Source organism: Ochrobactrum teleogrylli (assembly GCF_037482325.1).
GTDB lineage: Bacteria > Pseudomonadota > Alphaproteobacteria > Rhizobiales > Rhizobiaceae > Brucella > Brucella teleogrylli.
In genome coordinates this window covers 1-57671 of sequence record NZ_JBBHKQ010000002.1, presented here as the reverse complement: position 1 = coordinate 57671, position 57671 = coordinate 1, and the positions used below count along the sequence as shown (strand labels likewise).

The window sequence follows — 57671 nt, the reverse complement described above, 5'->3', positions numbered from 1 at the left end:
TTTGCCGGTGCAGGCGGCAGAAACCGACACGCTTACCATCGCTTTCAACGTCAATCTTCCGTCCTTCGATCCGACCGTCGGTCCGTCGGCGGTCAATCCGACGATTCAGGCAATCTACCGCTCGATTTTCGACCAGTATATCGGCCAGGACCCCGACCTCAAATTCGTTCCGGGCCTGCTGACAGGCTGGGGCTGGAACGACGACAAGACCAAGGTCTGGATGGATGTTCGCGAGGGTGTGACCTGGCATGACGGCTCGCCGTTCACCCCGGAAGATGTGGTCTGGGCGCTGGAGCGCGCCGCCGACGAAAAGACCGGCAACCCGATCCAGTTCGTCTGGTCCACTGTCGGCAACTACAAGATCGAAGGCAACAAGATCACTGGCGATGTGCTGCGCTTCGAACCCACCTATTTCATGTGGATGGCCTTCCTCACAGGCTACATCCTGCCCAAAGCCTATTATGAGAAAGTGGGCGCGGAGGGCTTCGAGAAGAAGCCTGTCGGCACAGGCCCCTATATGGTTGACGCCTATGAAGGCAACGCCTTCCTGCGCCTTAAGGCCAACCCAAATTATTGGGGCGGCAAGCCAGCTTTCGAAACTGTGATCTTCAAGTTCGTGCCGGATGGCACCAGCCGGGTTGCCGAGATCGAATCCGGCTCGTCCGACGTCACGCTTGAAATCCCGTATGAAGAATTCGACCGCCTGAAGGAAAAGAACGGTCTGGCAGGCGTCGCGACTCCGATCTCGGATATCGGCATGATCTTCCTTAACAATATCGAAGTCATGAACGACAAGAATGTGCGCTTGGCCGCCTGTCACGCCGTTGACAAGCAAGCTATCGTCAAGCGCCTGCTGCGTGGCTACGGCGTACCAATCGACACGCTCGAAGCGCCGGAATATTCGGCCTATGATCCATCAATCAAGGTTCCTTACGATCCCGAACTCTCCAAAAAACTGCTGGCCGACTCCGGCTATTCGACCGACAAACCGGTGAAGTTCAAGATTCAGACCACCCGTGGCCTGAAGCCGAAGGACTACGAAATGGTTCAGGCCATTGTGGGCATGTGGCGCAAGGTCGGCATCGAAGCTGAGATAGAGGTCTATGAGATAGCCAAGCACTATGAGTTGCGCGCCGCCGACCAGCTTGCACCAGCTGCCTTCTACAACTGGGGCAATGCGATCGGCGACCCGACCACCTCAACAGGCTTCGCCATGTTCGGCCCTTCGCCCCACTCGGTATGGAACACCGACGATCTGGATGGCATGATCGTTCCGCTTTGGGGTGAGAAAGACGAGGCCAAGCGCATCGCTGGCTGGAAAGCCGTCTGCAAGTATATTGCGGAGCAAGGTTACGTGCTGCCGTTGCTGCAATACGCACAGCCTATTGTCTATAAATCAACGCTGAAGGTCACCCCGAATGTTTCGGGCGCGCTGCAACCAACCTTGGTATCAAAGGCTTGATAGCATGTTGGCCGGGCACGCGCTGTGCCAGCCTTCCATTGCTTGATTGATGTCCGGCCTGCTTGGCCGGACACACCAGTATAGTGTCTACGTCTGCCTGCGCGAGACTCCATAACCATGCATTTGCTTGCTCTTTCTATCCTGAACCGTCTGGTTCTCGCGACGGTGACCCTGTTTGGGGTTGCAGTTGTGGTTTTTGTCCTGTTGCGCGTCGTTCCCGGCGACCCTATCGCCATGATGATCTCGCCGGGCGCTACACCGGAACAGATCGCGCAGCTTCGCGCGAACTATGGACTCGATGGCAGTATCTTCAGCCAGTTCAGTATCTGGCTGACGTCACTGCTTTCAGGAGATTTCGGCACCTCCATCTCGCTGCGCCGCAATGTTCTGGAACTGTTGTCCGAACGCCTGCCAGCAACCCTTGAGCTCGCCTTCATCGCACTGATCTTCGCTATTCTGCTCGGCGCTGCCGTGGCGATTGCTGGCACGCTCGTGCGCCGCACCCCTGCCGAACCCGTCATCGATACCGTCAACGGCGTGGTGCTGGCTGTGCCCGACTTCGTCTGGGCACTGGCACTTGTGTTGGTGTTGGGTGTGTTCTTCCCCATATTACCTCTGTCCGGGCGGATCGATCCGAGCGTGCAGAGCAATTTTGCAACCCCCTTCTATCTGTTCGAAAGCCTGCTACGCCTGCGCTTCGCGCAGTTCGCCGACATCGCCGCCCATATGACCATGCCAGTACTGGCGCTCGGTTTGCCGCTCGCGGCGATTATCGCCCGCGTGCTGAAGGAGGCGCTGCTCGAAGCCATGGTGCAGGACTATGTGCTGCTCGCCAAGCTCAAGGGCATGTCCTCGTTACGGCTGGTGTTGCAAGAGGCACTGCGCAATGCCGTTGGCCCCACCATCGCGCTGACCGGAGTGCAGTTCACCTTCCTGATCGGCGGCACAGTCATCGTTGAGCGTATCTTCGCCTATCCCGGCATCGGCAATATGGCAATCGACGCTGTCATCAACCGCGACCTGCCACTCATTCAGGGCCTTGTCCTCGTCTTCGGCGCCCTGTTCATCGTTATCAATATTATGGTTGACGTCCTCGTCGCCGCATTCAATCCGAGGCTGCGCCATGGTTAAGTCACTGCGCGCGGCGCTTTCTGAACCCAAGGTAATTCTCGGCGGCGGCTTTATTCTCTGCCTGATACTGGTTGCCATCTTTGCGCCGTGGCTTGCACCCAAGGATCCGCTCGAACAGGATCTGATGCTCGCCACGCTGCCACCAGCAGGCTATGCTGGCACCGAGCCCGGTTACTGGTTTGGCACCGACGATCTTGGTCGCGACGTGCTTTCGCGCCTGATCCACGGCACACGCGTCGCCTTGCTGGTCGCCTTCATCGCCGCAGGTCTTGCAGCACTGGTTGGCACCGCACTCGGACTGCTCGCAGGCTGGTATCGCGGCTGGGTGGACGCCGTCATCTCACGTCTCGTCGACATCTGGATGGCGTTCCCGCCGGTACTGCTATCGATCCTGCTGGTGGCAGTCTTCGGCGCGGGCGTGCATTCGGTCATCGCAGCCATCGTCATCATCGACTGGACGCGTTTCTGTCGTGTCGTCCGTTCGGAAACGATGGCGCAGGCGCGGATGGACTATGTAACGGCAGCGCAAGTTCTCGGCTTCTCGCGCTTCAAGATCCTGATCGGCCAGATCCTGCCGAATGTCGCCCCGGTCCTGATCGCGCTCATCAGCCTGGAAATGGGTATCGCCGTCATCGTCGAGGCTATTCTCTCATTCGTCGGTCTTTCCGTCTCGTCCGACACGCCAACCTGGGGCGGCATGATCGCGCAGGGCCGACAGATCATCTATCAGGGATGGTGGGTATTGGTGGCGCCTCTCGTGATGCTTTTCCTGACCGTTCTTGCCTTCAACCAGCTCGGCGACGGCCTGCGCCGCGCCCTTGACCCGATGATGCGCCGATGACCGAACCCCTTCTCTCCATCAACAGCCTGTCGGCGGTCTCGGATCGGGATGGCGGCTCGCCCGTTCTTCGTGATGTCGCATTGACACTCGGGCGCGGCGAGGTCCGCGGCCTCGTCGGTGAGAGCGGCGCCGGCAAATCGACCATCGCCAAGGCGCTGCTTGGTATCCTGCCGCGCACGGTCCGCATTACCCGCGGCACCATCAATTTCGAGGGTCGCGACCTCCTGACCATACCGGCTCCGCAATTACGCCAGATCATGGGCAGTGAAATCTCGCTCATCCCGCAGGACCCGCAGACGGCGCTTAATCCAGGCCGTCGTATCGAGGCCCAACTGACCGACGGCTTGCGCCTCAAGCGCGGCCTGTCAAGCAAGGCGGCCCGTGAACGCGCGCTGACCCTGCTGGAGGAAGTGCATATCCGCGATCCGGAGCGGGTTCTGCGCGCTTATCCGCATGAGCTATCGGGCGGCATGCGCCAGCGCGTGCTGATTGCCTCGGCATTTGCGCTCGAACCCAAGCTCGTGATTGCCGACGAACCGACAACCGCGCTCGACGTGACCGTGCAAAAGCAGATCCTTCGCCTCATTCGCGGCATGCAGCGCACTCATGGCACGGGCGTCATATTTGTGACGCATGATCTGGGCGTCGTTGCCCAAATCTGTGACAGCGTAACGCTGCTCTACTCCGGTAAGGTGATCGAGCAGGGCAGCACCGCCGATGTCCTGCAGCGACCCAAGCACATCTACACCAAGGCGCTGATGGCGGCTGGCCCGCGCTACGACCGCCCCAATAGTGGCTTGGAGCCGGTGCCACAGTCGGTATTCGAGCAACTGCGCGCCGAGATCGGAAAAAGCTGATGACCAACATGCTTCTCACAGCTCGCGGCATAGAAGTCGCTTACGGTGCGGGTGGCCTTTTCAGCAAGTCTGCTGGCCACAAGGTACTGCATGGCATCGACATCGACATCGCGCGCGGCGAAACGATCGGCATCGTCGGCGAGTCCGGCTCGGGTAAGACAACGCTTGGTCGGGCGCTGCTGCGCCTCGTCGACATCTCCGCCGGCGAAATCCGGTTCGACGGTCAGGATATCACCAGTCTGCCCGATAACAGGATGCGACCGCTGCGCCGACGTATGCAGATGATCTTCCAGGACCCGATGGCATCGCTCAATCCGCGCCATTCCATTCGCCGCATTCTGGTGGAGCCAATGCTGTTGCACGGATTGGCGGCCAACGCCGCTGAGGCCGAGGCGAAGGTTCTCAAAATTCTCGACCGCTTCACCCTGCCCGAGGTCGTGCTTGACCGCAATGCCCACGAACTCTCGGGCGGTCAGCGCCAGCGAGTTGGCATCGCCCGCGCCGCCCTTCTCGAACCGGATTTCGTTCTGGCTGACGAAATCGTCTCCGGCCTTGACGTTTCGACGCAGGCGCAGGTACTCAACCTGATGAAAGACCTGTCGCGTGATATGGGCCTTTCCATGGCCTTCATCAGTCACGATCTTAGCGTCATTCGGGCCATCTGCGACCGCGTCTATGTGCTTCGTTTCGGCAAGGTCGTCGAGGCGGGAGCGTGCGAACAAGTCTTCGCTGATCCGAAGTCAGCCTATACCCGCGCGCTGCTCGACGCGATCCCACTACCGGAAATCGACCCGGAGTGGCTCGAGCGCGAAGCACTGCCCGAACCCCACTGACGATCAGCGCCCGAGCAGCGTTTCGAGATTAATCGACTCGGCCATTGTCAGATTGCCCTTATCACCGGGGTGAAGATGATCGCCGGAATCGAATGCTGGCGTGATGCGGGCGTTATTGTCTGGATCGCGAAGAAGCGCATCAAAATCGACCACCGCGTCGAACGCACCGCTCTTGCGAATCCACTGATTGATCTCGTTGCGAAGCGCGTCCTTGTCGGCGTTGTAGTAGCCCTCGAGCGGGGTCCCAGAAAGCGCCCCCTCGAATGGTGTCAGTGTCGCGCCAATGACACGGATGTTGCGCGCGTGTGCCAACGCGATGAGCTGCCCGTAGCTCTCGATCATAGCCTCAACGCTCGGTCGCTTGGAGTTCGGAGCAAAGGCAGTGCCTGGCCACGAAATATCGTTGATGCCGATGAATACGATGAGCGCCTTCACGTTGGGCTTGGACAGTACATCGCTCTCCAAACGGGCAACTGCGTTAACACCCATTTTGTCCTCGAGCAGGCGGGCGCCGGAAATACCCGCGTTAAGGACGGCGATGCGTCGGGGCGCAAGCCGCTTTGCAAGAAAATCGGGCCAGCGCGAGTCTGCATCCACTGTCGCTCCGTTACCATCGGTAATGGAATCGCCGATGATGACGACTGCACCTTCGTTAAGGGTATCGACCAGAACATCTGTTAAAAGAATGCGTGCATCGGTCGTGTCAATTGCCGGGAAGTCGCCCGCCGCAGTAAGGTTACCGTTGCCGAACCATGCTGTCTGACGGCCATCCCAATGGAAGGTGTCCAGGGCCGTTTCATCCGGCAGAAAAGTCGAAACCGCGAGCCGCGATTGTGCATCGGTTTGCAAATCCACCGGATCACTAACCGCCGGTGCGCCGGGCAGTATGACGACGCTCGATTTACCGCCAAAAGTGAGCTTTCGGATGGTCGACGTGGTTACTGCCGCCTGCTGACCAGCCGGAGCAACGCTGGCTCCGCCAATTTTCAAAGGCTGTTTTCCATAGGTGTTTGAGAAAACAAACCTCAGTCTCTTGCCTCCAAGACTAATTCGAACAATCTGTCGGAAAGTACGATCTTTCACCCTTGCAGGGATTTTTGTCGGGAAGGCGAAATCCCCTCCCCAGACCGGTTGTGGACTGGCCGACCACGTGCCGACCCACTGCCCACCATCGGCAATCGCGGGCGCTGGGCCAAGAAGGACGGCCCCCATCGCAAGGGCGCTTGCAATCCAGCCAGCAAATAGGAATTTCCGACCAGATCGACGGCAAGTGCTCGCGCTGTTTAGTCGAAGCGACATTATCTTCTTATCCTCTCGTTACGAGCGCATCGCTTGGGCGATGCATTTTGCTCGCGATGTTTCGTTCGCGAGAGAATAGATCGTGTTACGATAGTGATATAGATTGCTCATTGTAATATCATTTGTGAATTCAACGACCAATTCAAGCACCACCGTCGTCGCGCTTCCCTCATCAGCGAGTCGACGTATCTAAGGAAAGAAAATGGCGCGCGCTGAAATCAATCGCTCGGGTGAAATGGAAGTGTTTGTCTGCGTGGTCGAGCGGGGCGGATTTTCGGCGGCGGCACGCGCCTGTCGCATGACACCGTCCGCAGTCAGCAAGTTGATAACACGGTTAGAGACCCGCCTTGGCGCACGATTGGTGAACCGCTCCACACGAGCGTTCCAACTCACCCCGGAGGGATGCGTGTTCTACGAACGCGCCATGCGAATTCTCGCAGATATCGCAGATGCCGAGAGGGGCGCAGGCACAGGCGAAGAGCCCGTCGGTCGCATCCGCCTCAACACCAGCGCATCCTATGCCACCCATATCCTCGCTCCTATTCTTCCGGAGTTTCTGGCGCAATTTCCCGGTGTCTCGCTTGATCTCATACAAACTGACACCGTCGTGGATTTGCTTGCCGAAAGAACCGATGTAGCGGTGCGTGCGGGACCGCTGAAGAGTTCGAGCCTTGTTGCGCGAAAACTGGGCGACTCCGCCATGCTGATTGTTGCCGCCCCAGCCTATCTCGACCAATTGGGCGAACCGAAAACAATCGAAGACCTTGAAGGCCACAACAGGCTCGGCTTTGGCTATGTCCGCTCTGGGGATGGCTGGCCTCTCATGCGGAATGGGGAGACCGTCGTCGTACCTACCGTTGGACGTATTCAAGCCAGCGACGGCGAAGCTCTGCGGCGACTGGCGCTGAGCGGCGTGGGCCTTGTCCGCGCGCCGAACTTCACCGTACGGGAGGACATTGCAAGTGGACGTCTCGTACCGGTTTTGGAGGAATTTAATCCCGGGGATCGGGAATCCTTCCACGCCATACATATCGGTCAGGGCGGCCCACTGCCCTCCCGCGTGAGGGCACTTCTCGACTTTCTGGCCCTCCGAGGAAGAGTTTCGTAGCATCAACGCGCCTGAACACCTTATTTAGTGATGCTGGACCAATATGTCTTGTTACAGCTTCTCAGCAGTCATCATTCGAGCGAGAAAACCGCGGATGATCGGCAGCGCTTCGTCAAAATAGGTTTCCAACAACCAGTGGCCTGCTTGTTCCAGAAAATTAACCTCAGTGTCCGGCAGATCGCTTCGATAGGCGCACGCAGAGTCTGCAGGCATATAGCCATCCTGCCGCCCCCACAAGATCAGGGTCGACGGCTGATCTGCACCAAACACCGCCCCCTCACATGCAGCAACAGAGAACTTTCCTCGATTCACGCTTCACGTTGATGCATTTCATCTTCCATACTAGTCTACCATCTGCTAGTTAAAGGATAATCTATGGAGGCAAAACGTGCGACAGACTTGGAGATGGTTCGGTCCAAAGGATCTGACGTCAATTGACGATATGCGGCAGGCCGGCGTGGAAGGTGTCGTTTCGGCCCTGCACCACATGCCGACCGGCGAGGTATGGACTGCGGATGAAATTGCGCTGCGGCAGGCTCAGATCGGGCGCATGAATGACGGCGCACCCTCCCGCCTCGCTTGGGAAGTGGTGGAAAGCCTGCCCGTATCTGAAGATATCAAACGGCAGACTGGTGACTGGAAGACCCATATCGCCAACTGGAAAACCAGCATGACCAATCTCAGCCGCGCTGGCATAGAGGTCATCTGCTATAATTTCATGCCAGTGCTGGACTGGACGCGCACGGATCTCGCCTTCCGTCTGGACAGCGGCGCGACATGCATGCGCTTCGATCTCATCGATTTTGCCGCTTTCGACATTTACATATTGCAACGCAAAGGCGCAGCGGAAAGCTTCCCTGCCGATGTGGCGCTTGCCGCAAAAGAGCGCTTTATAACGATGAGCGATGCGCGGCGCGAGGAACTCGCCGCCAATACCGTTTACGGTCTGCCGGGTGCAGCCGAAAACTTTACCCTTGCCGATGTGCGCGACCAACTGGCAAAATATGACAATATCAGCGCGGACAGGCTGCGTCGTCATCTTATTGATTTTCTATCGGAAGTGTCTCCGCTTGCCGAGGAACTCGGTATGCGTCTGTGCTGCCACCCGGATGACCCCCCTTTCCCACTGTTGGGCCTGCCCCGCATCATGTCCACCGAGGACGACTACCGTCAGATCATCGAGGCAGTCGATGTTCCAGCCAACGGCATCACGCTTTGCACCGGCTCGCTTGGCACACGGCGCGATAACGACCTGCCCGGAATGATGCAGCGTCTGGGCGACCGCGTCCATTTCCTGCATCTGCGCAATGTCACGATTGAAGATGCGGGCCAGTATGGCTCTTTCCACGAGGCAGGCCATCTTGAAGGCGGCACGGATATGGTCGCGATGGTCGCTGCCATTCTGGCCGAAGAACGCCGCCGCAAGGCAACAGGTCGTAAAGACTGGCAAATTCCGTTCCGCCCCGACCATGGGCAGGATATTCTGGATGATCTTGGACGACGCGGACAACCGGGTTATCCGTCCATCGGTCGCCTGAAAGGTCTGGCGGAACTGCGGGGAATCATGACCGCGCTGGAGCATCCGTTGACGACAGGAAACGCGTGATGAGACTGTCGGCCAAAAGCAGCCCAACGGATGGAGCCACATGGCCCGCTTATGATCCACAGGCTCTCGATGCAGGTATCCTGCATCTGGGTCTGGGCGCTTTTGCCCGTGCGCATCTGGCCGCCTATACCGACGCAGCCCTGACGCAAACACCGTCTGATTGGCGGATCGTCGGCGTCTCGCTGCGTGGAACCGACGTGGCCGAAGCGCTTAATCCGCAGGACGGCTATTACACACTGATCGTGCGTGGTGAAGAAAGCCGCGCCCACGTCATCGGCTCAGTAAGACAGGTGCTTGCCGGACCGACGGCTGGCGCTGAAGCGCTGTCTTTTATGACAGAGCCCAACTGCCGGATTGTCAGCATCACCGTGACGGAAAAAGGCTATGGCCTTTTGCGCAGCGGTGGTTGCGATCCCGCACATCCCGCGGTCATGGCCGATTTGCAAACGCCGGACCAGCCACGAGGCGTACTCGGCCTCATCGCATTGGGTCTCAAACGACGCTTCGAATTGGGCTTGCCTGCATTTACCGTCTTAAGCTGCGATAACCTGCCGGACAATGGCGCTTTGTTACGCGCTGCGGTCATCGATTTTGCGGCGCGCGCGCATGGCCCTGAACTGGCGAAACGCATCGCGCAAGAGGTCGCGTTTCCGGCAACCATGGTGGACCGGATCACACCGCAACCAACCGACCAGACCCGCGCCGACGCCGCGCGCGCTATCGGCTGCGAAGACGAAGCTGCAATCGAGACAGAACCGTTTTCGCAATGGGTGATCGAGGATCACTTTCCTGCCGGGCGTCCGGCATGGGAGGCGGTGGGTGCCACCTTTACGCAAGACGTCCGCCCCTTTGAAAAAATGAAACTGCGCATGCTCAATGGAAGTCATTCAATGCTGGCCTATGCCGGGTTTCTCTCGAGCAAGACCTATGTACGCGATGTAATGGCGGACGCGGCGCTCAACAGGCTGGTGCGGCGCCATTTGCATGCGGCAGCACAGACCTTGACCGCGATGGATACCGATCTGGACGCTTATGCGCAGGCTCTGGCTAACCGGTTTGCCAATCCGGCCATCGCGCACGAAACACGCCAGATTGCCATGGACGGCACCGAAAAAATGCCGCAGCGCATCTTTGCGCCAGCCGTCGAATTGCTGGAACAAGGCGGTGACACTACAGCCTTCGCGTTCGCCACATCGGCGTGGATGCGTTACGGTCTGGGCCTGCATGAGAATGGCCAGCCATATCCGCTGAATGATCCTCGTGGTGACGAAATCACCGCAGCACTGGCCAATACAAAGTCCGCATCGGATATATTTGCCGCTTTTGCCGCGTTGCCGGGTCTTATGCCGCCCAAGCTGAAAGAAGGGCCATTTGCCGAACAGGTGGTTTCACGTCTCAATCGAATGCTTGCCGATAGCATAGTCGCAGCCATACATCATGAAGCGGAGAGCTGTTGATCGAGCCGTTCAAAGATCGTTGACGATGAGATCGGAATAACGCTGGGCCAGATGTTCGGTGACTTTCAAAACTTCCGAAAGGTGAACATGCACGGCGGCTTCCGCCGCAATCGGATCGCGACGCTTAACCGCTGATAGCATGGCCTTGTGCTGCTCGATGAGCAATTCGACGGGGGTAACATTGGGCAGGCTCAGAAAGCGCAACCGATCAAACTGGGCTTTTTCCCGTTCCAACAGGCTCCATATGTCGCCCATCCGGATTCCATTGGCGACAGTGCGATGAAAGGCATCGTCGGCGATGGTGAAATTCTCAGGAGAGTCCTTTGAGCCTTCCTGCATCGCGATAATGGCGTCGAGTTCATCCGTTATAGACGCAGCAAGCCCTTCTTCGGCGGCACGTTTGAAAACCGCAACTTCCACCGCATTGCGCACGAAACGCGCGCGCTGCACTGCGGCCAGTGAAATCGGCATGATGAAGGTGCCGCGCTGCGGCCAGACCTCGACAAGCCCCTGATCGACCAGCAGCAACAGGGCCTCACGCACCGGCGTGCGGCTCGTCCCGAAATGTCGGGCGAGTTCGTTTTCCGAAACCCGTTTGCCCGGCATGAGACGCAGGGTGATGATATCGTTACGAATGGCGTCGAGAATGCTCCCTACTGTAGGGGGAGCGCCCGCGCCCGGCACCGGCTTTTCGGGATTATGAGTCGATCCGGGAAGCACTGCCATGCGTCAGCCGTCCCAGCCGAGATGGCTCAGGAAATCCTTCGTGCGCGCAGTTTTCGGATTTTCGAAAATCTGCTCTGGCGGCCCCTGTTCGATGATCTGCCCATCGGCAAAGACCACGACCTGATCGGCAACGCGCCGGGCGAAGGTCATTTCATGGGTCACGACAATCATGGTCATTCCGTCATCCGCCAGCCGTTTCATGACATTGAGCACCTCGCCGATGGTTTCGGGATCGAGCGCCGATGTCGGTTCGTCAAAGAGCATGACTTCCGGTTCCATTGCAAGGGCTCTGGCGATGGCGACCCGCTGCTGCTGCCCACCGGACAGGTTGGACGGGAAATTTTCCGCCTTGTCCGAAAGCCCCACCTTGGCAAGCAAAGCCAGAGCGCGTTCCTTTGCCTGACGTTCCGAGAGGCCCAAAACGGTGGTCGGCCCCATCATGATGTTGCCGAGCGCATTCTTATGCGGAAACAGCTCGAAATTCTGAAACACCATGCCCATGCGCTGGCGCATGGCACGAACCTGTTTGGGGTCCTGCGTTAGCACGGTGCCATCGATCCTGATCTCGCCGCTATTGATGGCTTCCAGACCATTGGTGCAGCGAAGCAGTGTGGATTTACCGGAGCCGGACGGGCCGATGAGACACACGACCTGTCCGCGATGCACTTTCAGGCTGACATTCTTGAGAGCTTCAAATGTGCCATAGGATTTGCAGACATTGCGATATTCAATGACGACATCGCCGGTCTTTACGGGTGCTGTGTTGGAAGATGTCATTCGGTAACCCCGTATTTGCGGTGAATCCAGTCAACAATTTTGGCCTGCGGATAGCCCAGCAGCCAATAGATCGCGGCCATTGCGGTCAGAAGTTCGATTACGCGGAAGGTCTGTGAGCGGATTTGCAGCGCCGTATGCGCCAGATCACCAACCGCAATCACCGACACCAGCGAGGTGTCCTTGAACAGCGTGACCCATGTGGTTGCCAGCACCGGTAAAACACGGCGCGAAGCCTGCGGCAGCACGATCTTGCGGAAAGCCGTCCACTCGCTCATTCCGAGCGCCAGCCCTGCCTCGGTCTGCCCCTTGCGGATTGAACGGATACCAGAGCGGAACGTTTCCGAATTATAGGCGGCATTGTTGGCCACCAGCGCGAGAAGCCCAGTCAGAAATGGCGAAAGTGCAAGACCGCTCATTATGGGCAGCACATAGAACGCCCAATAGACGACCAGTATGATCGGCAGATTGCGCAGCAGTTCCACATAACAGGTCGCAATCAGCGCGACGATTTTGAAGCGCGATTCCCGCATGACCGCGATCAGGATACCCAGCGGCGTGGCAAACAGCATTGTCAGCACGGTCAGCGCGATGGTGATCAAGGCGCCATGCCCCAATGCGGGCAAGCTTTTCCAGATGATAGACCAGTCGAAACTCATGAGCGCCCCAGGAAGGAAATGCGGCGATAGAGCATGTCGACGCCTCGGGTGAGCGGGAAGATGATGATGAAGTAGAGGATCATGACGGTGGTGTAGGCCTCGACAGGCGCATATTTCTGCCCGGCGATAGCTTCGGCGCGGCGCATGAGTTCTGGTACGGCGATCACGGTGGCAATAGCCGTGTCCTTGACCGCGAGCGACAGCAGCGAGCCGAAGGATGGCAGCATGCGCACGAAAGCCTGCGGCAGCACGATCTTGCGCAGGACCTGTGCCTGCGACATGCCGAGCGCCAGACCGGCGCGAACCTGACCGGGGCGCACGGACTGAATGCCAGCGCGCATCACTTCGGCAACATAGGCGGCGAGATGCAGCGACAGCGAGAACAGCGCCGACCAGAATGGCGGCAGATTGATCCCCGTTGCGATTGGCAGCGCAAAATAAACCCAGACAAGAACCACCAGAACCGGAATGGCGCGCATGGTATCGATATAGAAGATCGTGATGCGGCTCAGCCAGTTGGGACCATAAAGGCGGGCGACGGTGAGCAGCAGCCCCAGGAAGAAGCTTAACACGCTCACACTGGCAGCCAGCAAAAGCGTCACCACCAAGCCGCTGAGCAGGAACTGCCAGCTATCAAAAATAGCGCTGAAATTGAATTCCATGTGTCAATATCCAGAGATCCGGGACCCTGAAAGTTCTGCCTGAACAGAACATGATCTGCGCGCGCCGGATTCAGCGCGCGCAAAGTCCATATGGCTTACATTTTGGAGACTTCGGCTTCTTCTTCCTTGAGAAGTTCTGGAAGCATTGGCTCAGCCACGGCTTTCAGCCATGCGAGATATTCAGGCTGGTTCTTATCGATAGCCAGACCAATCTCGTTGACGGCCTCAGTGCTGTCCTGACAGTTATTTTCACGCGGCAACGCTTCTAGGCCCTTGACATTGCGGCTGAGTGCCACGAAGGGAATGCGATTGATCGGTGCCACGTCCGCGCGACCCGCCATGATTTCTTCCATCGGCGCCGCTGTTCCAGCGCTCGTCACACCGCGAAGCGTGGCCTTGGGGAAACGTTCCTTGACCCAATTTTCCTCGCCGCCACCCGTGAAATAGGCAATGGTCACTTCCGGTTTGTCGAAATCGTCAACCGACTTGGCACCCGAAACCTTTGGGTTGTTAGCCTTGCCGAACACGCACAAAGCCGTGCGCGAATAGGTGACAAAATCAACAACTTCCTGCCGCTGCTTGGTCATGGAGAGTGGCGAAATCGTCATGTCCACCTGATTGGCGGCCAGAACAGGCACTTTGGTTTCGTGGGAAACGAGAACCGGAACCAGTTTGACGCCAAGCTTCTCGGCATAGGTCTGCGCAAGCGTCCAGGCCGGTCCGCGCCATGGCTGGCCAGAACCGGTGGTATCTTCCACAAGCCATGGCGGATTGGCCAGAACACCGGCACGCAATTCACCCGACTTCTTGATGGCGTCGATACGCGCACTCTTACCGGGTGCTGGAACTTCCTGCGCCTGCGCCATGCCAGGCAGAGACACCATATTCATAGCTGTGGCGGCCACAACTGCCCATAGCAACTTTTTCATTGAAATCACTCCTCCCATACAACGGCCAGCACTCCCTCCGACCTGATATATTCTAGTATACAAGTTGCGATACACTTGCAAGGACTACGTGAAAATATGTCTGAGCCCCGTTGAGGGTTCGCCGCAATTCTTTGATTAGATGCCGGGAAGTCCGGTTATTGGCAGTCCGGCAGTAAGTTCCGCAGAATTCAATTGACAATGACCACGATAAGAAACGGAGCAGGCGTTTGTGGCGTGTTTTAGCCGTCGCATTTCGACACCAAACGCATGGAGCGCCTCTAACCGCGTTCCATGCGTCGGGGTGAGTTATCAACTCCAGGCGTGAAGCGGCGGCTTTTCGTCGTTCAGGAAATAATTGCCGAGTATCGCATATTTCCATCGCACCGGATCATGCAGCGTATGCGTCCGGGCATTGCGCCAATGGCGGTCGAGCTGATGTTCGGCGAGCGTCGAGCGCGTACCCGCAAGTTCGAACAGTTTGTTGGTCGCAGCGATCGCGATTTCCGTCGACAATATTTTCGCCTCAGCCGTCACAATCTGCGCTTCTGCGACGGTCTCTGCGTTGGGGTTCTCAATGGCGCGATCGATGGCATAACCCGCCTTTTCGAGCAGCGCCTGAGCCGCATGAAGGCGAAGCGTGAGATCGCCGATAGCGTGGATCGTATAAGGATCGTCCGAAGCGCGTTCGCGACCGCTATCCACCCATGCACGGCTTTTGGTTCGCACGAAAGAGATCGTTTCGGCGATAGCCGCACTGGCGATACCCGTATCCACGGCGACCTGAATGATCTGGAAAATGGCCCCATCGGCAGTCGGCACTTCATAACCCTTATAACCCGGCACCAGATGGGTTTTCGGGACCTTCACATCATTGAGGATGACGGTTCCCGACAGGGTTGTGCGCTGGCCGAAGGATGACCAATCGTCGATGACTGTGAGACCTGGAGCGTCCCGCTCGGCAATTGCATACCAGGCTCGCCCCTGTTCATCGAGCGCGACGATCGGCACCAGATGCGCCAGCAAAGCACCAGACGAATAGAACTTCTGGCCGTTGACCACAACATGATCCCCGGCATCGACGAATTTCGTTTCAAAATCGGCGGCACGCTTGGACCCGAACTCGGAAAACGCGTTGCCGAAGCGGGTGCCGCGCAGTGCTTCGCCGAAGAGCAATTTCTGCTGCGCCTCGTCAGAAACCGTACGCACTGCTGCGAGAACACCAAGATGGTTTTGCGCAATCTGCCCGATGGAGGAATCGGCAACGGAGACGATTTCGATCACCTTGGCGAGCGTCGCGTAAGAGACTTCCGGACCGCCAAATTTCTTCGGCACGTTAATCGACCACAGACCGCTTTGCGAAAAGGAATCCAGTTCCTTGACCGGCCATATGCGGTCGCGGTCGCGGATGGCTGCACCCGGAGCGATTTCTGCCGCCAGCTTCTTCGCAATCTCGATGGCCTCCGCATCGCTTTTAATGACATAGGCGGGTTTGCCCGGTCGTGGCACAGCGGGCACGCCCTGGCTCACGTCCTTCGTATTCACATTGGAAATGGTCATCGCATGTCTCCTCGTTTTCGTTGAATTTCAATGGGCGAGCGCCACAGAACCCGAGACCGGTTTCTGTCCGAGGTAAAAAGCCTTCACGTCGTCACGCGCTTTGAGATCGGCGGCACTGCCGGAAAGTACGCTGACACCGTTTTCAAGAATGACGGCCTTGTCGGCGTAGGTAAGCGCCACTGCCGAATTCTGTTCCGCGACAAGAATGGAAAGCCCGTCTTCGCGATTAAGCTTGCGCAATGTGCGGAAAATATCCTGTACGACAAGCGGCGCCAGCCCCATCGACGGCTCGTCGAGCACCAGCAATCGGGGGCGTGACATCAAGGCGCGTCCGATGGCGGTCATCTGCTGTTCCCCGCCGGAAGTGAGACCGGAAAGCGCCCGGCGCTTATCACGCAGCCGTGGAAAATAGGTATAGACTCTCTCAAGGTCCGTCGCGATTTCAGACCGCGAACCGCTGCGCCCGAGCCCGCCCGTGACGAGGTTGTCCTCGACGCTCAAGCTTTTGAAGCAATGGCGGCCTTCGAGCACCTGCACCAGACCGAGCCGCACGAGATCTGCCGGCGTTTCACGGGTGACATCCCGCCCCTCGAAGAAAATGCGCCCCGCATTGATCTGCCCACGTTCTGCGGGTAGCAGGTTAGAGATGGCTTTCAATGTGGTCGTCTTGCCTGCGCCGTTGGCGCCGAGAATGGCGAGGATTTCCCCCCGACCTATCGCAAGATCGACCCCATGCAGCGCCGTGATGGAATGATTATAGGTCGCGTGGAGGCCCTCAACGGACAGAAGCCCGTTTTCTCCCGAGTTTGCTTTGAGTCTGTGGGTTTCCAATGTCATGCCAAACTCCTCTGGCGGGCCAACCCCGCATAGCCGTAACTGGGCGGGCGACATCGTTGCCGCCCGCTCCACCCATGGCCTCAGTTGGTCGCAACATCCGCATCGGCAGCAGTGCGAAGCTTGATACCTTTTTCTTTCGCATAGGCTTCCGAAGACTTCTCGATGATCGGGCGTAGCAAGGCCCAGTCAGGCGCGATCCAATCAGAAACGACTTTCCACTTCTTGCCGTCCCACTGTTGGAAGGTCACGTAGCCGTTGCCCTCGTGGTTATCCCAAGTGACATTGATGGAGTGGAACAGGCCTTTAGCACCCAAAGCTTCGACGCGCGCTGGATCGAGTTGCAGATGTTCAAAACCCCAGCGCACTTCATCGCCGGTCAACGTTCTTTTTCCGAATTTCTCCTGCGCAATGCGTATAGCTTCGACGTTCAGGATGCCATTGACAATGCCAAGATTGTGGTAGACGGAACCGATACGGTTCTTGTCTTCCAGATTACCCTTACCCGCATCATAGACGGTCTTGACGATTTCCTTGACCACTGGGTAGTCGGCGCCCGATGCCTGTGTGGTGATGGCGGTATAACCCTTGGCCGCATCGCCTGCAGGAATGACGTCTTCTTCCGAGTTGGACCACACATTGCCGATGATGCGATCGACCGGAAAACCTGTTTTCGCTGCTGTTTTCAGAGCCACGGGATTCATCACACCCCAGCCGCGCAGCACGACATAATCCGGCTTGGCGCGGCGGATCGTAAGCCATTGTGATTGCTGCTCGTTACCCGGATGAGGAACCTCGATCTGCTGCAACTCGAAACCATATTTCTCCGCAAGCAGTTCATAAATCGGGATGGTTTCCTTGCCATAAGGCGAGCCGTGGTAGAGTACCACAATCTTTTTACCTTTGAGACTATCAAGACCACCTTCCTTGGAGGCGATGTAGTTCACGATACCGGACGTTTCAGAATAGGGATTGAGCAATAGTGGAAAGACATAAGGGAACACACGTCCATCGGTGGAATCCGTGCGCCCGTGATTAATGGTGATCAACGGTACCTTGTCCTGCGTGATACGGTCGATCATCGCATAGGCGATACCCACGGAAAGCGGGTTCCACGCGGCAATGCCGGGATTGCTTTTCAGACGCTCATAGGCTTCCACACCACGTTCAACCTCATATTGCGTTTCGGCTTCCGACCACGTCAGCTTGACCCCATTGACTCCACCATCGCGGGTGTTGATCAGATTGAGGTAATCGATGAACCCACCAAAGAAGCCAGTACCACCGGCAGCGTAAGGGCCGACGCGATAGCTTTGAAGCGGGAAATACTGCTCGTCTGCCTGCACCGGAAGCGCAAAAGAGGCAAGGCCGATACCAGCGGCGAGAGCCGCGATTTTGATTTTCGTGTATAGGGTCATTTCTGGACGCACTCCATCTATCGGGTGAGATAATCACCACCCGGTTTCGTTCAGGATTTATGGACTTTGTTGGAAGCTTTGTGAGGCGCTTCCGGATATCACGACCGTCGGACAACTGCCGTAAAGTTCGCTTTCAGTCGGTCCCAGAGCGACACAAGCCCGTCGGGCTCAAGGACCAGAAACAGGATGATGAAGACGCCGACGACAATGCGCTGCGTCATATCCAGCACGCCGGAATCGAACACGTCGCCGAGCAACAGTCCCCCAACCCTCGACAAGATCAGCGGGAAAACGACGATCAGTGCTGCGCCAAAAAAGGCGCCACGTATCGATGCGAGGCCACCAATGATGATGATGAACAATATCTGGAACGAGCGGTCGAGATTGAAACCCGCCGGTTCCACCGTGCGCAGATAGGCAAAGGCCCATAGCACACCCGCCACCCCGATGATGAAAGAGGAAGCCGCAAAGGCAAGCAGCTTGGTCCGCAACACCGGCACACCGATGATCCGCGCTGCCGTTTCATTGTCGCGCACGGCAATGAAATTCCGTCCGGTCTGCGACGACACCAGGCGATAGGCGAGGAACGTGACCGCCACCACAATTGTCAGTGCGAATAGATAGCGTCCGACTGCTCCCTCAAAGACAATACCGCCAATGGACAACGCCGGAGCATCAATGACGCCGGAGGCGGAATTGTTGGAAAACCATCCGAACTTGGTCAGCGCCCATTGTACGAAGAACTGGGCTGCGAGTGTAGAAACGGCAAGGTAGAAACCGCGCAAGCGCAGGCTCGGCAAACCGAAGACAACCCCAACTGCCGCCGCCGCCAGCCCGGCAAAAACGATAGAGACCAGCAGCGGCAATCCATCCATGCGCAGATTGAAATTATAGGCCGCGAAAGCGCCCACTGCCATGAATGCTGCCGAGCCAAGTGAAACTTGGCCCGCATAGCCGGTCAGAAGGTTGAGCCCAACACCGGCGAGGCTCAAGGCCAGAAACGGCAGGAGAATGGCCTCAAAAAGATAGCTCGTGCCGATAAACGGTATGATGAGATAGGCAACCACTAGCACCGCAAGCGAAGCGGCGTAACGCGGCGATGCAACAGGACTGGAGGAACTGGCTGCTATGACGGACATGGTCAGACCCTTTCCACAAGCTTCTGGCCGAACATGCCTGACGGGCGAATGAGCAGGAAAGCGAGTGCCACCACATAGGCAAACCAGCTCTCAATGCCTCCACCGAGATATTCTCCGATATAAACCTCCGCTAACTTCTCCGATGCGCCCACCAGTAATCCGCCGACAATCGCACCAAGAATGGAATCGAAGCCACCGAGTACCAGAACCGGTAAAGCCTTCAGGACGACCAGCGACAGCGAGAATTGCACGCCAAGGCGCGCACCCCATAGCAGGCCTGCGACCAGCGCGACCAGACCGGCAGCGGCCCATACGCTGGCCCATATCCATGGCAGTTTGAGCCCAATGGCCAAGGCTGCGAACTGGTCGTCAGCAACAGCACGGAAGCCGAGGCCGATCCGCGTATAGCGGAAGAATGCTGACAATAGCGCCACCATGCCGGCCGCAACAACGGCGGCAAAAATATCGAACTGGCTGATGAAAATGCCTCCAACATCGAAGGGCACATCTTCGATCCCGAGGTCAAGAGCGTGAACCTGCGTGCCCCATAGGAGCTGAGCTGCGCCCTCAATGATGTAGGACAGGCCGAGTGTCGCCATAAAGAGCGTGATCGGCGGCTTATTGGTAAGAGGCCGCAGTACGCTGCGTTCAATGGCGATCCCTATGATCACCATGGCGGCAAACGTAACGACAAAGGCTGCCCAGAACGGCACGCCCCGCTCCGTGAGGCTGACGAAAGTCAGCGCCGCGAAAAGCAGCAGCGCCCCTTGCGAGAAATTCAGCACACCGGACGTTTTATAAATCAGCACAAACCCGATGGCGACAAGGGAATACATGACTCCGGACAACAGCCCGCCAATCAGGACTTCCGTGAAGAACATCCAATCAAAATCAGCCATCAGATGCCCTCCCCATCTTCATTTTCCGGCGCCACACCAAGATATGCATCAATGACATGCTGATCGGATGCGATCTCATGCGGCGTTCCATCGGCAATCTTGCGCCCGTAATCGAGTACTGCAATGCGGTCTGAGAGGCCCATCACAACGCCGATGTCATGCTCGATCAGCACGACGGTAATGTCATATTCGTCCCTCGCCAGGCGGATATAATCGGCAAGCTCATTCTTTTCGGTGGCGGTCATACCGGCCATCGGCTCATCAAGAAGCAGGATACGCGGCGCGGCGGTCAAAGCACGGGCAAGTTCAACCCGCTTTTGCAGACCATAGGGCAGAGTGCCTGCCAGCCGGTCGGCATAGGACGACAGATGCAGAAAATCGATGACGCGACTTGCCCGTTCGCGGGCATCCGCCTGCGCACGGCGAGCCCGCGGCAACCCCACGATCTGGCTCAAAAAATTCGAGCGATTGGCAAAAGCGCGTCCCGACGCGACATTGTCGAGAACACTCAGCCCCTTGAACAAAGCGAGGTTTTGAAAGGTACGCGCAACGCCAAGATGCGCCAGCTTCTGGATCGGCACCGGATCATAGCTCTTACCACCAATGGCGATCTGCCCACGACTGGGCCGGTAAACGCCCGAAATGACATTGATGAGTGAACTTTTTCCAGCACCGTTCGGTCCGATGATCGCACGAATTTCTCCCTGTCGGACCTTGAGGTCAACATCCTGCAAGGCAACAACGCCCCCGAACGACAGGCCGATGCCGCGCAGCTCCAGTGCAAGATCGCGTCGCAGCGATGTGGGGGCAGCTTCAGCCGCCGCCCGCGTTTCAGCGCTCGCTTCCGCATCAGTATCTGCAATCTGGAAATGCAATGCCGACATTGTTCGTTCCGTGTTTTACTCGAATTCAATCAGGGCATTCCGGCGTGCAAACGGATGTAACCGTCCGTTCGCGAACACGATTGCGTCCGCGTTAAGCTGGAGCGACGGCGATAACCGTCGCTTCCATCATTCGGTTTGGTCTATTCGGCGGCGAGGGCCGCGTTGTCTTCCGCTTCTTCCAGCGCGCGCACCAGCGGAGTGACATGCTTGCCGAAATATTCTACTTCTTCTTGAAAATGCAGGAAACCGAGCAGGATAAGATCGGCACCGGCGCGTTTCAACTTGACCACACGTTCAGCCACCTGCTGCGGCGTGCCGATCAGGTTGGAGCGGAAACCATCATTATACTGGACAAGATCATCAAAGCTGGACTTTGCCCAATTGCCTTCGCCTTCGGGCGAGGACTTGCCAGCATTCTTGACCTCGTGACCGAAAGCATTGACCGCTTCGGGATTGGCCTTTTCAATGATCTCGGCGAGAACGGCCTTTGCCTCTTCTTCCGTGTCACGAACGATGGCAAAGGCATTGACGCCGACGCGAACCGAATGGTTGTTTTCCGCCGCCTTGGTTTGAATGTCATCGACCTGCTTGGCGATTTCCTCCGGCGTATTGCCATTGGTAAAATACCAGTCGGAAACCCGTGATGCCATATCGCGCGCAGCACGCGACGAGCCGCCCTGAAAGATCTCAGGTTGTGGATCAATGGGCTTTGGCTTCAGCGAATAGTTGTTGAAGCGATAGAAATCACCATGGAATGAATAGCTGTCTTCGGTCCAGATGCCGCGCAGCGCTCGAATGAATTCCTCCGAGCGGCGGTAACGCTCATCGTGGTCATACCATGGCTCGCCAATGGCGTGGAACTCGCCACGGAACCAACCGCTGACGACATTCACCGCAACGCGACCATTGGTGAGGTGGTTGATCGTCGCGATCTGCTTGGCAGCAAGCGCCGGATTCCATGGTCCGGGCAGAATGGCTGCAATCACCTTCAGCGTTTTGGTGGATTCAAGAAGTGCGTGGCTGAATGATACGGATTCATGCTGGAATTCCGCACCATAGCCCGCCGTGAAGCGAATCTGGCTCAACGCATATTCGAAGCCATTTGCTTCGGCGATCTGCGCCAGCTTGCGGTTATAATCAATCGTCCAGCTGGTGCGCTGTTCAATATTCGAAATGACAAGGCCGCCAGAGACATTCGGCACCCAATAGGCAAATTTCACGGGATTTCTGCTGCGTTCTGTCATGGTTTAACTCCTTAGGTGATCATCAATTCGCAATGGCTTCGCCCGGCACGACGCGAAGCGTCCGTTCGCCCGTTTCCGACGACGCAACGGTGCGGGGTATGGCAGGTGAAAGATCGAATAGTTCCGAAACAGCCCGCTCAATGCGCGCCTCAACGGCTGGATTGGAAAGAATATATTCAGTGAAATCCGCTTCGACGGCATAGACCGTTGTTGGAATGGTGACGGCACCGAAAAACCCAAACAACGGGCGAAACTGATGTTCCAACATCAGCCCGTGCAGCGGTGAGCCGCCCGTCGCGGCAAGAACAACGCGCCGTCCCTGCAAGGCACGAAAATCAACAAGATCAAAGAGATGCTTCAGCGCACCGGTATAGGATGCGCGATAGACGGGCGAGCCGACCACAAGCACATCCGCAGCCTCGACAGCGTCGATGATAGCACGGCCAGCAGCATCCAGCTGATCGGCGCGCAATGCACGGAACAGAACCGGCGCGGCGTCGACCAGATCAATTCTGTCTATCTCGACACTCGCGCCGCGGGCGATGCCCGCGAGAATATCGTCAACCAGTCGTGCCGTCCGCGACGGTCGCTTGACGCTGCCATAGATGCCTAAAACCTTCATACAATCACTCCTTGGAGAGCCTATTGTCTATGGATTTAGTAAAGTATCAAAGGCAGCTATTCCAAAGTCACGGGCGTCCGTGGAATGGAATCCCTCTATATGTGAGAAGATGAACAACGGAAATGGCCCGCGGCCAACCTCATCTATACTGATGCGTTCATGATGTTTCGGGCTCTGCGGCTCTGAATGCCACCGCAAATACGCGGTGGCGCACGAACGTCTTCCGCAACAGACCTCGCAATTGGATTAGCTTTCACACGCGTTTTATAACGGCTGAGACCAGAGCAAGTAAAAAAATCAACGCCAGCATATGATAGGTGACCACGGAGCCGCCTAGGCTCCGGCGGTCTATCGTGGCGAGCCAATCGCCTTTATTAGATCAGCATTGAAGCGTTCTGGATCCTGCATCTGTGGGGTATGCCCATAATCAGGATAGGTGATCAGTTGCGAATTGGGTATGCGCGCCTGAGCCTCCTCTGCCAATACCGGATAATTGCCAAGCGTCGCTGCAAGCTTCGCATCCGCGCGGTTCTTGCCCATGGCCGTATTATCCTTCAGGCCAATCATCAGAACGGTCGGCACACGCAGCTTGTCGAATTCATGGACAACAGGCTGGTTGAACACCATGTCAGCAGTTAAAGCCTGATGCCAGGCTACGATATTTCCGCCCGGCCCTTCATACATGGACGCCAGCATATCGACCGGACTGTCGAACTCCGGCTTCCACGTGCCAGCATAATAAGTCGATTGCTGATAGGCCTTGATGCTTGCCCGCGTCACCTTCAGTTCAGTGGCGTATAGTTGATCGATGGTCGCATTCGGAACGCCCTTGGCACACCAATCTTCCATCCCCAACGGATTAACCACCACCAGCTTCTGGAGTTCATCCGGATATTGCAGCGCGTAGCGTATGGCCAGCATACCGCCCATCGAATGCCCGACCAGAACTGGCTTTTCGATGTTAAGTGCAGTCAGAAGCTGGTGCGTGTTGTCAGCAAGCGCATGCAGACCATATTGATAACGCGCTGGCTTCGTTGATTTACAGAACCCGATCTGGTCGGGAGCAATCACTCTGTACCCCTCACCGGTCAGGGCTTTGATGGTTGTTTCCCATGTGCCGCCGCAGAAGTTCTTGCCATGCAGAAGAACGGCCGTCTGGCCGTTGGCATTTTCCGGGCGGGCGTCGATATAGGCCATCGTCATGGCCTCGTTCTGACTGAGAATGGTTTGGTGCTGGACCGGCCAACCATAATCGAAATCACCAAGCAAAGGGTCCGCCATGGCAGGTGTTGCAATTCCCAATGCGATTGCCATCATCATCGGGATTGTGGGTGATACAGTCATTTGGGTCTCCAATTGCTCGTTTCAACAGCCAAAGTCACGATATTCGCCATTTGCAATACCAACATGGTTTCGTGACCGCTGCATGGGCTGCCGCAATCACGAAACCGTTGGTGAGGATTACCTTGGCTTACTGGTCGATAAAGTCGGCAAGCAGCGCGTTGACTTCAGTTGCCGATTCTTCAAGCAGCCAATGGCCGGTGTCTGGGAGAATGGTCGAACCAAGCTTGCTGGGGTCCTTTACGAAGCGGGCTGCCAGTTGCTTCGGCAGAACGTCGTTTACGCCCTTGGCACCGCTGATCGAATAGACCGGGATGGTCAGTTGTTTGACGGCGGCAAGCAGCGCTTCGTTCTGGCGGGCGCTGTCCGAATGTGACTGATAATAGCCAAAGGCGGCGCGCAGATTGGCGCGGGTCGAATAGGGTTCGATCAGCTCATCCAGTAGTTCCGGTGTGAAGACGTCCCTCTTGCCCGCATATTCCTTGATGAAGTAGCTCATGAACAGCACCGGATCTGTGGAGACCATTTTCTCGGCAATGTCTCCGAACGAGAAATAGCCGAAATGCCAGCCGAGGCCCGGACCATTTGGCGTCAAACCTGGATAGGTCCACATCGCCTTGTCGGGGATCGGCGAATCCATGAACACGACCTTCTTGATGATATCCTGATTGTTAGCGACCATTGGATAGGATGCCGAGTTGCACAGGTCGTGGCAGACATAGGTGAAAGGTTGATTGTCGGTTAGGCTTTTGATCGCGCCCAGAAGATAGGCGCTCATCTGCTCTGCGTCATATCGCTTGGCCGATGGCTCCGACTGTCCTAAACCCGGCAGGTCGATTGCGATGACCTGATGGTTGGCAGAGAATTTCTCCAGAGCCGGTTGCCACATTTTCCAGGTAGAGCCGAAGCCGTGCACGAAGATGATTGGATCGCCCTTGCCTTCGCCGCCGCGCACATAGTGGAGGCGGATACCGTCGGTTTCCACCATGCCGCTTTCGAACCCCTCAGGAACGGCATATTGACCGCGCTTTTCTGCTTTGACTTTGGCCAGGTTCGCCTTGGAAACTTCCGGCGGCGTATTGATGGAAGGCAATACGTTTTCTTGCGCCAGAACTGGCGATGAAAATAGCATCGTGGCGCTCAGCAAAGCACCAGCAGACAGGATTTTGGAAAACACGGTTTCGTCCTTTCTTGAAAAAGCCCGACACGAATGATCTCGGGCAGAATGACCCGGTGCGCCTACAGTTGCTTCATGAGTGCGACGCCGAAGCCAAAGGGAGGGAACCTGGCGATCAGGCGACCAGCGAACGTCCAGCATAGGGCGGATAATCGACATAGCCCGCGCGTCCGCCACCGTAATATGTTGCGCGATCAGGCTCTGCCAGTGGCCAGTTGTTGCGCAGCCGCTCGACCAGATCAGGATTGGCGATGAATGGCTGGCCGAACGCCGCAAGGTCAATCAATCCGGCATCAAGCAGACGCTGAGCACGCGCCTGATCCAGACCGCCAGCCAGGATGAGTGCCGTATTCGGCAACAACGGACGCCATTGTTCCATCAAGCCGTGAATGGCATCACTGGCAGGGCGTTCGCCATAAGGCAGCTTGACCTGCCCAGATTGATCCATGACATGAACATAGGCCACGCCGCGCTTGCCCAGTTCCGCTGCCAGTGCGACATAAGTCTCTTCGAGGTCCGGGAACAGTGGATTGTCGTGAATGGTGCCATAAGGCGACAGACGAATGGCAACGCGGCTGGCGCCAATGGCTTCCGATACCGCATCGACGGTTTCGAGCACAAAGCGCAGGCGCCCTTCGATGGTTTTGGCGGAATAGATATCGTCGCGGTCATTGACCAGAGGGTTAATGAACTGTTCCAGCAGATAGCCATTGGCACCATGCAGTTCCACGCCGTCGAAGCCCGCATCGACTGCATTGCGTGCTGCTTGCACAAAGTCGCCGATCACCCGTTTCACTTCTTCAGTCGTCAGAGCGCGCGGCTCCGAGACCGGCACGAAATCGGGCTCACCATTCGCATTACGAACAAAAGACATCGCGCCTGACGCCACTCGGCCTGTTGAACTGACGGGTGCCTTGCCGTCTTCCTGAATGGACCGGTTGGAAATGCGGCCAACATGCCAGAGCTGGGCAAAAATACGACCGCCTGCGCTGTGAACAGACTGGGTAACCAGACGCCAGCCCTTGATTTGTTCTTCGCTGAAAATTCCAGGATTGAAAAGATATCCCTGCCCTTCACGCGAAATCGGCGTACCTTCGGTGACGATCAGCCCCGCTGTCGCGCGCTGGCTGTAATAGAGCGCAACCAGCTCGTCAGCCGCGCCACTAAAACTCCGCGAACGAGTCATCGGCGCCATGACAATGCGATTGGGTAGTGCAAGACCCGAAAGGTTAAACGGCTTGAAAAGGCTGCTCATGTTCTGGTTCTCCTGAACTGGCATTCATCAATTTTCTGACAGCCTTTGTATCGGCGTTGACGAGATAGCTTAATAGCGCTTGAATTCGGATCATTGTGGAAGGATTTTCCGGAATTAAATTGAAATTGGATAATATCGGCGCACTCCAGACATTCGTACATGCTGCCGAAAAGAGAAGTTTTCGTGAGGCGGGTCAGATTGTAGGCCTGTCGGCTTCTGCTGTTGGTAAATCGGTGCAAAAGCTTGAAGAGCAACTCGGTGTGCGACTGTTTCATCGCTCGACGCGCTCAATCGCACTTACCACCGAAGGAAAACTGTTTCTTGAACGGTGCCGCCGCGTTCTAGGCGAACTGGAAGTGGCGCAGGCAGAGTTATCCCAGTCATCTCAGGGCACCCACGGACGCCTGAAAATCGGCTTGCCCATTTCATCCACGCTGCTGGTGTCAGCCGTCAGCGCTTTTATGAAGGCCTATCCGGAAGTTGATCTCGAGTTGGATATCAGCGACCGCTTTGCCGATGTCATTGACGAAGGGTTCGATGTGGTGATCCGCACCGGAAAACCGAAGGATAGTCGCCTGCTTTACCGGAAGGTCGGGGAGTTTTCGTGGTGTCTCGTCGCCTCACCGGATTATATCGCACGATGCGGCGCGCCTAAGTCCGTCGCAGATCTCCAGAACCATCGCTGCCTCCGGCACCGTTATTCGGAAACCGGTAAGATTGCTCCTTGGGAACTGGCCGGTCAGGACGACGAGAACTCGAGGGCGCCGGAAACATTCACTGTAACCACCGTCGATTCCATTATACAATTGGTTTTGGATGGAAACGGCATCGCCATGCTGCCAAGCTTTTCCGCTAAATGCAGAATACGGGATGGCTCATTGGTCGATGTTCTTCCGGGCACGGCCAACAATACCGGGATATTTTATCTTCTTTGGCCTGCAAGCCGCTATCCACTGGCGCGAGTACGGGCTTTTGTGGATTTCGTTTCAAAATACCTTACAGAGCAACTCGCCTGACAGCCAATTTCCGGTACCGTGGCTCATTAGGGACAAGAGCGAGCGCCTCATCGGCGCGAGCCGACGCGCGCTGCACAAAGCCGTTGAACGGGACGAATCCGACACTAAATTCCGGCGCGCTCAAATATCCACCCACCATCGTTTACGCTCTGCTCGGTATCTCCTGCGAATATTTGGCCCTGCCCATCACAAGAGTGTAGACCACAGGCACCACGAAGAGGGTCAACAAGGTGCCGAAGGACATACCACCAACAATCACCCAGCCGATGGCCTGACGGCTTTGCGCACCGGCCCCGGTCGCGATGGCAAGCGGGATAGCGCCAAGCACCATTGCCCCGGTGGTCATGAGGATCGGGCGCAGACGCATCACCGCCGCTTCCACCACAGCTTCGGCAGCGTCCCGCCCCTGGTCACGCATATGATTGGCGAACTCGACAATCAGAATACCGTGTTTGGTAATCAGTCCGACGAGTGTGACCAGACCAATTTGGCTATAGACGTTCATACTCGCGCCTGCGAGCCACAGCGCCAGCAAAGCGCCCGCAATCGACAGTGGAACCGTGAGCAGAATGATGAATGGGCTGACAAAGCTTTCAAACTGCGCTGCCAGAACCAGATAGATAAACAGGATAGCCAAGCCGAACACGAACAGAATGCTTGAATTGGAGCTGGTGAATTCACGAGACTCCCCTTCCAGATCGTACTGAGCATAGGTTGGAAAGGTCTCATTCGCGGTATTTTGCAGATAAGTCAGCGCCTCGCCCAGTGAATAATCGGGAGCCAGACCCGCACTGATCGTTGCCGAACGCAGCCGGTTGAAACGATAGAGATTGGCTGGTTCGACACTTTCCTTGACGGTCACGAGATTGGACAACGGGATAAGCTGGCCGGACGAGCCGCGCACATTGACGATATTGATGGAATCCGGCGTAGCACGGTCACTCGCGTCAAGCTGGACAAGAACATCCGATTGCTCGCCATCCCGGTCGATGCGTGTTACCTGACGGCTGCCGAACATCGTTTCCAGCGTACGCCCGACATCGGAAACCTGTAGACCCGCCTCGCGGATTTTCTCGCGGTTCATGTTGATTTCCATACGAGGCTTGTTGAGATCGAGGTTCGATTCAACGTTCACCAGTCCTGGATTCTCCTTGATCCTATCGACAAATGCGTTCGCAAGCGTATTGAGATCCTCGTAGCTTGAGGAAGACTGGATCACAAACTGGACCGGATTATTGGCGCCTGCCCCGCTGCCACGCGCGGTCGAGAGCGATGGCATATTAAAGGCAAAGCCACGAACGCCCGGGATCGCTGTCATTTGCGGACCGATGGACTGAATGATTTCCTGCTGACTGCGATCACGCTCGTCCCAGTCCTTCAGCAGCCCAAAGGCGCTGAAATTGGTCACCTGCGGAAAACCGTAAACGGCAAAATAGGTACTGATCTCGGGTATGTTGGAAAGGATCTCCTCGCTGACCTGGCCATAACGCTGCGTGAACTGAAGCGTTGAACCTTCCGGAGCAGTGCCCGCCATGCGGATGACACCTCGATCCTCGACCGGAGCAAGTTCGCTTGGCAGATTGACATAAAGGAAACCCGCCAAGGCAGCCGTTGCCGCAGCGCTCGTGAGCACAATTAGCTTGTGTCGCATGGCAAGGCCGAGCGTACGCCGATAATACTCGTTGAGACGGTCGAGAAACCCTTCCAAGGCGCGTGAAATCCGGCCCTGATTTTTATTGTGACGCAACAGCTTGCCGCACATCATGGGTGTCAGTGTCAGAGCCACGAAACCGGAGACCAGCACGGCACCGGCGAGCGTCAGGGCAAACTCGATGAACAATTGCCCGGTCCGGCCCTCCGTGAACGCAATCGGCACATAGACAGCAGCCAGTGTAAGCGTCATCGCGATGACGGCGAAGGCGATTTCTCCCGTACCGGCAATGGCTGCCTGTACCGGGGTTTCCCCTTCTTCGATGCGCCTGTGCACGTTTTCCAGAACGACGATAGCGTCATCCACCACCAGACCAATAGCCAGTACCATGGCGAGCAAGGTCAGTGTGTTGATACTGAAGCCGAAGGCAAACATGATTGCCAGCGTCGTTATGAGCGAAACCGGTATTGTCACGATGGGAATAAGGCTCGCGCGCACTGAACGCAGGAAGAAGAAGATCACCATGATGACGAGGACAATCGCCTCCCCAATCGTAGTGAACACTGCTGCAATGGAACGGTCGATAAAGATCGACGTATCATAGGTAATTTCGGCTTGCATCCCATCCGGCAGACTCTCCTGGATGCCGGGGAGAACAGCGCGCAGGCTATTCGCGACATCAAGCGGGTTCGCTGTCGCCTGCTTGACAACGCCGATGGATATCGCCGTTTGCCCCTGTTTGGTGGTGGCGCGCCGTTCGTCCGCGGCGCCCAATTCGGTCCTTCCGACATCACGCAGACGCACCGGATAACCATTCACGACATTGATGATGATATCCGCGAATTCTTCAGGCGTCGTCAGCGCCGTATTGGCGAGAAGCGTGAACTCCCGGTCCTTGCTTTCAATACGCCCGGCGGGCACTTCGACATTCTGGTTTTCAAGAGCCGTTTCGACATCCTGAACCGTCAAGCCATAACCCGCCAGCTTGCGAGCATCGATCCAGACGCGCATCGCATATTCGCGTGCGCCCAAAACACGGGCTTCCGAGACGCCGGGCAAATTTTGGATGCGATCAACAATCGAGCGGTTGAGAAGATCGGTGATTTCAAGACCGGAATGGCGGTCGCTTGTAAAAGCTACATAGACGATGGGCTGGGCATCCGCCTCCACCTTGGCCACGATAGGCTCGTCAATCTCATCCGGGAGATTGCGCCTTGCGCGGGACACGCGGTCGCGGACTTCTGCAGCAGCGACTTCGGGGTCGGTCCCCAGGGTAAAGCGCACCGTGATAGCGCTGGTTTCGGCGCGACTTGTCGATGACACCACGTCGATACCGGCAATGCCGGAAAGCTGCGTTTCCAGAACCTGCGTCACCTGACTTTCCACGATTTCGGCATTGGCGCCGGAATAGGTCGTGGAAACCGAAACCGTCGGTTCTTCAACATCGGGGTATTCGCGGGTGCTCAACCGCTCATAGGATACGATGCCGAGCAGCACGAGAACAAGGCTCAGAACAGTCGCGAAGACTGGCCGGCGGACACACATTTCCCATATGGACATTAGACCGAGCCCTCCGCCAACGTTTCCTGAACACTGACCTTGCTGCCGTTCTGCAATTTCTGCTGTCCAGCGGTCACAACACGCGCCTCCTTGTCGAGCCCAGAGACAATCTCGACCATACCGTCAAGCCGCTGCCCCAGTGTGACCGTAACGACTTCAACCGTATCGTCATCCTTGATCCGGTAGACCGTCTGCGTTTGCCCGCTTGGCACGATCGCGCTTTCCGGCACCAGCATGGCATCGGCCTTGGTGCTGGTCGTCACATTGACGCGAACGAAAAGGCCGGGTCGCAACTTCAGGTCGGGATTGGCGATAAGCGCGCGCATACGAATGGAACGGCCGGTTTCGTCGATGGAGGGCTCGATGGCATAGACCTGACCTTGAAACCGCTGGTCTGGCAGCGCGTCCGCAACCACCGAAACCTGCTGCTGAGGCGTAATATCCGCCAGCGCCACTTCCGGTAAGGTGAACTCAGCCACAAGCGGATCGATCTGATCCAGCTTGGCCAGATTGGTGGATCCAGCCGTAACATAAGCGCCAACGCTGACAGAGCGCAGACCGACCACGCCATCGAAGGGCGCCTTGATCGAAGTCTGCGCTAGCTGCGCTTCGGCCAGTGCCAGAGCAGCTTCGGTGTTGCGCAGATTTGCCTGCGCTTCCTCCAGAGCCTGCGTCGCGCTGATACCGCGCTTCGATAGGGCTTCCGTCCTGTCAAAGGTGGATTTGGCAAGCACATTTGCCGCCCGGGCTGACTGTACGGAAGCGCTCAGGATCGACGTATCTAGCTGGAAGAGGACGCTGCCCGCTTGAACACGCTGGCCTTCTTCGAACAGAATCTTGTCCACGCGCCCGCCGATTTCCGATGCCAGCGTAACGGATTCTTTGGCGCGAAGGCTGCCGACTGCCGAGATGATGCTGTCCAGATCCCGTGTTTCCACGGTTGCAGCTTCGACAGCTGTCGCTCTTGCTGGAGTTGGTGCAGCCGCTGCCGTTGTCGCCTCAGCTGAGGTCTTTTGCATGCCCTGCCATGCGAAATAAGCTCCGACGAGGAACAGCCCCAATATAAATAGCAGTAAACCGCGTTTCCCAGATTTCATATGTCGGTGCCTTTTCATCCGTCGAGGCCGTAAGATCCGACCCCGACTTGATAGGGGACGATAGCCAAATATACGCCTCCAACATATTTTACTTTACTGTAAAGTAAAATTAATCTTCCGTAATGTCCGCTCGTTTCCGCTCAGCGACCTTGAGGCAAACCTCTCCTCCAGCCCGACGCGCCGCGCTTTTGAATGGCCAATTGGCAACGTTGTGGAAAATCTTTGATCACGCGTAGTTGAACAACGATCCGGGATGCTTATTTCTGTGCGACCGAGTTTTTCGCAAAGGGTCGTCTACATGGAATTGCTTACTGAGCATCTGGCGTTTCTATCCAGCCCGGGCGGCTGGGCTGCACTGATAACGCTGGTGACGATGGAAATCGTCCTCGGCATCGACAATCTGATATTCATTTCGATCCTTACGAACAAACTCCCCGCTCATTTACAATCAAAAGCAAGACGGATCGGCATTGGTGCCGCGCTTATATTGCGTCTGGCGCTACTTTTCACGATCTCGATCATCGTGCAGCTCAAAGAACCGATCTTCGAAGCGTTTGGCCACGGCTTTTCGTGGCGCGACATCATCCTCATTGCGGGTGGTCTTTTCCTTGTCTGGAAGGCGACCAAGGAAATCCATCACACGGTCGATCCGAATGACGGTAAGGAAAATATCGGTGGTAAAGTCGCGGAACTGACGATGGGCGCTGCCGTCGTGCAGATACTCATTCTCGATCTGGTTTTCTCAGTCGACTCGATTATTACCGCCGTTGGCATGACCGACGAAATCGCCATCATGGTCATCGCCGTTCTCTCCGCTGTGGCGGTAATGCTGCTGGCTGCCGATCCGCTATCGCGCTTCATCGCCGCCAATCCGACCATTGTAATGTTGGCGCTGAGCTTCCTGCTGATGATCGGCATGACGCTGATCGCCGACGGTTTTGGCTTCCATGTGCCGAAAGGCTACATCTATGCCGCCATGGGTTTCTCGGCGCTCGTCGAGGCACTCAACATGCTCGCACGGCGAAAGCGATTAGATAAATAACGCATAATCAATCGAAAAGGCCGCCGTTGAATGCAGGCGGGGGCCTTACAGTGCTTATCACCGTCGCGGGATCAGACGCATCAGATTCCCAACCACTTTATACAGAGGCGGATTTCAATCCCGAATTGATGCCAGCACCCTGTCGAAATGTGCGATCTCTTCCACCGTATTGTAGTGCACCAGGGTTGCCCGGAGCGCACCGCTTTCCATGCTGAGCCCCAGCCGTGCCATCAGCCGCGGCGCAAACAGGTGACCGTCGCGGATCATGATACCCGCATCCGCCATGGCCTGAGCAATATGGGCTGGCTGCTTGCCCGGAAGGTTGAAACAGAAAGTGGGTACACGTTCGGCAATGCACGCTTCGTCCGCAATGCCGTAGACGATGGCGTCATGTGATTTCAGAACCTTCAGGACAGAAAGCGACAGCGTCGTTTCATAGGCCCTGATAGCCGCCATGCCAGCCACCAGATTGGCGCGGCGCGATTTTTCAGACGACGCCTCGAAGTTGCGGCCAAGCGATTCCAGATAATCAACTGCAGCGCCCATGCCGACAGCATTTTCATAGGTGAAGGTGCCGACTTCGATCTTGTGTGGAGGCACGTCGGGGATGAAGTCTTCCTTGAATGTCGGCAAGGCCTTGAGAAGGTCGAACCGGCCCCAGAGAAAGCCCATATGCGGTGAGAAATTCTTGTACCCCGAGCAGACCAAATAGTCGCAATCCCAAGCCTGAACGTCGATCAGACCATGCGGTCCATAATGGACGGCATCCAGAAAAACTTCCGCACCCGCAGCGTGCGCCAGTTCCGCGACGCTGCGAACATCGACAAGCGAGCCGATGGAATGTGAGGCGACCGTGACGGCCACCAAACGTGTACGCCTGTTGAGCAGCGGCTTCAGATCATCGACATGCAGGTTACCGTCCTCGCGCATCCGCCACCAGACGCATTTCACCCCCTGGCTTTCGAGCGCCAGCCAGGTCGAGATATTGGCGTCATGATCCATGTCGGTAACGACAATCTCGTTGCGTTCATCGATCATCCTGGCGATGCCGAGGCTGACGAGCCGGATAAAGGAGGTCGCATTCATGCCGAAGGAAATTTCAGCCGGATCATAGGCATTGACGAGAATGGCAACACTTTGGCGCGCCTCGTCTATCGCCTGATCCACCGCCCGGCTCGATGCATAGCGCCCTCCGCGCTGCACCATGCGGTGCAGCATGTGGTGGCTAACAGCGTCGATAACGCCCTGAGGCACCTGCGCACCAGCACCATTGTCGAAGAAGACCGGATTGCCCGGCAGGGATAAAGCCGGAAAATGGGCGCGCACGCGGTCGACCGGAAACGCTCCGGCGCTTTCAAAAGCTGTGGGCATCGAGATACTCCCAAACGAATGTCTGTACCGCTTTCGCGTTTAGTGCATGATCTGTCGAAGGAAGGCGGCGGCCCGCTCGCTCTTCGGCGCGGTGAAGAAATCTTGCGGCTTGGCTTCCTCGCAAATCGCGCCGTGATCCATGAAGATCACCCGGTCGGCAACCCGACGGGCAAAGCCCATTTCATGGGTCACGACCAGCATTGTCATACCGTCTTCGGCCAGCGAGATCATCGTATCGAGCACTTCGCCCACAGTTTCGGGGTCGAGCGCCGAGGTCGGCTCGTCGAACAGCATCACCTTAGGCTGCATGCAAAGCGACCGCGAAATTGCTGCGCGCTGCTGTTGTCCGCCCGAAAGCTGCGAAGGATAGCGATCCGCCAGATGGCCAATGCGTACGCGCTCAAGATACTTGCGGGCGAGGTCTTCGGCTTCCTTTTGTTGAATCTTCTTCACCGTCATCGGGGCGATGGTGCAGTTCTCAAGGATCGTCAGATGCGGAAAGAGGTTGAAATGCTGGAACACCATGCCAACCTCGCGGCGGATGGCATCCAGCTGCGGACCCTTGCCGTTAAGCTCTATGCCGTCGATGACGATCGAGCCGCTTTCATGCTTTTCCAGTTGATTGATGCAGCGGATGGTTGTCGATTTTCCCGAGCCCGATGGCCCGCAGATCACGATGCGCTCGCCTTTCGCAACCGAGAGGGTGACATCGCGTAGCGCGTGATAATTACCGTACCACTTGTTGATGCCACGCATAATGATGGCCGGGCGGTCGGACGAGTTAACGGAGATACTATCGGTCATCGGGGAAACCAGTTTTATCGAGGTCAGCGGGCGGTCTTTGCGGTGGCGCTGCGCTTTTCGAGATAACCGACCAGACGAACCATCGGCCAGAGGAACGCGAAATAGATGATTGCGGCGCCAATCAAAGGCGTGGGATTGGCCATCAGCGCTTGCGTGTCGTTGGCCTGCTTGAGCAGATCTGGCATAGCAACTACCGAGGCGAGCGCTGTATCCTTGAACGTCGAGATGCAATTGGACGTCAGTGGGGGCACCATGACCTTGAGCGCCTGCGGCAGAATGATTTTGCGCATCGCTTGCCAGAAAGGCAGGCCCAGCGAGACCGCTGCTTCGAACTGCCCCCTAGGCACATTCTCGATGCCCGCGCGGCAGACTTCAGCCGTAAAGGCGGCGAGCACCATGGAAAGCGCCAGCGTCGCCGAGGTGAAAGAGGAAAACGAAATGCCGACGAAAGGCAGTGCGTAATAGATCAGGATCAGCACCACCAGAACCGGCAACGCCCGAAAGATATCGATATAGCCGATGGCGATATACTGAAACGGTTTGGGCGCATAGAGGCGCACAAAGCAAAGAAGCAGGCCGAAAAGACTGCCCAAGAAAATAGCAGTCACGCCAAGAAGCAAGGTATTGCCGAGCCCGAGCAGCAGAATTGGAAAGGATCGGACGAGAATGTCCCAATTGAAAAACGTTTCGAGCAGACCCATGGCATCAATCCGGAAATCCTGAGATGGTTTGAGAGGCGGCTGCGTCAGACACTCCGACGCAGCCGCTCGCGTTTACTGCGCGGATGGAACCGGCATCGGTTTGACGGTCGAAGTACCGGCATCCGGTTCAACACCGAACCACTTCTTGTGGATGGCGGCAAGAGTGCCATCTTCCTTCATCTTGGAAATCGCATCATTGACCTTCGGCAGGATTTCGAGGTCCTTCTTGGCCATCATGGCAAAGCGTTCACCAGTCGGGATACGAACGAGAACCTTCAAGGCTGGCATTTTCTGGATCGCGTACTGGAAGCCGGCCAGTTCACCGGCGCCACCGACAATTCGACCCGTCTGCACGTCGAGCAGCAGATCCTGTTGAGCCGCATAGCTCTTGACCTCGGCAACGCCAAGCTTCTCGGCGTTTTCCTTCGCCCAGCTCTCGCCCGTGGTGCCAGCGACGACGCCGATCACCTTGCCCTTGAGGTCTTCCAGCGCCTTGACTGGTGCATCGGCCTTGCCGACGATTGTGCCGTCGCTGTCGTAATAAGGCTGCGTGAAAGACTGCGTCTTCAGGCGTTCGTTCGTGACCGAAATGGACGAAATGGCGAAATCGATACGGCCCGAACTGGTGGCGGCAAACAGCGCCTGGAAACCGAGAGGCTGGAATTCAACGTCCATGCCGAGCCGCTTTGCGGCTTCGGTCGCGACATCGACTTCAAAGCCCTCGAAGACACCCTTCTCGTTCTTGAATTCCCATGGCGGGTTGGCCGCATAGGAGCCGACAACAATCTTACCGTCCGCAAAGGCGGACGAAACCATAAACGACAACGCCGCAGCTGTCAGAATAGCGACTTTTTTAAACATGGTTCCTCTCTGGACTTCGTGTCTCTGATTATGATCGATAGTTTATCGTGCCTGTAATCTGCATCAGGAATTTCGTTTCGGCACAATGCGTTCAAGCGCGGTGAATAGGTGGTCGACCGCATCGGTGGACGTGACGTATCCTGGCGATAGCCGCATCGTGCTGCCGCGCGCATCGCAATAGATTTTCTGCTCGCGCAGCGCCGATACAACCGCTGCCGGAACGACATCGGATGGCAGGGTCAGCATCACGCTGCCGCCGCGCCGTGCATCGTCGACCGGGGAAACAAGTTTCCAACCCAGATTCTGTGCGCGCGCAATGATTGCATGGGCGCTAGCGAGATTGTTCGCGCGGATGTTGTCGACACCTTGCTCCATTGCCCATTGGATACCTGGCAGAGACGCGACCGAAGCCAGAATCGCTGGCGTACCATGATCCATGCGCCGCGCATCAGCTGCAAAGGAAAACCCGTCGAGATCCCAGGAAAAGGGGTTTTCCTGACTGAACCAACCCCGAAGCTCTGGGCGCAAATCGGCCAGCAACGATGGTGTGACCTGTATGATCCCGGCGCCCGAAGCGCCGCACAGCCATTTCAGCGAGGTGGAAACGACGAAATCAGCCCCGGTCGTCTTGACCGAGAACGGCAGAACGCCGACGCCCTGCGTGATATCGACACCGACGAGTGTTCCCATCGCTCGGCCATGGGCACAAAGGGCTTCAACATCCACCTTATGCGAGGTGGTGGATGAAACGAATGTCAGCAGTGCCACGCCCACATCGTCCTGCCAGCGCGCAATGAAATCCTCATCACGCACCCATGCCTCGCCGGGACGCATCGGCACAGTGTCCAGCGTAAAACCAAAGCGCTGCGCGATGCCTGCCAGCATGAAATGCAGGCTCGGGAAACAATCGGCGGCCACAAGCAGCCGCTTACCGCGCAGACGCTCTGCTGGCAGGCCGCCTATGATGCTGTAAAGCGCGGTTGTAACATTCTCGGCTGTCGTCAGCGAACCCGCTGGCGCATCGATCACATTCCGCCAGGCATCGATGAAAGTCTGACGTGCAGCGAGCGCGGCGGGCCATTGACCATCATCCTCAGCAGACCAAACGGCTGAGAAAGCGGACAAAGCTTCCGCCATCTTTTCCGCCTTACCGGGGAAAGTGCCGATCGAATGATAGAGGAAATAGTCAGACATTTCAGACCTCGAATATTTTGATCAAAAGATCACAGTATTCGGATAACGTCAATCCGGTGACCGGGCAGACCGCACAATTGTATGCAGCTCAGCACTGAAAGCCAATCAAACCATTGATTTAAATTGAATTTTTTTAGACGCAGAATGGAGATAGATAACGCACATGCGGAAGCAGCGGGTGGTTACTATTCCACGATCAGCGTACGCAAAAGATCCTGCGTATCGCGTATATCGGACACCATGGCCTCGCGGGCACGGCCAGCGTCACGCGACTTCATCGCCGCGACGATGCGGCGGTGATTCCGCGTATAAGCCTTGTCGCCTTCCGCCTTCATGCGCGGCTGCACATAGGCCGATAACATTCGCATATATGGACCATACCGCAACCACAGCGTGTCTATCAGCTGCATAAGAACTTCGGAATGGGAAGCTTTATAGATCAGATAGTGAAATTCGCGATTGCGATCGAGCATGGCGTAAACCTGCTCCTCGCCAGCGCAAGCTTCATGCAGCACGATATTGGCTTCAAGTGCGTCGATTTCATCCGCAGTAATGGCCTGCGCCGCCAATTCGGTTGCAAGGCCCTCCACTGTGGCCCTTGCCTGACACAAATCATCCAGCCGCGCGACACTGACGGGCGGCACTCGCGCCGAACCGTTGCGCGCAACCTCCAGCGCGTTCTCCGCCGCAAGCCGCCGCAACGCCTCGCGCACGGGCATATGGCTGGTATCGAATGTCTGCGACAAAGACGCGATGGTCAGCACCTGACCGGGATCGAAACGGCCAATCAGCAATGCCTCTCGCAACTGCAGGTAGACTGCATCCTGTACGGTCACTCGGCCGGAAACGGGACCAAATCCTTCATCGAGTGACAACAATCAGACTCCTTGCTTGGTTGGCGAACAATACTCCACTCAATTTTTGCATTTCGCAGGACCGAAAACAAGCCGATATATCATTTGATCAAACGCTCAAAGTTGAGTAATGAATCTGCATCACGGCCCTGAAACGATAATCCGGGCTTATAGAGACCAGCACAGGAATGATCAGATGGCACGTTTTGCGCGGCGGATTACGCAAACCTCTCCCAAGAGCTTCGGCATGTTCCAGAAGGCCGCAGCACTGGCTTCCTCCGGCGTTGACCTCATTCATCTCGAACTCGGCCGGCCTTTCCACGACACGCCAGCGCATATTAAGGACGCCGCGATCAAGGCCTTGCGGGACGGTCACGTGCATTACAGCGACATGCGCGGCGAAGCGGAACTGCGCCAAGCTCTGAAGACAAAACTCGCCGACTATAACAAGATCGACGTGAGCGCCGACGAAATTCTCATGGTCAATGGCCTGACCCAGGCATCATTCGTCGCTTTCATGGCTCTCCTTGATGAGGGCGACGAGGCGATCCTGCTGGAACCCTATTATCCGCAGCATATCAACAAGATCGAGATGACCGGTGCTCGCGTAGTATTGGCGCCGCTCGATCCCAAGACGAATTTCAGCATCAGCCGCGAACTGATCGAACCGTTGATTACCGCGCGGACACGCATGATCGTGCTGGTCAATCCCTCCAACCCGACTGGCCGTGTCTATAGCCGCGCCGAACTTGAAATTCTGGCGGACCTGGCCATCAAACACGATCTCGTCATCGTCTCCGACGAGGTCTATGAGCAAATTTTGTTCGATGGCGCGGAACATATCTCTATCGCCGCATTGCCGGGCATGAAGGAACGCACGATTTCGATGTTCGCCTTCACCAAAGCCTATGCGATGGATGGATGGCGGCTTGGCTACGTCGTCGCCGATGCGTCCATGATGCCAGCTTTCCTCAAGCTCACGGCAAACGAGATCACCCACGTCAACACCTTCATTCAGTATGGCGCTCTGGCAGCGGTGACCGGCCCAGCGGCTATTCTTGATGAGATGGTCGCCGACGACCGCCGCAAGCGTGACCTCGTTGTCAGCCGCCTCAACCAAATGCCGGGGGTGACCTGCGAGAGTCCGCAGGGCACGATCTACGCTTTTCCAGACATCAGTGGCACTGGCCTTACCTCCCAAAAGGCGGCGGACATGATCCTTGAACAAGTCGGCGTCGTTGTGGAAGCTGGTGGCTTCTACGGCAAATCGGGTGACAACCACCTGCGGGTGTGCTTCGGCTCTGAAAGCTACGAAAGGCTCGAACAGGCGATGGACCGGCTCAGCACATTCTTCAACGGACTCTGAGTGAACTGATCTTCCGGCTTGTCGTTCCTTTGCCGGTTGATGGCCGAAGTACTTACTGCCAGTCAAGATTCTCGTGCTTGCCTGACCAGCAGCAGGGCCCTCATCCCAAGCGAGCATAGTGCTGGGCGAATAAGTATTTTGGCATAAGCCCGTCTATTAAATTAGACGGGCTTTGATCTTAAAGGGCTCGAAAACACCCCGAGAACTTGAATGATCAGCGCCATCGAAGCCAACAAAAGGCGCTTGCAAGGATTCTGCCTGAAGCGTAAGCAATTGCGGACATTATAGGCAATGCGGGTGCTTTTGACGGAATTTCTGTATCCGTCAAGCAGACTTCCAAATCGGGCGGACGTCCAAAATTATGAATAACAAAATCGCCGTTGCCGTGAGCGGCAATGCAATCCTTGCCGGCATTCTTCTGATGTTGCTCGGCGACTTCATGTTCGCCATGAACGACGCCATGGGAAAATGGCTGGTAGAGAGCTTTTCTGTCGGCCAGGTTCTGTTCATCCGCTCGGTTGGCGCGTTTCTCGTTCTCGGCCCCATGCTTTCCCGGCGGCCAAAAACATCGCTTTTTCAGGTGGAAAAGCCAAGCCTGCAACTGGCTCGCGTCATTTTGGCAACTGCCGACACCGGGCTTTTCTATGCCGCTGTTGCTTATCTGCCGCTCGCCGATGTTATGACCTTTTATATGGCAGGCCCGATCTATATTGCGGCCCTTTCGCATTTCCTGCTCGGTGAGAAGATCGGCTGGCGTCGCTGGCTCGCGGTTCTTATCGGGTTCGCCGGTGTCGTCATCGCCTTGCGCCCATCTTCAGCAATGTTGTCGTGGCCTTCGATCTTCGGCCTGTTGGGTAGTATAGCATTCGCACTCACGCTGGTTCTGGGTCGCGTGCTTCGTTCCACGCCCGACGCGACACTGGTAACCTGGCAGACAATAGGCTGTCTCGTGATCGGCATGGTTCTCAGCATCGGCAACTGGAATCCTATGGACACCAATCAATTGCTTGCACTGCTGCTATTGGGCGTCGTCTCGTGTACAGCGCATCTCTTGATCACGCGCGCGCTCAAACTCGCTCCGGCATCCGTGCTGGCGCCATTGCAATATACTCTGCTGCTCTGGGCAATTGTGCTCGGATGGTTATTCTTTAACGATCTTCCCGATGCGATGATGCTGGTTGGCGCTTCAGTCATTGTTTTGGCAGGATTGTTCATTTTCCATCGAGGCAAAGTCCGGAACAATTCAGAACCGGTTGTGCCAAACGATTCCAGCCACGGATAGTCAAGGCGCGAAAACCATTGCATATCCGTTGAAGACTGCAAGCACCGTTCGCGGTAGTTGCAGTCTTCAACCAAACGCCACCCAATCAGACCAGCAGCGACATCGGATCTTCAATGGCCATCTTGAATGCTGCAAGCAATTGCGCACCCAAGGCGCCGTCCACCGCACGATGATCGACGGAAAGTGTCAGGCTCATCATCGTTGCGAATGCAAGTTGACCCTCGCGTTCAACCGGGCGACGTTCACCCGCGCCGACAGCCAAAATGGCACTTTGTGGTGGGTTGATGATGGCTGAGAACGATTTGACGCCATACATGCCAAGATTGGAGATCGAGAAACCGCCTCCCTGAAACTCCTCCGGTTTCAACCGGTTGTCTCTGGCCCGGGCTGCCAGAGATTTCATCTCCGCAGAGATCCCGCCAATGCTGATTTGGTCAGCATTGCGGATTATGGGCGTGATGAGGCCACCGTCCGTCGCAACAGCCACGGCAATATCAACACTTTTGAGCTTCAGCAATGCGTCATCCGTCCAAATGACATTGGCATCGGGCACCCGGCGCAAGGCGACAGCGGCAGCCTTAATAACGAAGTCATTGACGGAAATTCGTGACGCACTGTCGCGCTTCTCGTTAATCTGGCCGCGCAGCTTAAGAAGTGCATCGATATCGCAATCAGCATTGAGATAGAAATGCGGTACTGTTGTTTTCGCCTCGAGCAGCCGACGTGCAATGGTACGACGCATCGATGTGTGCGGAATGGTTTCATATTCGCCGATACCTGCCGGGAGACCCTTCGGTGATAACGATGCAACTGTTGCGACCGGTTGAGGTGTGGGGGCAACCGTTAGGGACGTAACGAGGCGCTCTACGTCGATGCGCACAATGCGGCCTTTAGGGCCACTGCCGAGAACGCCATCGAGTGAGATGCCGTGCTCCATTGCCAGACGTCGTGCAAGAGGTGAAGCCTTATGGCGGGTGCCATCCGAAAGCTGTGCGAGAGACGCCACCGTAGCATTATCGGGAGACAGACCAATACTATGAGCTGCCACTTCCACCGGGGCTGTAACAACCTGTTCAGTGAGAAGAGGGTCAGCAATCGCGGATTGGTCTTCTCCAGTTGTCAACAGGACGGCAATGACCTGATTGACGTTTGCCCGTTCGCCGTTCTGGACGAATAGCTTACCGATACGCCCATCAGTTTCAGCTTCGAGTTCCATCGTCGCCTTGTCGGTTTCGACTTCGGCAATCAGATCGCCCTTGTTGACCGTGTCACCTTCCGCTCTGAGCCAACGCGCAATGACAGCATCTTCCATTCCTGCCGAAAGGGCAGGCAATACAACTTCAATCGGCATTGTCTGTTTCCTTCCTTCAATCTTCGATCGGCAGACCCTGGGCTGCCATGACCGCACGCAGACCTGCATCGATATCCTGCGGTCGCGCCGCAGCGGCGGCTTCCAGAACCTTCGAGATGGATGGCGACGCTTCGGCACCATGAACACGGGCTATCGGTTGATCCAGCCAGTCGAAGCAACGGCGCTGTAATTCATCCGCTAGCCAGCCGCCATAGGATGTACCCGACGCGCCCTGCTCCACAATCAGGACATTCCCCGTTTTGCGGATCGAGGCTTCGATAGTCTCCCAGTCAAGCCCTGCCCGGTCGAGTGAACGCAGATCGATGATTTCAGCGTCAATACCCAACGCGTCGACCACCGCTTGCGTCTTGGCTACCATGGCCAGATACGTCAGGACCGTAACCTTCGAACCGGAACGCACCACCCTCGCCTTACCCAGCGGAATGAAGTAATCGAGATCGTCTGCCGGTGCAGCGCCCTTCGAGGCGTAAAGATCGACATGTTCGAGAACCAGAACCGGGTCGCGACAAAGCAACGCCGAATTCATCAGGCCGACATAGTCGAATGGCGTCGAGGGAGCAACAATGCGCCAGCCAGGCGCGGTCGCGAAAATGCCCGCCGGGTCCATAGAGTGCTGCGAGCCATATCCTGTGCCCATCGCAACTTTCGTACGCAACACCACTGGCATATCGCTATCACCACCAAACATATGGCGAGCCTTGCCGATCTGGTTGAATACCTGATCGGCGGCAACCCACATGAAGTCGGGATACATGAATTCGATCACCGGAAGCACCCGGCCATCGGCGGCCATACCGCCTGCAACGCCGGTGAAGGCGTTTTCGGAAATCGGCGTTCCCAGCACACGATCTGGAAACTCTGCCGACAGCCCGCGCGTTGCGCCATTGGTTCCGCCTTTGAGACGGTGCACGTCTTCGCCCAGAACCACGATGCGCTCGTCGGTCTGCATGCGGCGAGTCATGACATCGGCAACAGCATCGATGAAACGCGCATCTTCGGTCAGCTTGCCGGAGAATTGCTCCTGCTCTTCAAAGCGCACGCCGCTGAATTCCGACAGGTCTCCACGCAGTCCGAAATCACGGAAGCTCTCTTCAGGCCAAAGCGCAGGAATGATACGACGCTTGCCTTCATGCATTTCGATCAGTTCGTCTGCGACATCATTCATGAGAGACACGCAACGCTCACGCAATGCCTTGATTGCGTCATCGCCCAAAGCCTGACGTTTGAGCAGCGTTTCAGCCAATGCGTCAAGTGGATCGCGACCGCGCCATTCCGCTTCTTCTTCCTTGGAACGATAGCCGAAGGCGCTTCCCGGCAGCGGACCATTCTGGTGGAAATAACGATAGACGTCGGCTTCGATAATCGTCGGACCATCGCCTGCCCGCATGATTGCGTTGGCTTGCTCCGAGGCCAGCCAGACGGCGATAGGGTCCATGCCGTCAACCTTGAAGGATGGAATATTGAATGCGAGACCACGCGAGGAAAGCCGCGTTTCGGCGGTCACTTCGTCCACATGCGTGGAGACCGCATAGCGATTATTTTCGATAAAGAAGCAAATCGGCAGTTTCCAGGCGGCGGCGAGGTTCATGGTTTCCAGAACCGAACCGATATTGGTCGCTCCATCGCCGAAATAGGTGTAGACGACATCACCGGAACCGGCCCGCTTATGCGCCCATGCCGCGCCAGCTGCCATCGGCACACCACCGCCGACAATGGCATTGGTGCCAAGATTGCCGGATTCGGCCCAACGCAAATGCATCGAACCGCCGCGACCACGACAAAAGCCCTGCGACAAGCCCAAAATTTCCGCGAGTGTGCGTTGTGCGAGTTCGCGAACATCCTGATTGAACGCGCTCTTGGGATCGATGCCGCTTTGGGCGACATAACCAAGCGCCTTGGCAAGAAACTGATGGTGGGCGCGGTGGGAGCCATTTATCTGATCGCTGGCTCTCAACGATACTGCAGAACCTACGGCACCGCCTTCCTGTCCAATCGCCGAATGCGCTGGACCGTGCACGAGACCCTGACCGGCAAGTTCCAGGACTTTTTCTTCAAAGGCCCGGATCAAATGCATTTGGGAAAGCATTGTCCCGCCAAGCGTGAGATCGAAAGCGGCACGATCAGCATCCGTTGGGATGACTTCCCGCCAGAAGCTGTGCGGAACAAGATCTTTATATTCGGGCATCAAAAAACTCCGGAGCTATGCTCTGTAACGACAATCAGGCAGCCAGAAAGCCACCATCAACCGGCAAGATCGTGCCGGTGATGTAGCTCGCCATGGCGGAGGCCAGGAAAACGACGGGATCGACGACTTCGTTGGTTTCACCGATGCGCTTCAACAAAACGCGATTCATGAACCAATCCGCACCGCCGGGGCGATTGAGCTGGGCGACTGCCATCTCGCTCATCATGATACCGGGCGCGACCGCATTGACGCGGATGCCGGAGGGGGCGAGATCACGTGCCATGACTTGTGTCAGTGAGCGGATCGCGCCTTTGGAAACGACGTAACCGGCTGTCGACCCACCGGCCACGAATCCTGCCACGGAACAAAGGTGAACCACATTGCCCTTCGCGACTTTCAACGCAGGCACAAAGGCATGCGAAACATTGAACGCACCTTCAAGATTGACCCCGATGACGCGATCCCACACTTCGGTAGCTTCCGGCTCATCGAAGGCTGCACGACCAGCAACACCGGCATTGTTGACCAGCACATCAAGGCCGCCCAGTCGCTCCAGAATATCGGCCGCAAGGTTTTTGACGGCGATACGGTCGGTGACGTCCAGTGGGTAACCTTCGGCGGCATAACCTTGCGCTACCAGATGTGCGGCCTGCGCCTTTGCTGCGTCACCATCGATATCCACCAAAATAAGCCGTGCACCCTGCGCCGCCATGCCCGCCGCAATTGCGGCGCCAAGACCGCGCCCCGCCCCTGTGACGAGTACAAGCTTGTCCTTCAAGAGTTCCATTTTGCGTCCACTCCCTTACGCAACGCGCTTACGCCATATAAATCCCGCCGTTCACCTGAATGGTTTCGCCAGTGATGAAGCTGGCTGCCGGTGAACAGAGGAAAGCGACAACTGACGCGATTTCGGATGGCTTGCCGAGACGTTTGAGCGGTGTCTGCGACATGGTCTCATCCATACGTGTCTTGAGCAGATCGATGATCATCGGCGTTTCTATGATGCCCGGGGCCACACCATTGACCCGCGTTTTGGGCGCAAGCTCGCGCGACAGGGCGCGGGTCATGGAAACCATCGCGCCCTTGGTGGCACCATAATGGGCGTTCACAAATGCGCCGCGATAGGCGGCCAGTGACGCCAATGTTACTATGGACGAGCCTTCGTTCAGAGCGGGAAGCGCACGTTTGCAGAGGTAGAAGACGCCGTCTAGATTGATCGAGATCGTGCGGTGCCAATCAACATCGCTCATCTCAGCAAACGGCTTGGCCTGATAGATACCGGCAGACGGCACAAGAAAATCGATCCCGCCAAATCGCTCCCTCGCCAGCGCTATCGTCTGTTCGGCATCCTCTGCACTTGCAGCATCCGCCTGTAGGGTCGCAACACGATCATCGCCACCCAATGCGGCCGCAAAACTGTCCAATGCGCTCTTGTCAATGTCCGTCAGAACCAGATTAGCGCCCGAGGCATAAAACAGCGCGGCAATAGAACGACCGATCCCGCCATTCGCGCCGGACAGAACAAGGGTCCGGTTGTTAAAATCAAACATCATTGTCGGGTCCTTTAAGCCAGATCGGCGCGGTAAACGGAAACATCGTCATACTGAACGATTTCCACGATATGCCCCTCGGGATCGCTCAGAAAAGCGAGCCATACTCCGGGACGCACCTCAACCGGCTCGCTGCCGGTCAACAGTTCAGCACCATGTCTGATGAGATCACCGACAAGCGCCTTCAAATCGTCAACGATGAATGTCAGATAGCTGGCACCCGCGCGCTCCAGAATAAAGCCTTGGCCGGATGCATCACCCGCCGCTGGCAGACGGTCGGGCTGAAGCAACTTGATACGTTCACCCTTTTGCGACTGCAGACGAACCACGGTGTAGCCGTCCGGGCTCAAGGCAGCCCGCGCTGCCTTCGCACTGCCGACATATATTTCGGAAACAAAACTCAGCCCCAGAGCGCCTTCATAGAAAGCGCGCATCCGCGTCATGTCTCTGACGGCAAGCCCGACTTCAAGCGGCGCTGTCATAGTCATCATAGTCATCCTCCCGATCTCTCCCCGATCGGCATCGGACAGTCACAAGAACTGCCACCCCATCTTTCAGTTTCAGATTCGTAACTCAAACTGGTAAGACCAGTCAATAGACAAGTAAGGCCAGTCGATACAAAAAATATCATACTGTTTTTGTTGTTATTTTTTAGCTTACCGTCTTCAAAATTTGTCATTTCACGTCGTCGCCGCCGGGCACTTCAGGGAGGGCCGTTGACTTGTTAGACCAGTTACGGCATTTTGATATCTGTGCGTGAAGCCTGATGATTCAGAAACGAAACAGAATTGTGCGAGGGGTGCGATGAAAGAAACGACCGGCAATGCGCCGCCCCCACGCTTATCCGGCCATTTACCCCATGAGCTCGCCCGACAAATCGAGAAGCGCATCGGCAATGGCGAATTTCCTGTCGGCACGAAACTGCCAAGCGAACGCGAGCTATCAGCCGAATACGCGGTCAGCCGACCGGTTGTCCGCGAAGCATTGTCGCAATTGAAACTGGATGGACTGGTCGAAGCCCGCGCAGGCAGCGGGGTCTTTGTCATCGACAAAAGCAGCGAAAAAGCATTCCGGATCCAACCACTCGCCATTGAGGAAACGCAGTCTTTAGAGCAGCTGATGGAGCTTCTGGTTACCGTCGAAGTTGCGGCCACCCGAATTGCGGCGGTCAAACGCACGGACGAAGACCTCAAACGGATCAAGCGGGCGCTTATCGGTCTGGAATATGCGATCATCAGCGATCAATTGGGTGATGAAGAAGACTATGCTTTCCATGACGCCATCGTGATGGCCACCCATAACCAGCACTTTATTGCGTTGTGCAAGCATCTTGAATATGGGGCCCGCCACGTTATCCGTCAGGCCCGCACCAATACGCGTGCCAATCTGACCGGCATGCTGGATGCAGTGCAGGACGAGCACAAGGCCATCTATCAGGCAATCGAAAAAGGTCTGGCAGACGACGCCGGAATTGCGGCAGAGCTACATTTGAGAAATGCCGCGAAGCGCATGACAACGTATCTGTCGGGTAAGAACGACCTCTGACATCTTTGCTATCTGGCACAACATCTCTTGAAAAGCCCCACCCATGGCAGGGCTTTTCGTGCTCGGGGCTTACGATTTCAGACCATCATCGTCGTGACGGTCATCGTCGTCAGATAGGCTTCAATACCTTCCAGACCACCTTCAGAACCGAAGCCGGAATCTCGGACACCACCGAAAGGTGTTTCAGGCAAGGCGAGCGCGAAATGATTGACGCCAAGCATGCCGCTCTTCAGCCTGTTTTGCACCTTGTGTGCCGTCGTCATGCTAGAGGTGAAAAGATAGGCACCCAGACCAACCGGGAGCCGATTGCCCTCGGCGATGGCCTCATCGAGCGAACTCACGCGCATGACGAGGGCGAGCGGGCCGAAGGGCTCTTCGTTCATTGCCAGCATATCGGATTTCATGCCTGACAGGATTGTTGGCGCATAGAAATTCCCGCTTTCGCCAATCCGTTCACCGCCGGTCTCAACCTTGGCTCCTTTGTTAACGGCATCAGCGACCATATCGACAACCGTTTCAAGCTGGCTCGCCGACGTCAGCGGCCCCATCTGCGTGTCTGCCTCAACACCCTTGCCCACCTTCAGTTCCTGCGCCTTTTCAGCGAAACGGCGTACGAATTCATCGTGGATGGAAGCATCGACGATGAAGCGCGTTGGCGAAACGCAAACCTGTCCGCAATTGCGGAACTTCCATTGCACGGCGAGCGGAATCAGGTGATCGAGATCAGCATCCGCCGCCACAATGACCGGACCGTGCCCACCAAGTTCCATTGTAACTTTCTTGAGCTGTTCACCCGCTTGTGCGGCAACGATACGCCCCACGCGCGTTGAACCGGTCAGCGAGACCTTCCGAATTTCAGATGCCTTGATAAGCGTATCGGAAAGCTCGGACGTCGCCCCCCAGATGACGGAAATAGCCTTGGGCGGCAATCCAGCCGCGAGCAGGCATTTGCCGATCAGCCATGCGGTGCCAGGCGTATCCGACGCTGGCTTGATGACGACCGGACAGCCTGCGCCCAATGCGGGGGCCACCTTTTGCATCGTATTCCATGCCGGAAAATTCCAGGGCGTGAAGGCCGCCACGGGTCCGACCGGATGCTTCAGCACCTGTATCTGAATGTTTGGCGCACGCGAAGGCACGATACGACCGTAAACACGCCGACCTTCTTCGGCAAACCAGTCAAGAAGATCAGCTGAACCCAGCCACTCGCCCCGCGCCTCGACCAGAGGCTTGCCCTGTTCCATCGACATGACAAGGGCGGCCTCATCTGCACGCTCGCGCATGATGTCGGCTGCCCGGCGCATGATCTTGGACCGCTCCAGTGCCGAAAGCGCAGCCCACTGGGCACCACCCTGCGCGGCAGAACTGGCAGCTTCTTCTGCCTCCGCACGACCCGCACGCGGAGCAACTGTCAGTTCGCGTCCGTCCGAAGGGTCTGTCAGACGCAGCGTTCCAGCGGAACCTTCGTTACGCTCTTCGCCACCTACGATCAGGGTCAGTTTAGGATACATCGATATCTCCTGCATAATTCAATTGCGCCGCAAGCGGTGCGCCCGACAGCGACTTAATGTTTATTGCCCAAAACGAGATCGGCCCCTTTGGCCGCCAGCATCATAACGGCCGCCTGCGTATTGCCGGACACCATTTCCGGCATGACCGAGGCGTCGATTACCCTTAGTCCCGATATCCCGTGGACACGCAGCGAAGGGTCAACCACCGCACCGGAATCTTCACCCATCCTGCAGGTTCCCGCCGCATGATAGATCGTCTGACCATTGGCCCGTGCAAAGGCCAGCCAATCCTCGTCGCGTGCGCAATTTTCACCCGGGCTGAGTTCTGCCACGCGAAAGGCGTCCATTGGCTTCTGGTCGATGATCCGACGCGCGAGCTTCATACCGTCCACCATCGCGCGGCGGTCTTCTTCGTGGTCCAGGAAGTTCGGCACGATAGCGGGCTGCACATTGATATCCGCCGACACGGCATGGATCGAACCGCGAGACCGGGGCCTCAACTGCGTTACCCCCAGCGTCATACCGGGAAAATGGTGGAGCTTGCGCTCGGCAGCATTGGCGTAACTTGCATGCATAAAGAAAAACTGTACGTCTGGCCGATCAAGCTCTGGGCGCGACCGCAGAAACGCATGGTTCAAACCTGTGCCATAGGTTAGCACGCCACGCCGTTTCAGCGCATATTTCAAAACCTCACCCACAAGGCGCGGTCCGCGTGTATATTCGTTCAACGTTACGGGCTGCGAAACACGCCAGTTCATTCTTGTGCAGAAATGATCGAGGTAGTTTTCCCCCACACCCGGCAATGCGTGAATCGGTTCTATGCCGATCGATTTCAGCCGATCCGGATCGCCAATGCCTGATAGCTCCAGAAGCTGGGGGGTCTGGATTGCGCCTGCCGTCATGATGACTTCGTTCGCCAACACGTTGCGGCTCTCTCCACCATCGGTCAAAGCCACGCCAACAGCTTTCTTGCCCTCAAGGAGAATACGCGTCACGCGGGTGTTGGTCAGGACGGTCAGGTTCGAGCGTTTGCGCGCCTGCGCAAGCCAGGCACGATCCGCCGAATAACGTTCACCGCCCGATTGATTGACCTGATACCAGCCCACACCTTCCTGGGATGCACCATTATAATCAGGATTGAATTTCTGGCCTTGCGCTTGCGCGGCAGCAATGAATGCCTCGCCAATGGCATTTTTTTCGACCACTTCATTTACGGGTAACGGTCCGGAAAGACCGCGCAAACCGTCTGGATCTGGAAGCTGCCAGCGCTCAATGGCCTTGAAATATGGTAGGACACCTTGCCAGTCCCAACCAGCGGCGCCCCGCTCTTGCCAGTGTTCATAATCCTGCGGCTGACCGCGGACATAAATCATGCCATTGATGAGTGTTGAACCACCGAGACCCTTTCCGCGTGGGATGGCGATGCGACGAAAATCCGTCGCTGCCTCTTCCGTGCTCCAAAAACCCCAGTTGTAACGCTTATTGACCAGAAGCTTGTAGAAACCAGCCGGGATGCGAATCCAAGGTGACCTTGCTTCGCCACCGGCCTCGCAAAGCAGAACCTTGTTTCGGCCCGAGCGGGTGAGCGCCTCGGCGAGAATGCAGCCAGCAGTACCACCGCCTACAATAATGAAATCGAAGCGCGCGTTTTGCGGAAGAGCCTGTGCCATCTAAATTTGACTCCGTGGCATTTTAAGCTGCCGCTGCCTTGACGCCCATATGCTGCGCCATGAGGCGAATTTGCTGTCGCAGCATCGGACGACCAAAATGGATACGTGCACCCTTTTCTCGGGCGGCAGCCAGCAATGGTGTAATTTCGGGTTCCATGATCACTTCAGCCACAATCTGACCGTCATGGAAGGAAAGATCGTCGAGCGGCAAGCCGTCACCGGGACGCAAGCCGAGGGATGTAGCATTTACGACAAGATCGCGTTTGGAAGTTTCTGGTGCCCCAGCCATAACCTTGACGGAAGGGTAGCGGCGGCTCACGCGCGCTGCCAGATCGCGTGACTTTTCTTCAGAACGATTGACAATGGTCAGCTTCGCGACACCAGCTTCGGCAAGTGCGAAAGCAATCGCCGCTCCAGCACCGCCCGCACCGAGAAGGCAGGCATCCATGCCCGCCACATCGATACCGTTGAATTCAAGACCGTTTACGAACCCTTTTCCGTCCAGCATCGCGCCAACCAGACTACCATCGGCCTCGCGACGAATGGTATTGACAGCACCGATCAGCGCGGCATCGCCGACAACCCGGTCGCACATCTCCAGAACGGACGTCTTGTGCGGAACTGTAACAATCAGACCGCCAAAGTTCTCGATCCCGCGCAGATTGTCGATGAAACGCCCGAGATTTTCAGGCACGACATGGAATGGCACCAAAACGCCGTCATAGCCCAACGCTTCGAAGTGATTGTTCATCTCTTCGGGTGTTTTGACGTGAGCGATTGGGTTGGCGACGATGCCGTAAAGCTTGGTATGTCCGGTTATCACTTCTGACACCTCACGTCATATAGAGCCCACCAGCCACATCGATTGTCTGGCCGGTAACAAAGCTGGATTCAGTTGAAGTGAGCCAAAGAGCGACATCCGCCACTTCTGCCGGTTCACCAAGACGCGCCATCGGCGTCAGCTTGACCTGTTCGGCATTGACCTCCGGAGCCACGCCCGCGACCATCGGCGTTGCGATGCGCCCGGGAGCAAGTGCGTTCACGCGGATTGAAAATGGCCCGAGTTCGGCGGCCAGATGTTTGGTAAAGCCAATAATAGCCGACTTCGTCGCGGCATAATGGCAGGCTACAATCGGCGAATAGGTCTTCCCCGCTACCGACGACGTGTTCACGATCCAACCACGGCGGGCTTCCACCATCGCTGGGGTCAGGGCGCGAATAGTGTTGAAGGTTCCCGTCAGATTGACATCGACAACCCGCCGCCACTCGTCGGGCGCCATCTGCCAGACCTTGTGCGCAACGCCATCGTGCTTGGGAGAAATACCGGCATTGTTGATCACGGTATCGAAAGCCAATCCCGTCGCGTCGATTGCTGCGACGAGCGCATCATAGTCCGACACATCGCAGGCGACCGCAACCGCACGTCCCAAACCGATTGCATTCAGTTCATCGCAGGCGCGAGCAACATCTTGCGGATTGAGATCGCAGATACCGACCGTCGCATGACGCTCGACAAAGGCCTGGGCGATTGCGCGACCAATGCCGCGCGCGGCTCCCGTCACCAAGACGTTGCGACCTTCATGCGATGGACGGCGGCGGATCGTTTCGGGCGTAATTTCAGTGAGTTGCATTTTTAGATTCCAAGATAAGCGCGACGAACGTGATCGTTATTCAGAAGTGCTTCCGAACTATCGGCCAGAACCACCTGTCCGTTTTCGAGCACGTAACCGCGATTGGCGACTTTCAGCGTCGTGAAGACGTTTTGTTCGACAATCAGCACGGTGGTTCCTGTCGCCGCGATCTGGCGCACCACATCGAAAACCTGCGACACGACAATCGGCGCCAGTCCGAGCGATGGTTCGTCGAACATCAAGATGCGCGGATTTGCCATCATGCCGCGCGCAATAGCCACCATTTGCTGCTCGCCGCCGGAAAGCGACGACGCGGTCTGCTCCAGACGCTCCTTAACACGGGGAAAAAGTTCCAGAACTTCTTCCAGACGGCTTTGCTGCGAGGCGCGGGCAGCCTTGCGATAGGTTCCCATCTGGAGATTTTCGCGCACCGTCATATCAGGAAAAAGCTGACGCCCTTCCGGCACCAGAATGATGCCACGATCCACAACTTCATGCGCCGGTAGCCGTGTTATATCCTCGCCCATGAAAGTGATCTTGCCAGCGCGGGGCTGGATCTGGCCGACGATTGTGCGCAGCGTCGTCGTCTTGCCGGCGCCATTCGCGCCGACAATCGTTACAATCTCCCCTTCCTTCACATCAAGGCTGACATCTTGCAGGATGGTGGTCGGGCCGTAACCGGCATCAACATGTTCAAGCGTGAGCATGTGCAAACTCCTTGCCCAGATAGGCTTCCACAACTTGAGGATCGCGCACGACATCCTGCGGACGTCCCTGTGCGATGACCTCGCCCGAGGCAAGAACGATCACCCGATCCGACAACGACATGACTGCCTGCATCACGTGTTCGATTGCGATGATCGAAACGCCGGAGTCGCGGATGGACAACATCAGATCAATGGCGCGACGCACGTCGGTCTGATTGATGCCAGCCATCACTTCGTCCAGCAGAAGAACGCGCGGTTCCATTGCCATGACGCGGGCGACTTCCAGTCGTTTCAAACCACCGATCGTCAGGCCACGCGCTTCTGCGTTAAGCAACGGGCCAAGTCCCATACGCCAAGCAGTCTGGCGGGCCGCTTCGCGGGCGTCTTTTTCTTCATGATGACGATAGAACGCGCCGACCATGATGTTTTCCTCAACGGTCATCGCCGCAAAGGGCTGGACAATCTGGAACGTACGGCCAAGACCAAGCGCTGCAAAATCGGCGGGATTGTTAGGCGTATGGAACTCGCCATCGGGGCCCCGCATACTCACCTTGCCCTCATCAGGGCTCATGAAGCCGGAAATCATATTGAAGAGCGTGGTTTTGCCTGCGCCATTCGGGCCGATCAGACCAAGAACCTCGCCTTCACGCAATGTGAAGCTGACATTGCGCGTAACATGAAGGCCACCGAAATGCTTGTTGAGGTTTTCGACGCGCAGAATGTCCTGTCCGATGCCGGAACGGTCGGGAGACGGCGCTGCAGTTGCGGTGGCGGGCGCGATGATGGGTCCCGTTTCGGTCGCAGGCGCTGCGTCCTTGCTGTCAGTCGCTGTCGGTTTGCGGGTGAAACGCTTGAGCGCGCCCATGATGCCATTCGGCATGAAGAGAACGACAAGGATCAACACCAGACCATAGACGAAGCCGTGCAGTCCGAGCGCAGAAGCACCGAGCGACGCACGCGCCCATTCAGTGATTGGCACCAGAAGCGCTGCGCCAAGCAGCGGACCCGCGACAGTGCCAAGACCGCCGATAAGGGCGAACATGGCAATCTGGATCGAGAAGGCGAGCGAGAACATGGCCGCCGGTTCGATGAAGGTCAGATACATTGCATGGAATGTACCGAGCATTGCGCAAAGGGCCGACGAGATCGCAACTGCAATCAGGCGTACACGAACGGTACGAACACCTGCCGCACGCGCGGCAGATTCACGTTCACGGGTTGCGACAAGGTAAAAGCCCAGACGCGAACGGCGCACGGCCCAGGTAACGAGCAGCGTTACCAGAAGCATGCCGAAGACGATCAGCAGTGACGGCCAGCGTTCGCGGAACACCATCCACGTCCAGCCGAGACGCAATTCGATCATCAGACCTGTTGCACCGCCCGTAAGCGCACCGAAATGCAGTGAAAGCACGCGGAACACTTCAAGAAACGCGATAGAGGCCAGAGAATAGAACGGACCCTTGAGACGGAAACACGGATAGGAAATCAGCATGCCGACCAGCGCTGCAATCAGCGCGCCCACAAACATGCTGAACCAGGGGCTGATCCCCAGATTGAACAGGATTACGCCCGTATAGCCGCCGATACCATAGAAGACGGCATGGCCGAGCGACATCTGACCGGCGAAGCCGCCGACGAGATTCCATGCGGTGGACAGCGCGGCAAACAGGCAGATCGTGATGAAGATATGCGAGACGAAGGCGTTGTTGATCGCCAGCGGCAGAAGCAGCAGCAGGGCCAGAACGCCGAAGAAGGCGATTGGGCCCCAGCCCAATCTGGTTTTTTTCGTGCCAGTCCCGCTTAGAGTTTCACTGATGCTCATGAATTTTCCTCAGGACAGGTGCGAAAGGGTAAGCCGCTTGCCGAACAGGCCGGATGGCTTGAGAATGAGGATCAGCAGGAATATGCCGAATACGACGGCCTCCCGCAGATCGGAACCGATGTAGTAACCCGACATCGCATCGATAACGCCGATAATCAGCGCGCCGAAAAACGCACCCGGAATTGAACCAAGACCGCCGAGCACGACAACCACAAAGGCCGTCAGCACGAAATAGGTGCCGATGTTGGATGAGGTCGGATAAAGGGGCGCAATCAACACAGCAGCGAAGCCGACACAGGCTGCCCCCAGGCCGAAACTGAGAATGTAGATGCGTGATACATTGACACCCATCAACTCAGCAGCGACGCGATGCTGGGCGACGGCGCGAATGGCGCGACCGGTCTGACTTTTCTTGAGAAACAGTTGCAGGACGATCACCAGCGCTATGGCCGCCAGGAAAATGTAAACCTGTCCGGTCAAAATGCGTAAGGAACCGATCTCGATTGGTGCACGCAGGCCGAAATTGGGTGTGTTGGCGATGTCCGCGCCGAAAATCAGCAGCGCGAGATTGATCATTGCCGTGGAGAGACCGACGGTGGCGAAAATCTGGACATGGTCGTCCTCGGCTGACATCAGCGGCTGTATCAGCAGCCTCTGGGTCAGCGCACCCAATAGAAACATCATGGGTACAACAATGATCACTGCGGCATAGGGATGGAGTCCCAGCCTCGTTGTGATCATCCATGTCACGAACATGCCTGCCATGAGGAATTCCCCATGGGCAAAGTTCACGACTTTGACGATGCCGAAAATCAGCGTCAGGCCGATGGCGACAATTGCGAACAGTCCACCAAGCATGAGGCCGTTCAATAGGATTTGTAGAAAGGTCGTCATAGCATGCTCCACGAGCGGGGGCGATCACAGGTTCAGCACCTGTGGTCGCCCTTGCACGATCATTTGTTAAAGCGCATCTTCGCGACGGCGGCATTTTCCGGATAGACAGTGACGAGCTTGCCGTCCTGCCACTGCATACCCATCATGCTGGCACGCTCGTTCTGGTTATTCTTGCCGAACTTCACGCCGTAGCCAGCAGCTGTCTGACCATCGGGAATATCCAGTGCCTTGGCCGCACTGACGATCTGGTCCGGTTCAAGACCTTCGCCCGCATTGAGCGCCTGGAAGACTGCCTTCGCACCGACATAGTTGTTGAGCGAATGGCCCGAACGCGGTTCCGAACCATACTTGGCCTTGTAAGCCTCAACAAACTTGGTCAGGCCCGGCGTCGCCTCGGTATTGACCGCATATTGGGTGAAGTCGACGTCGTAAACGCCTTCGATCACGTCATGCCCGACTGCATCGGCGGTCGGCTGCATGGAATAACCGCCACCACCACCGATAACGGCCAGCGGCTTGTAGCCCGTCTCATTGGCCTGCTGAAGAAACAGAACAGAGTCGTTCTGATAGGAGGTCTGCATGACAACATCGACGCCCTTTTCACGCAGTTCCAGAACCAGAGAGGACATGTCGACGGTATTGGACGGGTAACCCGACTTCAGCACGACATTCAGACCGGCAGCCTTGGAGTTTGCTTCCTGATGGCCTGCAACCGAGGTGCCGTAAGACGAATCTTCGTAAATGATGCCGATCTTCAGATCCTTCGCATCCTTGCCGAGACCCGGCGCGATGCTCTTGACCAGCATATCGACCGAATCCTTACCCATGTTTTCAGCGGTCGGATTGGTGCGGAACAGATATTGCAGGCCACGTCCCGTCACTTCATCGGCAACGGCGCCGAGTTCAAAATAAGGAACGCCTGCAAGTTCGCTGACCTGCGAAGCGGCAATAACGCGAGCCGACGAATAGGTGCCGAAAATAGCCTTGACGCCCGAAAGCGAAATCAGGCGGCGCGCTTCACCAGTGGCCTGGTTGTTATCAACAGCATCACCACGCTCCAGCACAATCTTTTCGCCCTTGATGCCACCAGCTGCGTTGACTTCCTCAACGGCAAGCTCAAGACCACGCGCGCTTTCTTCGCCCAGAAGCGCGAGAGGGCCGCTGATCGGATAGAGTGAACCGATCTTCACATCGGCGAAAGCCGCAGACAGCGCGGTCGATGAAAGTGCGATGCCGAGCGACGCACTCATAAGCAGTTTGGATAGTTTCAT

General features: G+C 56.8%; 52 protein-coding genes (1 of these 52 running past the window's edge). 13 read left to right on the top strand and 39 right to left on the bottom strand.

Annotation, left to right across the window (positions count from 1 at the left end; all coding sequences use genetic code 11):
- From WIX40_RS17855 to WIX40_RS17835, 5 genes are all read left to right on the top strand, one after another.
- A protein-coding gene (locus WIX40_RS17855; RefSeq protein ID WP_339441160.1) for an ABC transporter substrate-binding protein crosses the window boundary here: on the top strand, window positions 1-1462 show its 3' portion. 74 nt of this gene lie to the left of the window's left edge; the window shows 1462 of its 1536 coding nt (coding positions 75-1536); the start codon falls outside the window, past its left edge; the stop codon is at window positions 1460-1462.
- A gap of 123 nt (window positions 1463-1585) precedes the next feature.
- A complete protein-coding gene (locus WIX40_RS17850) occupies window positions 1586-2593 on the top strand; it encodes an ABC transporter permease (RefSeq protein WP_371834166.1) in 1008 nt (335 codons plus the stop codon).
- A complete protein-coding gene (locus tag WIX40_RS17845) occupies window positions 2586-3434 on the top strand; it encodes an ABC transporter permease (RefSeq protein WP_140025598.1) in 849 nt (282 codons plus the stop codon). The genes WIX40_RS17850 and WIX40_RS17845 overlap by 8 nt, the downstream gene beginning before the upstream one ends.
- Window positions 3431-4291, top strand: coding sequence for an ABC transporter ATP-binding protein (locus tag WIX40_RS17840; protein WP_339441155.1), 861 nt, complete (start codon window positions 3431-3433; stop codon window positions 4289-4291). The genes WIX40_RS17845 and WIX40_RS17840 overlap by 4 nt, the downstream gene beginning before the upstream one ends.
- Window positions 4291-5124, top strand: a complete 834-nt coding sequence (locus WIX40_RS17835; RefSeq protein ID WP_140025600.1) for an ATP-binding cassette domain-containing protein — start codon at window positions 4291-4293, stop codon at window positions 5122-5124. Before WIX40_RS17840 ends, WIX40_RS17835 begins: the two co-directional genes overlap by 1 nt.
- A gap of 3 nt (window positions 5125-5127) precedes the next feature.
- On the opposite strand, the gene WIX40_RS17830 is transcribed toward WIX40_RS17835, so the two are convergent.
- A complete protein-coding gene (locus WIX40_RS17830) occupies window positions 5128-6423 on the bottom strand; it encodes an SGNH/GDSL hydrolase family protein (RefSeq protein WP_339441152.1) in 1296 nt (431 codons plus the stop codon).
- A 202-nt stretch (window positions 6424-6625) separates the two neighbouring features.
- On the opposite strand from WIX40_RS17830, the gene WIX40_RS17825 reads away from it, so the two are divergent.
- Window positions 6626-7531 carry a LysR family transcriptional regulator gene (locus tag WIX40_RS17825; RefSeq protein WP_339441150.1) on the top strand — a complete coding sequence of 302 codons (906 nt, stop codon included), beginning with the start codon at window positions 6626-6628 and terminating at the stop codon, window positions 7529-7531.
- A 51-nt stretch (window positions 7532-7582) separates the two neighbouring features.
- On the opposite strand, the gene WIX40_RS17820 is transcribed toward WIX40_RS17825, so the two are convergent.
- Complete coding sequence (locus tag WIX40_RS17820; protein WP_339441148.1) at window positions 7583-7801, bottom strand: alpha/beta fold hydrolase; 219 nt, start codon at window positions 7799-7801, stop codon at window positions 7583-7585.
- A 118-nt stretch (window positions 7802-7919) separates the two neighbouring features.
- Here WIX40_RS17820 and uxuA point away from each other — a divergent pair, with 118 nt between their 5' ends.
- Both uxuA and WIX40_RS17810 read left to right on the top strand, forming a co-directional pair.
- The gene (uxuA, locus tag WIX40_RS17815) at window positions 7920-9137 is read left to right on the top strand and encodes a mannonate dehydratase (RefSeq protein ID WP_339441146.1); all 1218 of its coding nucleotides are present in this window, start codon (window positions 7920-7922) and stop codon (window positions 9135-9137) included.
- Entirely contained in the window at window positions 9137-10594 is a 1458-nt protein-coding gene (locus WIX40_RS17810; RefSeq protein ID WP_339441144.1) for a mannitol dehydrogenase family protein, read from the top strand. Before uxuA ends, WIX40_RS17810 begins: the two co-directional genes overlap by 1 nt.
- Before the next feature lie 9 nt (window positions 10595-10603).
- Here WIX40_RS17810 and WIX40_RS17805 read toward each other — a convergent pair whose 3' ends face one another.
- The 16 genes from WIX40_RS17805 to WIX40_RS17730 all read right to left on the bottom strand — a co-directional run bounded on the left by WIX40_RS17805 (window position 10604) and on the right by WIX40_RS17730 (window position 26714).
- Window positions 10604-11320, bottom strand: a complete 717-nt coding sequence (locus WIX40_RS17805; RefSeq protein ID WP_339441142.1) for a GntR family transcriptional regulator — start codon at window positions 11318-11320, stop codon at window positions 10604-10606.
- Window positions 11321-11323: 3 nt separating this feature from the next.
- On the bottom strand, window positions 11324-12097 hold the full coding sequence (locus WIX40_RS17800; protein ID WP_171317722.1) for an amino acid ABC transporter ATP-binding protein: 774 nt from the start codon (window positions 12095-12097) through the stop codon (window positions 11324-11326).
- The gene (locus WIX40_RS17795; RefSeq protein ID WP_339441139.1) at window positions 12094-12753 is read right to left on the bottom strand and encodes an amino acid ABC transporter permease; all 660 of its coding nucleotides are present in this window, start codon (window positions 12751-12753) and stop codon (window positions 12094-12096) included. Before WIX40_RS17795 ends, WIX40_RS17800 begins: the two co-directional genes overlap by 4 nt.
- Window positions 12750-13415 (bottom strand): amino acid ABC transporter permease, encoded by a 666-nt coding sequence (locus tag WIX40_RS17790; protein WP_109366177.1) that lies wholly within the window; start codon window positions 13413-13415, stop codon window positions 12750-12752. Before WIX40_RS17790 ends, WIX40_RS17795 begins: the two co-directional genes overlap by 4 nt.
- Before the next feature lie 95 nt (window positions 13416-13510).
- The gene (locus tag WIX40_RS17785; RefSeq protein WP_109366178.1) at window positions 13511-14344 is read right to left on the bottom strand and encodes a substrate-binding periplasmic protein; all 834 of its coding nucleotides are present in this window, start codon (window positions 14342-14344) and stop codon (window positions 13511-13513) included.
- A 309-nt stretch (window positions 14345-14653) separates the two neighbouring features.
- Entirely contained in the window at window positions 14654-15901 is a 1248-nt protein-coding gene (locus WIX40_RS17780) for an SfnB family sulfur acquisition oxidoreductase (protein WP_339441136.1), read from the bottom strand.
- Between the two features lie 27 nt (window positions 15902-15928).
- The gene (locus WIX40_RS17775) at window positions 15929-16738 is read right to left on the bottom strand and encodes an ABC transporter ATP-binding protein (protein WP_339441135.1); all 810 of its coding nucleotides are present in this window, start codon (window positions 16736-16738) and stop codon (window positions 15929-15931) included.
- Window positions 16739-16818: 80 nt separating this feature from the next.
- Window positions 16819-18153 carry an ABC transporter substrate-binding protein gene (locus tag WIX40_RS17770; protein WP_339441133.1) on the bottom strand — a complete coding sequence of 445 codons (1335 nt, stop codon included), beginning with the start codon at window positions 18151-18153 and terminating at the stop codon, window positions 16819-16821.
- 98 nt (window positions 18154-18251) lie between these two features.
- Entirely contained in the window at window positions 18252-19292 is a 1041-nt protein-coding gene (locus WIX40_RS17765) for a branched-chain amino acid ABC transporter permease (protein ID WP_339441132.1), read from the bottom strand.
- A gap of 2 nt (window positions 19293-19294) precedes the next feature.
- Window positions 19295-20191, bottom strand: a complete 897-nt coding sequence (locus WIX40_RS17760) for a branched-chain amino acid ABC transporter permease (RefSeq protein WP_339441131.1) — start codon at window positions 20189-20191, stop codon at window positions 19295-19297.
- On the bottom strand, window positions 20191-21075 hold the full coding sequence (locus WIX40_RS17755) for an ABC transporter ATP-binding protein (RefSeq protein WP_339441129.1): 885 nt from the start codon (window positions 21073-21075) through the stop codon (window positions 20191-20193). Before WIX40_RS17755 ends, WIX40_RS17760 begins: the two co-directional genes overlap by 1 nt.
- 140 nt (window positions 21076-21215) lie before the next feature.
- Window positions 21216-22319, bottom strand: a complete 1104-nt coding sequence (gene sfnG, locus WIX40_RS17750; protein WP_339441127.1) for a dimethylsulfone monooxygenase SfnG — start codon at window positions 22317-22319, stop codon at window positions 21216-21218.
- 22 nt (window positions 22320-22341) lie between these two features.
- Window positions 22342-22941, bottom strand: a complete 600-nt coding sequence (gene msuE / locus WIX40_RS17745; RefSeq protein WP_339441125.1) for an FMN reductase — start codon at window positions 22939-22941, stop codon at window positions 22342-22344.
- A 348-nt stretch (window positions 22942-23289) separates the two neighbouring features.
- Window positions 23290-24285: an alpha/beta fold hydrolase gene (locus WIX40_RS17740; protein WP_339441124.1), complete on the bottom strand. Its 996-nt coding sequence runs from the start codon at window positions 24283-24285 to the stop codon at window positions 23290-23292.
- A 127-nt stretch (window positions 24286-24412) separates the two neighbouring features.
- Window positions 24413-25459 (bottom strand): alpha/beta fold hydrolase, encoded by a 1047-nt coding sequence (locus WIX40_RS17735; RefSeq protein WP_339441123.1) that lies wholly within the window; start codon window positions 25457-25459, stop codon window positions 24413-24415.
- A 115-nt stretch (window positions 25460-25574) separates the two neighbouring features.
- On the bottom strand, window positions 25575-26714 hold the full coding sequence (locus tag WIX40_RS17730; protein ID WP_339441122.1) for an alkene reductase: 1140 nt from the start codon (window positions 26712-26714) through the stop codon (window positions 25575-25577).
- Between the two features lie 95 nt (window positions 26715-26809).
- Here WIX40_RS17730 and WIX40_RS17725 point away from each other — a divergent pair, with 95 nt between their 5' ends.
- Complete coding sequence (locus WIX40_RS17725; protein ID WP_339441120.1) at window positions 26810-27730, top strand: LysR family transcriptional regulator; 921 nt, start codon at window positions 26810-26812, stop codon at window positions 27728-27730.
- Between the two features lie 142 nt (window positions 27731-27872).
- Here WIX40_RS17725 and WIX40_RS17720 read toward each other — a convergent pair whose 3' ends face one another.
- Together WIX40_RS17720 and WIX40_RS17715 are read right to left on the bottom strand one after the other, a co-directional pair.
- On the bottom strand, window positions 27873-30941 hold the full coding sequence (locus WIX40_RS17720) for an efflux RND transporter permease subunit (protein WP_339441119.1): 3069 nt from the start codon (window positions 30939-30941) through the stop codon (window positions 27873-27875).
- Window positions 30941-31960 (bottom strand): efflux RND transporter periplasmic adaptor subunit, encoded by a 1020-nt coding sequence (locus tag WIX40_RS17715; protein WP_339441117.1) that lies wholly within the window; start codon window positions 31958-31960, stop codon window positions 30941-30943. Before WIX40_RS17715 ends, WIX40_RS17720 begins: the two co-directional genes overlap by 1 nt.
- A gap of 376 nt (window positions 31961-32336) precedes the next feature.
- Here WIX40_RS17715 and WIX40_RS17710 point away from each other — a divergent pair, with 376 nt between their 5' ends.
- Window positions 32337-33080 carry a TerC family protein gene (locus tag WIX40_RS17710; RefSeq protein ID WP_109366446.1) on the top strand — a complete coding sequence of 248 codons (744 nt, stop codon included), beginning with the start codon at window positions 32337-32339 and terminating at the stop codon, window positions 33078-33080.
- A gap of 114 nt (window positions 33081-33194) precedes the next feature.
- On the opposite strand, the gene WIX40_RS17705 is transcribed toward WIX40_RS17710, so the two are convergent.
- From WIX40_RS17705 to WIX40_RS17680, 6 genes are all read right to left on the bottom strand, one after another.
- Complete coding sequence (locus tag WIX40_RS17705) at window positions 33195-34451, bottom strand: cysteine desulfurase-like protein (RefSeq protein ID WP_339441114.1); 1257 nt, start codon at window positions 34449-34451, stop codon at window positions 33195-33197.
- A gap of 39 nt (window positions 34452-34490) precedes the next feature.
- A complete protein-coding gene (locus tag WIX40_RS17700) occupies window positions 34491-35255 on the bottom strand; it encodes an amino acid ABC transporter ATP-binding protein (protein ID WP_339441112.1) in 765 nt (254 codons plus the stop codon).
- Window positions 35256-35278: 23 nt separating this feature from the next.
- The gene (locus WIX40_RS17695) at window positions 35279-35956 is read right to left on the bottom strand and encodes an amino acid ABC transporter permease (protein WP_339441110.1); all 678 of its coding nucleotides are present in this window, start codon (window positions 35954-35956) and stop codon (window positions 35279-35281) included.
- Window positions 35957-36028: 72 nt separating this feature from the next.
- Window positions 36029-36817 carry an ABC transporter substrate-binding protein gene (locus WIX40_RS17690; protein ID WP_109366194.1) on the bottom strand — a complete coding sequence of 263 codons (789 nt, stop codon included), beginning with the start codon at window positions 36815-36817 and terminating at the stop codon, window positions 36029-36031.
- A gap of 63 nt (window positions 36818-36880) precedes the next feature.
- Window positions 36881-38011, bottom strand: coding sequence for an aminotransferase class V-fold PLP-dependent enzyme (locus WIX40_RS17685; protein ID WP_339441109.1), 1131 nt, complete (start codon window positions 38009-38011; stop codon window positions 36881-36883).
- Window positions 38012-38196: 185 nt separating this feature from the next.
- The gene (locus WIX40_RS17680; protein WP_121537611.1) at window positions 38197-38886 is read right to left on the bottom strand and encodes a GntR family transcriptional regulator; all 690 of its coding nucleotides are present in this window, start codon (window positions 38884-38886) and stop codon (window positions 38197-38199) included.
- 175 nt (window positions 38887-39061) lie between these two features.
- Between WIX40_RS17680 and WIX40_RS17675 the strand changes: the two genes are divergently transcribed.
- The gene (locus WIX40_RS17675; protein ID WP_339441107.1) at window positions 39062-40231 is read left to right on the top strand and encodes a pyridoxal phosphate-dependent aminotransferase; all 1170 of its coding nucleotides are present in this window, start codon (window positions 39062-39064) and stop codon (window positions 40229-40231) included.
- A gap of 361 nt (window positions 40232-40592) precedes the next feature.
- Window positions 40593-41513 (top strand): DMT family transporter, encoded by a 921-nt coding sequence (locus WIX40_RS17670; RefSeq protein WP_121537607.1) that lies wholly within the window; start codon window positions 40593-40595, stop codon window positions 41511-41513.
- A gap of 85 nt (window positions 41514-41598) precedes the next feature.
- Here WIX40_RS17670 and WIX40_RS17665 read toward each other — a convergent pair whose 3' ends face one another.
- Genes WIX40_RS17665 through WIX40_RS17645 form a run of 5 tightly spaced genes read right to left on the bottom strand, consistent with a single transcriptional unit; the run spans window position 41599 to window position 47111 of the window.
- Entirely contained in the window at window positions 41599-42864 is a 1266-nt protein-coding gene (locus WIX40_RS17665; RefSeq protein WP_339441105.1) for a pyruvate dehydrogenase complex dihydrolipoamide acetyltransferase, read from the bottom strand.
- A 16-nt stretch (window positions 42865-42880) separates the two neighbouring features.
- Window positions 42881-45070, bottom strand: coding sequence for an alpha-ketoacid dehydrogenase subunit alpha/beta (locus WIX40_RS17660; protein ID WP_339441104.1), 2190 nt, complete (start codon window positions 45068-45070; stop codon window positions 42881-42883).
- 34 nt (window positions 45071-45104) lie between these two features.
- Complete coding sequence (locus WIX40_RS17655) at window positions 45105-45857, bottom strand: SDR family NAD(P)-dependent oxidoreductase (RefSeq protein ID WP_283735707.1); 753 nt, start codon at window positions 45855-45857, stop codon at window positions 45105-45107.
- 28 nt (window positions 45858-45885) lie between these two features.
- The gene (locus WIX40_RS17650; RefSeq protein ID WP_339441102.1) at window positions 45886-46623 is read right to left on the bottom strand and encodes an SDR family NAD(P)-dependent oxidoreductase; all 738 of its coding nucleotides are present in this window, start codon (window positions 46621-46623) and stop codon (window positions 45886-45888) included.
- An 11-nt stretch (window positions 46624-46634) separates the two neighbouring features.
- Window positions 46635-47111, bottom strand: a complete 477-nt coding sequence (locus WIX40_RS17645; RefSeq protein WP_339441101.1) for a VOC family protein — start codon at window positions 47109-47111, stop codon at window positions 46635-46637.
- A 313-nt stretch (window positions 47112-47424) separates the two neighbouring features.
- On the opposite strand from WIX40_RS17645, the gene WIX40_RS17640 reads away from it, so the two are divergent.
- Window positions 47425-48165, top strand: a complete 741-nt coding sequence (locus WIX40_RS17640) for a FadR/GntR family transcriptional regulator (RefSeq protein WP_339441100.1) — start codon at window positions 47425-47427, stop codon at window positions 48163-48165.
- Between the two features lie 77 nt (window positions 48166-48242).
- On the opposite strand, the gene WIX40_RS17635 is transcribed toward WIX40_RS17640, so the two are convergent.
- From WIX40_RS17635 to WIX40_RS17600, 8 genes are all read right to left on the bottom strand, one after another.
- Window positions 48243-49676 (bottom strand): NAD-dependent succinate-semialdehyde dehydrogenase, encoded by a 1434-nt coding sequence (locus WIX40_RS17635; protein WP_339441099.1) that lies wholly within the window; start codon window positions 49674-49676, stop codon window positions 48243-48245.
- Window positions 49677-49729: 53 nt separating this feature from the next.
- Window positions 49730-51346: a GMC family oxidoreductase gene (locus WIX40_RS17630; RefSeq protein ID WP_339441098.1), complete on the bottom strand. Its 1617-nt coding sequence runs from the start codon at window positions 51344-51346 to the stop codon at window positions 49730-49732.
- Window positions 51347-51368: 22 nt separating this feature from the next.
- Entirely contained in the window at window positions 51369-52169 is an 801-nt protein-coding gene (locus WIX40_RS17625; RefSeq protein WP_339441097.1) for a shikimate dehydrogenase family protein, read from the bottom strand.
- Window positions 52170-52179: 10 nt separating this feature from the next.
- A complete protein-coding gene (gene fabG / locus WIX40_RS17620; RefSeq protein ID WP_339441096.1) occupies window positions 52180-52977 on the bottom strand; it encodes a 3-oxoacyl-ACP reductase FabG in 798 nt (265 codons plus the stop codon).
- Between the two features lie 2 nt (window positions 52978-52979).
- Window positions 52980-53684 carry an ABC transporter ATP-binding protein gene (locus tag WIX40_RS17615; protein WP_109366209.1) on the bottom strand — a complete coding sequence of 235 codons (705 nt, stop codon included), beginning with the start codon at window positions 53682-53684 and terminating at the stop codon, window positions 52980-52982.
- Window positions 53671-55506, bottom strand: coding sequence for a branched-chain amino acid ABC transporter ATP-binding protein/permease (locus WIX40_RS17610; RefSeq protein WP_339441095.1), 1836 nt, complete (start codon window positions 55504-55506; stop codon window positions 53671-53673). Before WIX40_RS17610 ends, WIX40_RS17615 begins: the two co-directional genes overlap by 14 nt.
- Before the next feature lie 9 nt (window positions 55507-55515).
- Entirely contained in the window at window positions 55516-56400 is an 885-nt protein-coding gene (locus WIX40_RS17605) for a branched-chain amino acid ABC transporter permease (RefSeq protein WP_124915353.1), read from the bottom strand.
- 59 nt (window positions 56401-56459) lie between these two features.
- Window positions 56460-57671, bottom strand: a 1212-nt coding sequence (locus WIX40_RS17600) for an ABC transporter substrate-binding protein (RefSeq protein ID WP_109366210.1), incomplete at its 5' end; no start/stop codon positions are given.

Coding starts and splice junctions, on each gene's coding strand:
- WIX40_RS17845 (WP_140025598.1), top strand. CDS start 2,586: ATGGTTAAGTCACTGCGCGCGGCGCTTTCTGAACCCAAGGTAATTCTC.
- WIX40_RS17840 (WP_339441155.1), top strand. CDS start 3,431: ATGACCGAACCCCTTCTCTCCATCAACAGCCTGTCGGCGGTCTCGGAT.
- WIX40_RS17835 (WP_140025600.1), top strand. CDS start 4,291: ATGACCAACATGCTTCTCACAGCTCGCGGCATAGAAGTCGCTTACGGT.
- WIX40_RS17830 (WP_339441152.1), bottom strand. CDS start 6,423: ATGTCGCTTCGACTAAACAGCGCGAGCACTTGCCGTCGATCTGGTCGG.
- WIX40_RS17825 (WP_339441150.1), top strand. CDS start 6,626: ATGGCGCGCGCTGAAATCAATCGCTCGGGTGAAATGGAAGTGTTTGTC.
- WIX40_RS17810 (WP_339441144.1), top strand. CDS start 9,137: ATGAGACTGTCGGCCAAAAGCAGCCCAACGGATGGAGCCACATGGCCC.
- WIX40_RS17805 (WP_339441142.1), bottom strand. CDS start 11,320: ATGGCAGTGCTTCCCGGATCGACTCATAATCCCGAAAAGCCGGTGCCG.
- WIX40_RS17800 (WP_171317722.1), bottom strand. CDS start 12,097: ATGACATCTTCCAACACAGCACCCGTAAAGACCGGCGATGTCGTCATT.
- WIX40_RS17795 (WP_339441139.1), bottom strand. CDS start 12,753: ATGAGTTTCGACTGGTCTATCATCTGGAAAAGCTTGCCCGCATTGGGG.
- WIX40_RS17790 (WP_109366177.1), bottom strand. CDS start 13,415: ATGGAATTCAATTTCAGCGCTATTTTTGATAGCTGGCAGTTCCTGCTC.
- WIX40_RS17785 (WP_109366178.1), bottom strand. CDS start 14,344: ATGAAAAAGTTGCTATGGGCAGTTGTGGCCGCCACAGCTATGAATATG.
- WIX40_RS17780 (WP_339441136.1), bottom strand. CDS start 15,901: ATGACCATTTCCAATGTGAATACGAAGGACGTGAGCCAGGGCGTGCCC.
- WIX40_RS17775 (WP_339441135.1), bottom strand. CDS start 16,738: ATGACATTGGAAACCCACAGACTCAAAGCAAACTCGGGAGAAAACGGG.
- WIX40_RS17770 (WP_339441133.1), bottom strand. CDS start 18,153: ATGACCCTATACACGAAAATCAAAATCGCGGCTCTCGCCGCTGGTATC.
- WIX40_RS17765 (WP_339441132.1), bottom strand. CDS start 19,292: ATGTCCGTCATAGCAGCCAGTTCCTCCAGTCCTGTTGCATCGCCGCGT.
- WIX40_RS17760 (WP_339441131.1), bottom strand. CDS start 20,191: ATGGCTGATTTTGATTGGATGTTCTTCACGGAAGTCCTGATTGGCGGG.
- WIX40_RS17755 (WP_339441129.1), bottom strand. CDS start 21,075: ATGTCGGCATTGCATTTCCAGATTGCAGATACTGATGCGGAAGCGAGC.
- sfnG (WP_339441127.1), bottom strand. CDS start 22,319: ATGACAGAACGCAGCAGAAATCCCGTGAAATTTGCCTATTGGGTGCCG.
- msuE (WP_339441125.1), bottom strand. CDS start 22,941: ATGAAGGTTTTAGGCATCTATGGCAGCGTCAAGCGACCGTCGCGGACG.
- WIX40_RS17740 (WP_339441124.1), bottom strand. CDS start 24,285: ATGACTGTATCACCCACAATCCCGATGATGATGGCAATCGCATTGGGA.
- WIX40_RS17730 (WP_339441122.1), bottom strand. CDS start 26,714: ATGAGCAGCCTTTTCAAGCCGTTTAACCTTTCGGGTCTTGCACTACCC.
- WIX40_RS17720 (WP_339441119.1), bottom strand. CDS start 30,941: ATGTCCATATGGGAAATGTGTGTCCGCCGGCCAGTCTTCGCGACTGTT.
- WIX40_RS17715 (WP_339441117.1), bottom strand. CDS start 31,960: ATGCAAAAGACCTCAGCTGAGGCGACAACGGCAGCGGCTGCACCAACT.
- WIX40_RS17710 (WP_109366446.1), top strand. CDS start 32,337: ATGGAATTGCTTACTGAGCATCTGGCGTTTCTATCCAGCCCGGGCGGC.
- WIX40_RS17705 (WP_339441114.1), bottom strand. CDS start 34,451: ATGCCCACAGCTTTTGAAAGCGCCGGAGCGTTTCCGGTCGACCGCGTG.
- WIX40_RS17700 (WP_339441112.1), bottom strand. CDS start 35,255: ATGACCGATAGTATCTCCGTTAACTCGTCCGACCGCCCGGCCATCATT.
- WIX40_RS17695 (WP_339441110.1), bottom strand. CDS start 35,956: ATGGGTCTGCTCGAAACGTTTTTCAATTGGGACATTCTCGTCCGATCC.
- WIX40_RS17690 (WP_109366194.1), bottom strand. CDS start 36,817: ATGTTTAAAAAAGTCGCTATTCTGACAGCTGCGGCGTTGTCGTTTATG.
- WIX40_RS17685 (WP_339441109.1), bottom strand. CDS start 38,011: ATGTCTGACTATTTCCTCTATCATTCGATCGGCACTTTCCCCGGTAAG.
- WIX40_RS17675 (WP_339441107.1), top strand. CDS start 39,062: ATGGCACGTTTTGCGCGGCGGATTACGCAAACCTCTCCCAAGAGCTTC.
- WIX40_RS17670 (WP_121537607.1), top strand. CDS start 40,593: ATGAATAACAAAATCGCCGTTGCCGTGAGCGGCAATGCAATCCTTGCC.
- WIX40_RS17665 (WP_339441105.1), bottom strand. CDS start 42,864: ATGCCGATTGAAGTTGTATTGCCTGCCCTTTCGGCAGGAATGGAAGAT.
- WIX40_RS17660 (WP_339441104.1), bottom strand. CDS start 45,070: ATGCCCGAATATAAAGATCTTGTTCCGCACAGCTTCTGGCGGGAAGTC.
- WIX40_RS17655 (WP_283735707.1), bottom strand. CDS start 45,857: ATGGAACTCTTGAAGGACAAGCTTGTACTCGTCACAGGGGCGGGGCGC.
- WIX40_RS17650 (WP_339441102.1), bottom strand. CDS start 46,623: ATGATGTTTGATTTTAACAACCGGACCCTTGTTCTGTCCGGCGCGAAT.
- WIX40_RS17645 (WP_339441101.1), bottom strand. CDS start 47,111: ATGATGACTATGACAGCGCCGCTTGAAGTCGGGCTTGCCGTCAGAGAC.
- WIX40_RS17640 (WP_339441100.1), top strand. CDS start 47,425: ATGAAAGAAACGACCGGCAATGCGCCGCCCCCACGCTTATCCGGCCAT.
- WIX40_RS17635 (WP_339441099.1), bottom strand. CDS start 49,676: ATGTATCCTAAACTGACCCTGATCGTAGGTGGCGAAGAGCGTAACGAA.
- WIX40_RS17630 (WP_339441098.1), bottom strand. CDS start 51,346: ATGGCACAGGCTCTTCCGCAAAACGCGCGCTTCGATTTCATTATTGTA.
- fabG (WP_339441096.1), bottom strand. CDS start 52,977: ATGCAACTCACTGAAATTACGCCCGAAACGATCCGCCGCCGTCCATCG.
- WIX40_RS17615 (WP_109366209.1), bottom strand. CDS start 53,684: ATGCTCACGCTTGAACATGTTGATGCCGGTTACGGCCCGACCACCATC.
- WIX40_RS17610 (WP_339441095.1), bottom strand. CDS start 55,506: ATGAGCATCAGTGAAACTCTAAGCGGGACTGGCACGAAAAAAACCAGA.
- WIX40_RS17605 (WP_124915353.1), bottom strand. CDS start 56,400: ATGACGACCTTTCTACAAATCCTATTGAACGGCCTCATGCTTGGTGGA.